The sequence below is a fragment of the Cytobacillus spartinae genome (assembly GCF_042865285.1).
GTDB lineage: Bacteria > Bacillota > Bacilli > Bacillales > Cytobacillaceae > Robertmurraya_A > Robertmurraya_A spartinae.
In genome coordinates this window covers 576,206-633,222 of the sequence record NZ_JBIACK010000001.1, presented here as the reverse complement: position 1 = coordinate 633,222, position 57,017 = coordinate 576,206, and the positions used below count along the sequence as shown (strand labels likewise).

The following is a 57,017-nucleotide window of genomic DNA, read 5'->3' as shown; positions in this document are numbered from 1 at the left end:
ATAAAGTCCTAACCCAGTACTACCTTTTTCCTCTTTATTCGTCTTATTTCCCCTGTAAAATGGTTCAAATGCATTTTGCATTATTTGTTCATTACACTCACTGCATTTATTTGAAACCTCTAGTAAACAACCGTAATCCTTTTGCGTTAAAGAAACGGAGATAATGGAATCGTTTTTCCCGTATTTAATGCTGTTATCAAGTAAATTAATCATGACCTCACTTAGCATATTTTCATTTCCATTTACGAAAAGGGGGATGAGATCATATTGAATACTCATTCCATATTTCAATGCTTTCATTTCCAAATCTTCACACGTCTGCCTAACGATTAAATCCATGGAAACTTTATTCATTTCCTTCATATTACGTTTAGATAGCTCTATTACTTCTACTACCATTTCATGTAAGCGATCACTTTCGGTTCTGATTCTATTTGCTGCTTTGTATAGAAACAATTTATCGTTAAAGTCTTCATCGGACAGGATTTGCGCATAGCCAGATATAGTCGTTAAAGGTGTTTTTAGCTCATGAGTAACATTGTTGAAGAACTCCCTACGACTTTTTTCTAATTTTTCAATCGTTTCCTTCTCTTCTTGAATGGTGATGATTTGTTCCTTAATCTTTCTTTTCATTTCATTAAAATGTGACGTTAGTTCTTCGATTTCATCCCCTGTTTTTATGTAAAGTGTTGAGTCATAGTTTCCATTCGCAACTTCATGGAAAGACTGAGTTAATTGAAACAATGGTTTTGTTATTTTACTAGATAACACATAAGAGAATAGAAAAATAGTAATAAATAGAAACAAGATGAATAGAGTCATTCCAAAAAGAACATTTTGATTGCTCTTGAATAGATCATCATAGTTCTTTGAAACTCTCACAATTCCGTACTGCTCACCATTAATGTAGAGTGGATAGGAGAAATATACAATATTCTTTTTCTCTACTTTTGTTATGACTAGAGAAGCTTTATTGTCCCTAGCTTGCACTAAATCGGCATTACTGCTTTTCTTTAAAAAGGGACTTGGCTTTACATTCACAATGGTAAAATCGTGTCCTTCTCTAATCGCTTCAAATAAAAATGTCCCGTCGGAAGTATATAGCATGACATTACTCTGCAAATTCTCACTTAGCTCTTGAACAAGGGTGCCACCCGCTATTGAAAAAGCATTATTAGATAAGTTATTCAAAAGGACAAACTGCTTAGTGTACTCGCGTGAATATTTTTGAACCTGTTCCATATCCTTTTTAATTAAGTTTTCGCTATTTCGATTCAGCATTTCGGTTAAAACTAAAAGGGCCAACATTAATGACAAGGAGAAGATGAAAAGGTAGCCAGTTAGAAACTTTTTTCTAATAGAGCGTTTCTTTCTCATCGCTTTTCATCCTTCATCTTATATCCAATTCCAAATACCGTTTCAATAATGGAAGGAAGTTGCTCACAATCTAGTTTTTTACGTAGGCGCTGCACATGAACATCAACCGTTCGTAAATCTCCTTCATAGTCCATATCCCAGACAGAATCTAGGATCTCCTCACGAGAAAAAACACGATTTTTATTTTCCGCTAGCAATAGGAGAAGCTCATATTCTTTAGGCTTTAATTTTACCTCTTCATCTTGTTTATAAATTACACGAGAGTTCGGTTCTATTTTAATAAACTCATTGATTCGTAAATAATGGTCTTTTATAGGACTACTGTCGACTCTGCGTAAAACCACTTTTATTCGTGTTAATAATTCTCTTATATCAAACGGCTTCGTCATATAGTCGTCTGCACCGAGTTCTAGTCCAAGAATTTTATCGACCATGTCATTTCGTGCCGTTAACATGATAATAGGGATGTGCGGATGCTCCTGATTTACTGATTTACATATGTCGAAGCCGGTTGTATCAGGTAGCATGACATCTAGCAAAAGTAAGTCAGGTTGAATTTGATCCAGTAGTGGAAAAAACTCTGCACCAGAAAATGCACATTGTACAAAATATCCTTCTTTCCTTAGTGCATAGGCGATAATATCTGAAATAGAATCATCGTCTTCAACAACAAGAATTTTCTTATGTATCATCTTTTTTCTCCTTATATAATTATCCATTCTATTTTACTACCAAATTGTTGCCAAAGTATGTACAGAATACATAAAAGTCATCTCACATTCAGGAACATTTTTACAAATCAGAACCGGATAAATATGATATACTAATGGACAAATGCACATCTAGGGGTTTTAAGTATGGCAGCAAAAGAAAAAATTTATGAAGTAGATTTATATAAACCAGTTCGAAACTATTTTAAAAAGCAAGGTTTTGAAGTGTATGCTGAGGTGAACCATTGTGACGTAGCTGCAGTTAAAGAGGATGAACTCGTGATTGTGGAATTAAAGAAAAATCTTACCGTCGATCTTCTTGTACAAGCAACTGCTAGACAGCGTATTACTGACCTCGTATATATCGCTATTCCAAAGCCAAAGTATAAATTAAGATCGAAAAAGTGGATGGATATCTGTCACTTGGTTAGAAGACTCGAATTAGGATTAATTCTTGTTAATCTAAACAGAAAATCACCAACCATTGAAGTATCCATCTCTCCGGGACCCTTTGACAGAAAAGCAGTTATGCGAAGAAACAAGAAAAAAAGAGAGCGAATCCTAGCAGAGATAGAAGGCAGAAATGGAGACCATAATGTAGGCGGAAGTACAAAAACAAAAATAATGACAGCCTATAAAGAGAATTGTATTCAAATTGCGAGTTTACTACAAAAATACGGACCGCTTTCTCCTAAAAAGTTAAGGGAGATGGGAACAGGTGAGAAAACCTTGTCCATTCTACATAAGAATTACTATAGATGGTTTGAGAAGGTTGAGAGAGGGATATATAAAATAAGTGAACTTGGTAGCAAGGAAATTGAGGAGCACACCGAAATTAGTCACTTCTACCTGGGTCAACAAATAGAACAAAAACCAATGAAAGTAGCTGAGAACCATGACGATTAGATTACTTAGAGTAGGAACCACTTATATTCCTGTACAAAATGTCCAGGAATCAGTCGATTGGTATTGTAACAAACTGCAAGCCGTTTTAAACTACCAAGATGAAGATAAAGCCATTATCGATTTAGCTAATCAAAGCTTTTTTCTAGTAAAGGCAAAAGAAGGGGAAAAAGCAAATTTTGAGGATCAATTCGGGAAGGAACGTTTCTCTCAGACGTTTGAAGTGAATGGAATACAAGCTTTAGAGAAGCTGCATCAAGATTTGATTCACCTAGATGTAAAAGTAGGAGAAATTGAAGATAGAGGTCATGCAGGAAATAATTTCGTATTCTATGATTGTAATGGAAATGCTTTTGATGTATGGAGTGAACTTAGTCCGAAATTTAAGGCATTCTTAAATATATAAGCATAAGGACAAACAGAAATGGAATATACAGTTCTAACAAAAAAACAATGACTTTTTCTTAAATTATGCTAGAATAGGAATGTTGTTATACTTTTAAGAATGTACAATTATATAGAAAATCCGCTTAGCGGTAGAGGTTCTAGCTACCCTCTTTAAAAAAACTAAGGAAAACAGTTCTGCTTTCTTAGTGGTGCTGTTTTTTCTTTTTCCGAGGAGAATGTTAAATGAAAAAAGACAAAGCTGTTGTTGTATTTAGCGGTGGACAGGATAGTACAACATGTTTGTTTTGGGCGTTGGAGCGTTTTGAAGAAGTTATTGCCGTTACGTTTGATTATAACCAAAGACATGTTACTGAAATAGATTGTGCAAGAAATATAGCAAGCGAGCTGGGAATTAAACATCACGTATTAGATATGAGTTTGCTTAATCAATTGGCACCGAATGCGCTAACGAGAAGTGATATTGAAGTAAAAGATGGAGAAGATGGTGAATTGCCTTCTACATTCGTACCAGGGCGTAACCTTTTATTCATGTCGTTTGCGGGGGTTCTGGCTAGTCAAGTAGGAGCTAAGCATATTGTGACGGGCGTTTGTGAAACCGATTTTAGCGGATACCCAGACTGTCGTGACATTTTTATAAAATCGTTAAACGTCACTCTAAATCTGTCAATGGATGAGCAATTTGTCATTCATACTCCGTTAATGTGGTTAAACAAGGCCGAGACTTGGAAGCTTGCAGATGATTTAGGAGCTTTTGATTTTGTTCGTGAAAAAACATTAACGTGCTATAACGGAATTATTTCTGACGGATGCGGGGAATGCCCGGCATGTAAGCTCAGACAAAAGGGCTTAGAAGATTATCAGAATGAAAGAAAGGAGTTATAGACTATGTACGGATTTCGCATCGTTGATAAACTCCAAAAAATAGATGTAGATATTAAAAAGGATCAGTTAAAATACCATTCAAAGCGTGTAATGGTAAGTAAGGAATTTACATTTGATTCGGCACATCACTTACACAACTATGAGGGTAAATGTAAAAACCTCCATGGACATACGTACCGAGTTATTTTTGGAATCAGTGGCTTTGTAGATGATCGTGGTCTATTAATTGATTTCGGTGACATTAAAGAAATTTGGAAAAATGAGATCGAAATCTTCTTAGATCATAAATATTTGAATGAAACATTGCCTCCAATGAATACAACAGCAGAAAATATGGTTGTTTGGATTTATGAAAAAATGGAGGAATCTTTAAAGAACCGTGAAAATCAATATGATGGTGCAAGAGTAGAGTTTGTTCGTTTGTTCGAAACTCCTACTAGCTATGCAGAAGCAAGACGGGAGTGGATGATTGGTGAGTAAATTACCTGTTATGGAGATTTTTGGTCCTACCATTCAAGGCGAAGGAATGGTGATTGGTCAAAAGACAATGTTCGTTCGTACAGCAGGCTGCGATTATAGCTGCTCTTGGTGTGATTCTTCTTTTACTTGGGATGGTTCGGGGAAAGACTTAATAAAACAAATGGAAGCCGATGAGATTTGGACAGAACTTAAAGCTCTTGGTGGAAATGGTTTTTCTTTTGTAACGATTTCCGGGGGGAATCCAGCGCTATTAAAAAACCTTGATGAGTTAATTCATATTTTACAAGAGAACGACATTAAGGTTGGCTTAGAAACACAAGGTAGCAAGTGGCAAGATTGGTTTTATGATATTGATGAGTTAACAATCTCACCAAAACCTCCTAGTTCTGGGATGATAACCAATTTTGAGAAGCTGGACGAAATCATTAAGAATCTAAGTGGTCGAAGTATAAGTTTAAAAGTGGTAATCTTTGATGACCAAGATTATGAGTACGCTAAGCAAATTCATCAACGCTACCCGCATGTTCCGTTCTTTTGCCAGGTTGGGAATGACGATATTACAACTACTGATGATCGTGATCTTGTTAAAAGATTACTAGAAAAGTATACATGGTTAATCGATAAAGTAATGGCTGACGATGAATTAAAGAACGTTAAGGTACTTCCTCAGCTCCACACATACATTTGGGGGAATAAGAGAGGCGTTTAGTTATAGTTTGTCCTTTGCTACCTCCTAGAAGCCCACGAAGAAAAAAATCCCATATTTAAAGGGATTTTTTTGTATAAATGAAAGATTATATAATTCATCGTCATACAAATTTCAGGGGGAGGGAGGGAACGTTCGTTCGTTAGTCAGTTATCATCAGTACGGCGAGACAAAATGAAGGACAATTCTCTCGATGTAAGATTGGAGTTTGGCTTCATTCACTCGATGAAAGACACTTCGCTTTATGTATCATTCTATTTTGTCCTTCATCCCCACTACGAAAGACACTTCACTCTATTCACCTTGATATTTTGTCCCTCATTTGCTATTAAACTCCTAATAAGGCAGTGGGTGAATTTTTGATCAAACAGTAAACCTGGACGGGCGAACCTACATATATTTATATATATGCACGTACGTACTGTAGGGAGGAATTGCGTTGGCAGTTATAAAAGCTACAGAAGAAGATGTTAAATTATTGGCTCGTTTAATGCGAGCTGAGGCAGAAGGCGATGGGAAACTAGGAATGCTTATGGTTGGCAATGTAGGGGTAAATCGAGCGAGATCCAATTGTATAGATTTTAAGAATATTACAGATATTCGAAAAATGGTTTATCAGCGTCCAGGTGGATTCGAGGCAACCATAAAAGGATACTTTTATCAACCGGCTCGGGCAGCCGATATAAAACTAGCAAGAGATGTAATTGCCGGAAAACGATATCACCCAGCTAGTAACGCACTATGGTTCTTTAGACCAGAAGGCGATTGTCCAGCCCAATGGTTTAATCAAGCAAACACAGGCCGTCATAAATCTCACTGTTTCTTTTCACCAACACAAGTAGATTGTCCAGATGTATATAGAACACTTTAAACTATAATTGGATGCCCGCCCCATTCTGAGGTGGGTATATTTTTTTGCATCACAGTGTATATTTGACAATCATGTTAAAAAACAGTCAACTTTACCTATCATATTAGCAATAATAGTACTTTTTTATCATACCAATATGGAAGATCTTTCTGTAAACTAAGGATAAAGTATTTCGTCCCATTCACTACAAAAGGCAAAATCGTTGAAAAGCGATGACGCAAAGCCACAGGCCTAAAGTAAGCTTACCATGGCGGCTGGGTTGCTAAAGAATGAGGAGTAACGTCTATTGTTATTTCCCGAATTCTTGCAATCTATTTATTAGAATGTAGGAATTTTTTTATTAGCAAAAAAAGGGATAGTGGGTACGGAAACCTTTGCTATTAAAAGGAGGATGTAACATGATCAACAAAAAAGTACGAAATGTATTGGCAACTAGTGTACTCGCAGCAGCATTTTCTCTTTCGTTAGGGGCAGGAAGTGTGTTTGCAGATGAAACATCTACGGTGAATGAAGAAACCACAATCAATGAAGAAACCACAATCAATGAAGAAACTACTGTAAGCGATGATACTTCTGGAACTACTGAAACAGACACAACTTTAGTAACAGATGAACCTGCTGATGAAACCCAACCTACAGATGAAGAAGAAGTTGATGAAACTGAGGAACCAACACTGATACCAGGAGATTTTCTATACTTTATAAAAACATTCACAGAAAAAATTCAGTTAGCTCTAACTTTTGATGATGTAGAGAAAGCTGCTCTATTAGCTGAGATTGCTGAAAAACGTATCCTAGAAGCGGAAGTTTTGCTATCAAAAGGCGATGAGGAGTTAGCAGAAGAAACGTTACAAAAAGCCATGGAAGAGCTAGAAAAGGCTCTTGAGCTGGATTCAGAAGAACCAACTGATGGACAAGAACCTACTGGGACTGCTGATGAAGAATCAGAACAATCAGAAGATTCCATAGAAGAGGTATTAGGTCAAAACATTATTGCTTTAACAGCAGCAATGGAAAAAGTTAAGAATCCAACAGCAAAGGCTGCCCTTGCTAGAAACATCGAAAGAGCCAAGACTAAACTTGGTGTTGTAACAGAAGGAGATTCCGAGGAACTAGAACCTACTGATGAAACTGAAACGACTGAAGTAGCTGAGGCTACATCGACTGAAGAGGGTGAATCAACAGAAGAAGCTACACAAGATGAAACAACTGTAGTAGAAAATGAAGAAGAAGTTGTGGAAGAAGAATCAACGATAGCCGTTTCTACTAAAGGATTAGAAAAAGCTGCAGAAAAAGTTGCGAAGAAAAATGAAAAGGCAGCTGAAAAAATAGAAAAAGCAGCTAAGAAAGTAGAAGAAAAAGCGAATAAAGGCAAAGGTAAATCCTCGAATGATGCTGAAACCAAAGAAGAAGAGAATGAAGAAGTTGAAAACGTAGAGAATACAGATACTAATTCAGATGTAACAGAGGAACCAGCAGAAGTGGAAGAAATAGAGGAAGAGGAAGAAACAGCTGAAGCCGTTGAATCAGATGACAATGAAGAAATAGAAGAAGAAAAAGAACGCGGGAATCAAGGTAACAAAGGCAACAACGGTGGTAACGGAAATGGTAATAATGGCGGAAACGGTAATGGTAACAAAGGTGGAAATGGAAAAGGAAGAGATTAATAATGGTAAGCCCTATCCGAGTGATAGGGCTTTTTTTATGAGAGGATCGAATAAGTAATAAACTAACTACCATCTATATATATCCGAGGGGGAAATTACAAGTATTTTCATAAAATGGAAGTTTTCTATTGTACAATGGGAAGAAAGTCACTATGATGATGATAACAACGTATTTATAGTGTGATTGACCTAGTGTGAGGTGTAAATGCAATGAAACAACGTATGACTATTAATCTATCAAAGGTAATGTTGCTCTTCTTTGGATCGTTATTTATAGGTTTTTCCATTCAGCATATTGTTTTAGAGGATTTCATTCATGGATTATCCCTACCTTTTATCCTAAGCAACTTATTGGAATATGCTGCAATTTTAATAATCAGTTTACCATTAGTGAGCATAACAGCCATTCGATATATCCGGAATAAGAACCATTACGACAGGCAAGTTTTTGATCAACTAGAGCAATTCCGTGTTATTTTAGAAGACTCTCAGCTCGGAGCATTTATTTATGGAAAAAGCGGTTTTATTTATGTAGGGAAAGTCTTTCTAGATGTGTTAGGCCATAATCACGAAACATTTATCGGTAAAGCATTCGATGAAGTTCCAATGTTTGATAGAAATACAGGCAAAATTGTTATGGAAAACGCAAGAAAGCGCTTAAACGGGGAAGAGGTTCCTACGTTATATACAGTTCCAGCCGTTAAGAAAGACGGAACAAAGATTATCATTGAGGTTCGCGCATCTGTTTCACATTTAAAAGGACAACCTGTAATTATTGGCTCTGTCAATGATATAACGAGTCGAATGAAGTTAGAATCTCAATTGATTAAAAGTGAGCAAAATCTAAGGGAAGCACAGCGAATTGCCAATATTGGTAGTTGTGATTTTAATATCTTAACAGGAGAATTATATAAGACTGATGAAATTTACCGTATATTTGGCTTAGAAGCAGGGTCCAAATTTACGAAATATACCTTCTTATCTGCCATTCATCCTGAAGATAGGAAAAAAGTACCGAGAATCTTAAAAAGATCGTTTCTAAAAGGGGAACTTGAAGCAATTGTTCGGATCGTGAGGCTTGATGGAGAAGTTCGAACGATTCACTGCTTTGGTTCTGTTGTTTATAACGACCAGAAACAACCTGAAAAACTGGTAGGAACCATTCAAGATATTACTGAAAATATGTATATGTCAAAAAGGTTAGCAGAAGGAGAAGAAAAATATCGTTCACTATTTGAGAACAATATGGATTCTGCATTCATTTTAGATTTATCTGGAAAATTCGTTGAGGTAAACAAAACGGGTTTGTTAACATCAGGTTTTACAAAAGAGGAAATGATTGGGGAGCACTTTATTCCATTTATTCATCCTCGGGATAAAAAGAAGATCCTCCAGCATTTTGAAGTACTAATTGGCGGGAATTCAACTAGGTTCGAATGTCAAGTAAGACATAAATCTGGTGATTATTTATTATTCAGTATCAATGCTGTGCCGATTATCGTTGACAAAAAGGTTTCAGGAATCTTTTATTTAGGAAAAGACATCACTCAACAGAAGAAACAAGAGGAGCATATTCAGTACTTAGCTTATCATGACACACTAACTGGATTAGCTAATCGTCAGCATTTTGCCGATGAGTTAGAACGCCTTATTACCATTAATAAGGCCGAGGCGAGTCCATTTGCCTTATTATATATGGATTTAGATAGACTGAAAGTCATCAACGATCACCTTGGACATGAAGCGGGTGACCAATTATTGAGAAAAATAGGAACAAGATTGAAGAGTCAGCTTTCCGACAAAGGTACACTTTTTCGAATTGGCGGAGATGAATTCTCCTTCTTAATCCCTTCGTTTACAACTAAAAAGGAAGTTATTAAGATTGCTGAAGAAATGTTAATGATTTGCCAACAACCATATAAAATTGGTCGAAACACAATACATACTCATACGAGTGTCGGAATTGCTTTATTCCCTGAACATGGAGTGGAAGCAGAATCGCTCTTAAAAGCTGCCGATATGGCCATGTACTCAGCCAAACAAACAGGTGGAAACCAGTATCGGATTTATGACAAGGATATTATTTCAACCAACGATTATCGGTTTACATTAGAAAATGATTTTCAACGAGCACTTGAGGAACAGGAATTTTTCCTTGTTTATCAGCCAAAGGTAGACATAAACACAGGGGATATAAAAAGTGCGGAAGCATTAATCAGATGGAATCACCCAACGAAAGGCTTAATCTCCCCAGCAGATTTTATCCCTCTTGCGGAAGAAACAGGTTTTATTGTTCCGTTAGGGGAGTGGGTTCTAAAAGAGGCATGCCGCCAAGCGAAGGAATGGCAGGAAAACGGCTTACTTTCATACAGAGTTGCGGTTAACGTATCCGCTATACAATTCCAACGGACAAATTTTGATGAATTTGTTAGAGAGGTTTTAGAGGAGACAAACTTAGAACCAGAATGGCTTGAGATTGAAATAACCGAAGGAACTTTTATGGAGGAAGACACGTTTACTGCGCAGGCTGTAACAAAATTAAAAGACATGGGAATCTACATTTCTCTAGATGATTTTGGAACAGGTTACTCATCAATGATGTACCTAAAAGAATTCCGTTTGCATGCGCTAAAAATCGATCGTGGGTTTATCGAGGATGTGCATCTGAGGGAAGAACGAGCCTCCATTGTACAAGCGATAATCCAGCTTGCCCATGGTCTTCAAATGGACGTTGTAGCTGAAGGAGTGGAGACTCTAGAAGAGTTAACGTATATCAAGATGCTTGGAATTGACCATGTACAAGGATATTACGTTTCCAAACCTTTAATCGCAAACCAGTTTGAAAATTTAATAAAAGTCCCTAAATAAACAATTGCTGTGTCAAGTATTTTATGACACAGCTTTTTTATTTGAATAGATGTATGCGTTTTCTTTCCGTTATATATAGACAAATGTCTTCGTCTAGCGGAAAAAACTATTGAAACTTTTATGCTTTAGAGTGATAATAGTAACATTCCATGAAAAATTAAAGTGAGGCTATCAATTATGAAGGTTGTTAAGTTTGGGGGCTCTTCATTATCGACTGGGGAGCAAGTGAAAAAAGTTTTTAATATCGTTACATCCGATCCCGCACGTAAAATAGTTGTCGTTTCAGCACCAGGAAAACGCTTCTCTTCAGATATTAAGGTCACAGACTTATTGATTGAGTGCGCTGAGAAATTATTAAACGATGAGGATGCTAACGACATCATTTTATCTATTTTAGAAAGGTATGAAAATATTTCCAATGAGCTATCCCTTTCAAGTGATGTCATAGCAGGGATTAAGAAAGATCTTCTAGACGTATTGAATGGTGATAAAAGCAACTCTGCCAAATACGTAGAATCAGTTAAGGCCACTGGAGAAGACAATCATGCAAAGCTAATTGCAGCTTTTTTCAATGCTCAAGGGGTAGAAGCTAATTATGTGAATCCAAAAGAAGCTGGTTTATTTGTTACAGATGAATTAGGAAATGCTCAAGTATTACCGGAGTCTTATGAGCTTTTGTATAACCTTCGTAATCAAGCGGGAATTATTATATTCCCTGGGTTCTTTGGTTACAACAAAGCTGGTGAAGTGGTTACTTTTTCTAGAAGTGGCTCAGACATTACGGGAAGTATTTTAGCAAATGGAGTTAAGGCAGAGGTTTATGAAAATTTCACGGATGTTGATGCTGTTTATTCCGTAAACCCCAATATTGTTTCTCAACCAAAGGAAATTCGGGAATTAACTTATCGTGAAATGAGGGAGCTCTCCTATGCGGGGTTTTCTGTGTTCCATGATGAAGCGCTCATTCCAGCTTACAGAGCAGGAATTCCTGTGAATGTCAAGAATACAAACAACCCTAATGCTCCGGGTACGAGAATTGTTAATGAAAGAAGTAACACAAATGGACCTGTGATTGGAATTGCTAGCGATAAAGGTTTTTGTAGCATTTATGTAAGCAAATATTTAATGAACAGAGAAATTGGTTTTGGAAGTAAGCTGTTAAGGATCTTGGAGGAAAACGGATTGTCGTATGAGCACACCCCATCTGGAATTGACGACATTTCTATAGTGTTAAGACAAAATCAAATGAGCTATGAGGTTGAACAGAACATTATCAGCCGTATTAAGGATGAACTTGCTGCAGATGAGGTAAAAGTCGAACATAATCTCGCTTTAATTATGATTGTTGGGGAAGGAATGCGGCATAACGTCGGTACCACAGCCAGGGCATCCAAAGCATTAGCTGATGCAAAAGTGAACATCGAAATGATTAATCAGGGGTCATCAGAAGTTAGTATGATGTTTGGAATTAAAGAAGAAGACGAAAGAAGAGCTGTTCAGGCTTTATATCATGAGTTTTTTGTCGCTGTCGCAGTGGTAAACTAAAAAATACTTCGATACAAAAAAAAGAGACAACGCCTGCAAGTAAAAGGGTGTTGTCTCTAATAACTAGAGATTACTTTTCTCTACACCTTAAACTTACAAGTCTTTTAACTGCTACGTTCGATCGCGCTATCCCAATCAGGGAAATAGTGTAAAGCACTTCTCATGAGCTGAGGATGAGCTTTTTTTACTTGTTTCTTACTTAAATTTGCGCCACTATCCTTTAGTTGTTTAATTTGCTGAAGAACATCTGCATGACTCATCGATACTTCCATTATTTAGCCCCCTTTCATAAGATTTATTTATATATTCACCTTGATTGTAATTTTTATTCAAATTATGAGAATTTTTACAAAAATTTTTTTATTACTAGAGCTTCAATTAAATCTTTTTCTACTTTTTATGCTATAATTTAGCTAATTTAAGTGATAGAACGTTGGTGAAAACATGAGTTTCCACTTTTATAAAAATCAGACCTTTACGCAATGGAAAGTTAAGGTCTACTTAATTCTACTTCCTGTATTTTTTATTGCATTTGCCATTATTTTTGGATTGTTGGTCAAGGCCGGATCTATTAGTCTTCTAAATATGTTTACATTTACTTCTTTATGTATTGGGCTTTTGACATGTTTTCTCTTGCTTCTTATTAAGAAAAATACATTTCATTTTATTGAGCTTGCGATTTCTATTTTAGCTTCAGTTATTTACATACTTAGGATGTACGATACGATCCTGATGGACCTAGGCGTAGCTGGAAATGATAATCTAGGGACGGTTTCCTATTGGTATCCGATCTTCTATTTTCTATTATTTATTACGTTTAGAGGTCTGACAGCATTTGTTATTAGTGCTTGTATATTTATTACAACACTTCTACCTGGTTTCTATCATGTATTTTTTAGTGAAATGGCTAATAGTAATACCCTTGATGTGATCATTCAGTTTTTTAGCGCAAATGCGGGCTTTATTGTAGCGTTGTACTTTTTACAAAGAGTAATCGAAACCTTTCTAGAAGCAGAAGTGTCTAAGCATTATGCAAACACAGATTACTTAACGAAACTTCCGAATCGAAGAAAAATGGACTCTCTATTACAGCAGGAAATTGTACGAGCTGGCAATAGGGAAGAACAATTAACTGTTATCTTGTTTGATATCGATCACTTTAAAAAGATAAATGATACATATGGTCACGAAATCGGGGACCATGTCTTAGAAGAATTAGCTAATCTAGTTAAAGATAGTTTACGAAAATCTGACTTCTTTGGTCGTTGGGGAGGTGAAGAGTTCCTCTTGATTGCGGTTAATACACCTCTATCGAAGGGAATTACTCTCTCAAATCGTATAAAAGATTTAATCGCCACACACGATTTCAAACAAATAGAAGGTCTTACGTGTAGCTTTGGCGTTGCAGAGTATGTAAATGGGGATGAAGCAAAAGATTTATTGAGGCGTGCTGATAATGCTTTATATAAAGCAAAAGAAGATGGTCGGAATCAGGTCGAGGCTGGATGAGGACTGTTAACCCGCTTTGGAGATGATCAAAAACAAATGAAATAGCGTGCCAGGATTCGCAAATATTGTGAATGGTAGGCTATTTTTTTGTTGTGATTTTTAGGCAGTGCTGAATGATTTTAGAAACATTAAGTAAGTTGCTTTTGAGAGCGAGCCAATTAAACTAATACATTCAGAAAGATAATTCCCACCAAGGTTTTACATTTAACAATATCCACCGATGTTAGCTATTAGGCCGACTTCTGACAGTCCGGAGACAATTTCTGTGGTTTGAATCAGAAGAAGAGAGAACTTCTGACGGCACAAAGGCAATTTCTATGATTAGAGTCAGAAGAAGAGAGAACTTCTGACAGCACAAAGACAATTTCAGTGAGTAGAGTCAGAAGAAGAGAGAGCTTCTGACAGCACAAAGGCAATTTTAGTGAGTAGAGTCAGAAGAAGAGTGAACTTCTGACAGTTCGGAGACAATTTCTGTGGTTTGAGTCAGAAGAAGAGTGAACTTCTGACAGTCCGGAGACAATTTCTGTGGTTTGAGTCAGAAGGAGAGAGAACTTCTGACAGGACAAGGACAATTTCTATGATTAGAGTCAGAAGAAGAGAGAACTTCTGACAGCACAAAGGCAATTTCAGTAAGTAGAGTCAGAAGAAGAGTGAACTTCTGACAGGACAAGGACAATTTCTATGATTAGAGTCAGAAGAACCAAAAGGCTAGTACTCTGTTCTTCAATTTGAATGTGATGACAAACGAGCCAAGTAACTTTTGCCATACCTAACTAACCTCAGTAACATGAAGAACAAAATACATGATTCGTAAAAAAAGTACCATCCTAATTTATAGAGGGGGTGCTGATTTGGATTTATTTTTATTCAAAGTCCTGGTAAAAATGCCATACTTCGCTCAAATAACTTTAAACGAAGTACTAGAGGCTGAGAAAGAGTTTTATAAATTACTTCGAGAGTATTGGTATGATCATAATTTTTTAACCCCGAAGTGGTGGTTTCTTGTATTTCTTTCCATTCTTCCAGCCCTCTTTTGGTGGAAATTCGTAGACAAAAAACGGCTTACTGAAATTCTAACATATGGGTTGTTTTTAGGAGTAATTGCTACAATTTTAGATTCAATTGGCAGCAACGCCTTAGCGTGGACATACCCAATCCGTCTAACTCCCTATTTATACCCACAGTTATACCCATACGATGTAGGAGTAGTCATCATTCCATTTATGCTTGTTTATCAAAAATGGGGACACCAAATGAAATCATACGCCATCGCAAGTTTGTTATTGTCTTTTTTTATTGCATTTGTAGCAGAGCCCACTATGGTTTGGCTAGGAGTCTACAAAGAGTTTACCTGGAAACACATTTATTCTTTTCCTGTCTATTTTGTACTAGCGCTTATTTGTCGTTGGATTATCTTTTTTATAAAATTTCAGGAAGATAAGAATTAGTTAAGGTTTTTACAAAAGCAATATGAGTATATTGTCGTTCCTTCTACAAACACTATGAATACTTACTATTCTCGACTTCATAGGTGGCTCTCCATGAAACGACTAAACCGCAATAATAAATCGTTCCTAATATTGGCAGTTATACATACATCCCTACTAATCGCTGCTTTTATTAGAAGCAATGATCGTAAACGTTCATTTATTTCTTTAATGTCGGACATAGGGTTTGCATATCTTTTTGAATACATTGTATTAAATCTATTTAATGCTTATAAATACAAGCCCAAAATATTAAGAAACAATTACTTAGATAATATTCTTGGGGCGATTTTATCACAAGCAATCTTTGTCCCGTTTACCTCCCAATTTATAAGAACATTTAAACTGGGTTGGGTAGGGAAATTATTTTTTATCGTGTATTTCTATCTAGTTGAACAGTATTTTATTCAAACGAAAGTCTATAGTACTCTATGGTGGAAATCTTATTTTACAAGCTTTTTCTTGCCTGTGTTCTATAATTTGAGTGACTACTGGAAAAACCATTTAGAAAAAGGAACTAGATTCATACTATTCATTTCCTTATTTTTATCTATCTTAGTTACGGGAGTCAACATATTATATGTTATGGCTGTGGTAAGAAAATTCCGTTTTGGTTTGGGTAAAATTCATTCATGGAAAGAACATTTTATCCTAGCTCCGTTATATTCAATCTTGTTATCATTGCTTTCCGCTATCACTGTTAAAAAGGGAGGACTCATCCCAAAAGGGGTTTTTCTAGTATTCGCAAGCTTCTTAGATTGGGTTATTCATGAAACTAAAGTGGTGAAAAAGCGATTTCATGTTTCAACTTTAAATATTTTTATCCATTGTTTAATGCTGTATATTTCAACTCTCTTTAAAAATTTGATCTATAGTGAAAATAATCAACAAAGTTGACCACTTCAGCCTAATTCTGTTGTGGTCCATTTTTGTTCGTCTTACTTGACCAATAAGCTCTAAAAACTTATTTTATTACTATTACATATGTTTAAAAAGGGGATATTTTTAAATGAAAGATCGATTATATTATTTTGATCCATACATAAAAACATTTTCAGCAAAGGTAGTAAAACAAGGCCAAGATCCTACTGGAGATCACTTTGTTGTTTTATCTGAGACGGCCTTTTATCCTACTGGCGGTGGTCAACCACACGACATAGGAAAAATTAATCAACACGATGTGATAAACGTAGAAGAGGTTGACGGTGAAGTAAGACATTACACGGCAAATCCAATTCCGGAAGATACAAACGAAATTACGGGAGAAATAAACTGGCAGCGACGGTTTGATCATATGCAGCAACATGCAGGACAACATATTTTATCTGCAGCATTTGTTGAGCTATATGGATTTGAAACCGTAAGCTTTCACCTTGGTAAAGACTATTTAACGATAGATCTTGACGTTGATGACATAAAGGAAGAAATTCTAGTTCAGGTAGAGAGTTTAGCGAATCAAATCATCTTGGAGAATCGACCGATTGAAACAAGATGGATCTCAAAGGAAGAGGTCACGCAATATCCACTAAGAAAGAAACCGACCGTTGATGAAAATATTCGACTTGTCATCATTCCAGAATTTGATTATAACGGGTGTGGTGGAACCCACCCAAATAGCACAGGTGAGGTTCAGGCAATAAAGATCTTAAATTGGGAGAGACAACGAAAAAAGATCCGTGTGTCTTTTGTTTGCGGAAATAGAGTCATACACCAGCTACATCAGAAAAATTTAGTATTAACGAAATTGAGCCAACTTTTAAACGCTCCTGAATCAGAGATGGAAAATGCATTAAGCAGAGTGTTAGAAACCAAAAAAGAATTGGAAAAATCTTTGGAAGAAGCTCAAGACAATATAATGAGTCATAAAGTCCAAGTATTGATTGAACAACCAATGATGTTTAATGAACAACTTATTATTAAAGATGTACTTAATGACTATTCTCTTCAGCAGCTTCAGAAAATGGCCCGTATGGTCATCAGTAGAGCGAAAAGTGCAAATGTCTTTTTAGTATCTAAGACGATGAACAAAATTCAATTTGTTTTCAGTCGGGGTACCGCATCTAACCTAAACATGAAACAACTTGCTGCAGAGCTCTTACAAGTTATTGATGGAAAGGGAGGAGGCAGTGAATCCCAAGCACAAGGTGGAGGAGAAACAAATCTCTCAGCCGAAGAATTTTTATCATTAACATTGGAAAAATTAAAAGGCTAGCATAATGATAGGCGAGATAAATGTGTTTTCTTAAATTTTTGGATTGGAAGTAAAGCTGTCCTTCATTTTCCAGAGATGAAGGACACAATCATAGATATATTAACCATGTCCCGGAAGATTTATATGTAAAAAAACAGTTCTTCAATGGAGAATGTAATTTAATCAAACGATTGATTAAGAAATTTGCATCCCTATGATTTGACATGTCATATAGACTGGACTAAAATTTATTTTGAATTCAAGATATCTGCATTTGTGAGAATAACTTCGAGTTGAAGAGGGGGATTTGAATGCAACATATATTCCAAAAAGGTACCGATGAAACTAAACCGACTCTGCTATTGCTTCATGGGACTGGAGGAAACGAGCAAGATTTACTACCCATTGGGGGAATGATTGACCCAACTGCTTCTATTCTAAGTGTAAGAGGAAATATCTTAGAACACGGAATGCCTCGATTTTTCCGTAGACTTGCAGAAGGTGTCTTTGATGAAGAAGATCTTGTTTTTCGTACGAAGGAATTATATGAATTTTTAAATGAAGCATCTGAAAAATACGGATTTGATCGCAATCATATTGTTGCAGTCGGTTATTCCAATGGGGCGAATATAGCAGGAAGCTTATTATTTCACTATCAGGATGCGTTAAAAGGAGCGATCCTACATCACCCTATGGTCCCAAGAAGAGGGATTGAGTTGCCAACCTTAAATGGGGTTCATGTATTCATTACAGCCGGTGAAAATGATCCACTTTGTACCCCACAGGAATCGAAGGATTTAAAGACGTTTTTAGAAAATGCTGGTGCAAACACAAGCATTCACTGGGAATATAATGGTCATCAGTTAACCCGAACAGAAGTAGAGGAAGCTGCTGAATGGTATAAAAAAGTTTTTTAAAGTTTTTCCTACCAAAGTAGGGAAATATAGGTTATACTTTGATGTGACATAACTAAATAAAACGTAACCACAAGGGGAGCTATATGCTGAGAGTGAATAGTTTGTCTATTCTGACCCTTTGAACCTGTTAGTTAATGCTAGCGCAGGGATGTGGATTTGTAGATGCTTCTGTCATTCTGCTTTCATATTCTCCCTTGGGGTTCCGTTCACTAGGAAAAGGGGAGAATTTTTTTATGAAAAAAATAGGCTTACTAGCAATGATTGAAGCGGCTTTTTTTGCTGCATTCGCACTGATTCTTGATTTGCTACCTTCTATTAAACTCTCACCAGCGATTTCAATCTCGATCGCGATGGTACCTATTTTTATCTTAGCGTTTCGCTGGGGGTATAAAGTAGCGTTATTGTCTGGTTTTCTTTGGGGGTTATTACAGGTCGCGGTAGGAGATATCTATTTCTTAACACCTATTCAATTTGCCATTGAATACTTTATTGCATTTGCCTTTGTTGGGTTTGCCGGTCTATTCTATAAAATTATTCATTCTTATTTACAAAAAGGCGATAAGAAAACCGCGATGGTTTGGATTGTCGTTGCCACATTTGTCGGTAGTTTAGCGCGTTATTTTTGGCATTTCGTGGCCGGATTCATTTTCTGGGGAGAGTATGCACCAGAGGGAATGTCACCTGTATTATACTCGCTAGTTGTAAATGGAGGAACGATGCTAGGAGCTGCCATCCTATGCTCAATCGTCGTAGTACTTCTGATTTCGAGTGCACCACGTCTTCTTCAAAGAAAACCAACTTACATCAGCATCAATCAAAAAAATGCTTCATAGTTAAGAGAGCCGACACCTTGTATATGTGTCGGTTTTTCAATAGAGTATATTTGATCAAGCTGGTGGGTCTCCTATAAAAACTTGAATCTAACATTCTTAGAAAGTCAGAAGGTAGGGGAACTTCAGATGCTAAGTGATATCACCGTGGACGTACTGAGGTTAGTTTTAAGTTCGGACAGCACAACAAGAAAAAGCTAGCGTTGAGTCCGATGTCAGTTCAACTTCGAACAGTACAATAAGAAAAAGCTCGTGTAGAGTCCGAAGTCAGTTCAACTTCGCATAGCAAGAGGAGGAACCCCCAGTTTAGTGTCCGAAGTCGATACAACCTAAGAAAGTAAACCAAGGAAATACTCTTCGCTCAATTTTGAACCAGGGTCATATCTCTTATTAATTTTACACAAATATTCTTAATTTCGTCATCATTAGTCAAAATCCAATTGACATAAAGACTATATTGTTTTATATTAATTCCTATAAACTTAATAAGATTAATTTTCTTATCCAGAGAGGTGGAGGGAGTGGCCCTATGAAACCTCGGCAGCGGACTCGTTTGAGAACTGTGCCAATTCCAACAAGCTTTAGAGAGCTTGAAAGATAAGATGAGCGGCTTCCTATACGAGACCAACCTCTTCTTATTGTCTGGAATTGACGATAAGAGGAGGTTTTTTTATGTCCAACAGTAGGAGGGTGTTAAATGGAAGATACATTGAAAAAGGAACAACTTATCGATGAACTTCTTTATTTTGGAATCTATAAAAAAGGTAATAAGCAACTATTTGAGCTTCCGTTATCCGTTCTTGAGGAAGAATATGAAAAAGTTATTAAGGGAAAAGGTCATATTCAAAACAACGAATCGTAAAGGGGAGCGATCCAATGTGTACACAAATTAAGATACCGTGGAGAAACCAACACTTAATTGGTAGTATCCATTTTCCGGATTCTTATCTAAATAAAAGTAATGTATCATATCCTCTAATCATTATTTGCCACGGTTTTACGAGCAGTAGAATAGGCGTGGATCGTTTATTTGTTAAGTCCGCTAATCAACTGACGGCAGAAAGTTGTATAGTCGTTCGATTTGATTACAGTGGCTGCGGAGAGAGTGAAGGCAACTACGGAAATTCTGGTCTAGACGAATTAATCGAGCAAACGATAGACGTGATAGAGTTTTGTTCTGGAATAGATAAAGTTGATTCAAATAAGGTCACTCTTCTTGGACATAGCTTAGGAGGAGCAACTGCTCTGTTAACTGCGGTTAGAGATATTCGGGTAAAGCAGCTCATACTCTGGTCAGCGGTGGCAAACCCATATGAAGATATAGCGAAAATCGTTGGTATGAATAATCTTAGAAACTTAGAAAAATCTACCTCTATTGATTATCTAGGCTATAGCTTTTCAGAAAAATATTTCAATTCACTAAGAAAGTTCCACCCACTAGAAGAAGCAAAAAAGTTCAAGGGAGATGTCCTCATTATTCATGGCACTGATGATAAGGATATCCCCGTTCACTATTGCCATTCGTATGAAAAAGAATTTTTACTTAGAGCCAAAGATGGTTCGTGTACAAAACAAATCATTCATGGTGCGAATCATACTTATTCTTCTTCAGCTCACTTCAAGCAACTAATGGACACAACAAAAAAGTGGATTAACGACAAAATCATGATTGAACAGTTTGTATAAGAAAATCCCTAATTATGATTCTTGTGACTAATCGCTCAAGTGAATTTCCTTTGGAAGGTCGATTGACATGCTTTGAACATTCCTCGGTTCATTATTAATAAGATCTGATGAATAGATCATAACGAATATCGTCCCGCCAACTGCCTTCGATCTAATTAAAATCGGTTGATTGGTCATATTTTTAAAAGAAAAGTCGGGTCCATACCAACTCACAGTTGCATCGCGGCCTGGTGGAACGTATGGGACGCTCTTACTATGGGAGTACCTTTCGATAATGTCCATCCCAGCTCGGTCTACAGCATTAAATAAAGTGGAGGAAACTTGACAGATTCCTCCACCAATTCCCTCAGATAGCTCACCTCTAACAATAACAGGTGCTTTTAAATATCCTTTTGCCTCTGTTCGTCTACCTACTACTTCATTAAAAGAGAATTTTTCACCTGGAAAAACGACGTGATTGTTTATAGCTTCTGCTGATAGTCGAATATTATGAGAGCGAGTCTTATTATGACTATTGAAATATGTAACATAGTAACCAATTTGTTTGTTTTTAATATGTGAGAGTAGTTCACTATCTACCTTTGGATAAACGGATAGGGTTGGAATTTTCATATTGCTCTGACTGTTTTGGTAAAAGTATTCTACGAATTGGGATTTAAATTCTTTCTCATTAAGCTTAACTCCTAATTCCTCAGGTACCATTTGTCCAACATCATTTAACTTTGCATTCTTTGGAGAAACATATATTTTCTCTGATAGTTCCTTAGCTAGTTGGTCAACTTTTTCTAAATCTAATAGGGGGCTACCTGGTAATGGGAGTGAATAATCCTCTTTTGTAAAGGTTGGAAATAACAGTTCGTTCTCTTTTGCTGAGCCTTGGTGTATACCTGTCTGCATAACAACAATAAACAAAATGACTGAAAAAAATAAACGAATCAATCAAGTTCACCTCCCTAATATAGTATATGTAGTATTTTAGGGTTCAATCGGATGATAACAATTGGTTCAATTTTCCGAGGAAGCAGATTGTTCGCATTCTAAAGAAAAGTTCGAAATAATAAAAGAACAAACCATTTTGAAAAAGGTGTTACTAGATGAAGCAATATGATTTTACAAAAGGAGATATTTTTAAGAGTATGCTCCTTTTTTCAACCCCAATTATGATGACGAACCTACTCCAGGTATCTTATCAGTTCATTGATAGCCTTTGGATTGGAAACTTATTGGGAGCCAATGCATTAGGAGCCATCGCGGTTTCAGGAACAGTTATTTTCACCGTTCTTTCCTTTATTATTGGAATAAACAATGCAACCTTAACCATATTGTCCCAACAAAAAGGGAAAGAGGATGAGGATGGTTTAAAACGCTATTTAAATGCCTTTGTTGTCATATTAACAAGTTTATCGATTGTTCTAGGATTTCTCGGTTATGTTGGATCTGAAAATTTTTTACGATTTCTAAATACCCCTGAAAATATGATTTCAGATGCCACTACTTATTTACAAATTAATTTTATCGGAATTCTATTTCTCCTTGGATACAATTTTATTGCAACAGTACTGCGATCTGTGGGTGATAGTAAAACCCCACTTTACTTTGTCTTGTTAGCAGTAATTCTAAACACGATTTTGGACCCAATCTTCATTTCCGTTTTTCAATTAGGGATAAATGGAGCGGCCTATGCAACCATCCTATCACAGGGAATTGCTTTCCTTTACGGCTTAATTATAGTCCTTAGAAAAAAGCTAGTTCCTTTTACAATCCCATCACTGCCTAATAAAGAGGAGGTACTGTTGATTTTAAAACTAGGGATACCTTCTGGGTTACAAATGATGGTGATTTCAGCGGGTGTAATGGCCATTATGAGCGTAGTGAATTCCTTCGGGGAAGATGTGGTTGCTGGTTTTGGGGCAGCTCAAAGGATTGACAGCCTTATCATGTTACCCGCAATGGCATTAGGAACTGCTGTGAATAGTATGGCCGGTCAGAACATTGGTGCTAATCAGTGGGGACGAGTACATAAAATAGCTCTCTACGGTGTTGTTTACAATTTCGTTGCCATGATGATGATTGGAGTGCTAATTTTCTTTTCTTCACATATTTGGATTGGATTATTTATAGAAGATGAGGGGGCACTTTCATTTGGTACCGAATATTTAGTTTTAATCGCATTCTTCTATCCTTTTTTAGGGCTTAATTTTATTTTAAATGGAGTTGTTCGAGCATCAGGAGCTATGTTTCAAGTCTTGATTTTGAATATCATTTCATTCTGGGTACTTAGATATCCTTTAACGTATCTTCTTTCTGACCTTCTTGGCGAAAAAGGAATTGCCCTTGGGATGGGAGTTAGTTTTGTCATTAGCTCCATTATTGCCTTTCTTTACTACCGTTATGGAAAATGGAATCAACAGAAGTTATTTTCAAAAGAGTAGAATCTATTTAATCTGCAGGAATATATTGCCTGTTCCCCGAATGTTATTAAAGAGATAACAGGATAAGGGGGAATAAGGCTTGGATATTATTCGAACTCCAGATGAACATTTCATGAATCTAAAGGATTATCCGTTTCAATCGAATTACATTTCTATTAACGGTTTAAGGATGCATTATTTAGATGAAGGTGAGGGGGAAGTGGTCCTTTGTCTTCATGGAGAACCAACTTGGTCTTACCTTTATCGAAAAATGATTCCAACACTTTCAAAAAATCATCGAGTAATCGCCCCTGATTTTATCGGATTTGGGAAATCAGATAAATTCACAAGTATGGATGATTACAGTATAGACATGCATGTAAGTGCTCTAAAAGAGTTTATAGAAAAGTTGGACTTAAAGAATATAACCTATGTCGTACAAGACTGGGGAGGAATCATTGGTCTTATTACTGCAACAGAATTAGAGGATAGATCAGCTAGGCTAGTCATTATGAATACAGGACTTCCTACTGGAGATATTCCGGCTTCAGAAGGATTCCAAGTTTGGAGAAAATATGTGGAACGTACGCCAGATTTACCGATTGGAAAAATTATTACAAGAAGCTTAGCTGATAAAGATGCTATCTCTCCTGAAGAAATTGCAGGGTATGAAGCTCCTTTCCCAAATCACTCTTATAAAGCTGGTGCTCAAAAGTGGCCTCTTCTCGTACCAATGCAATATGATGATGAAGGAGCAGAGCGACTAAGACAAGCCCGTGTTGTATTAGCTAAATGGGAAAAGCCTGCATTAGTTATGTTTTCTGATAGTGACCCAATCACTCGTGGCGGGGATCGCTTCTTTAGAAAACTTATTCCTACAGCTAAAAACGAACCTGAAATCATAATTAAAAATGCTGGTCATTTCCTTCAAGAAGAAAAAGGAGAGGAAATTGCAGGTCATATTGTAGAATTTATCGGTAGACGTGTACGGGATTGATATAAAAAGAGACTTGAGGAAATTCTCAAGTCTCTTCATTTATCTAAACGACTTTCTTTAATTTTTGATTAGGACGCACCGGCCAACTTTCTACACCTTTTAATCCTTCAATATCATCTGCATAGAATACAGGATCTAATCCTTGTTTTCTTTGCTCCATGTAGTGATCTAGCGCCTTAAATGCAAATTTTCCTAGTAATCCGATTGCGATAAGATTCGTTAACGCCATGATAGCCATAGCTAAATCCGCGAAGTCCCAGACAATTTGCAAACTCGCCACTGCACCAAACACAACCATTCCTAGAGCAGCTAGTCGGTAGATGAATAGAGCTGCCTTACTTTTATGAACAAACCCTATATTTGCTTCTCCATAATAGTAACTTCCGATAATCGAGCTGAATGCAAACATGAAAATAGCGATTGCGACAAAGATGCTTGCCCATGGTCCGAAGTGCTCTGCCATGGATGCTTGAGTTAGCTCAATACCTTGTAAACCAGTTGTATATGAATCTGATAGAAGAATGATAAAGGCTGTTGCAGTACATACGACTAATGTGTCAAAGAATACGCCCAATGCTTGTACGAAACCTTGTTTTACTGGATGAGAGACAACTGCCGCCGCAGCCGCATTAGGTGCACTTCCCATTCCAGCTTCATTTGAGAATAAACCACGTTTTACCCCCATCATGATAGCAGCACCAACACCACCGCCAAACACTTGTTCAAATCCGAATGCACTTTTTACAATTAAAGAAAGTACAGCAGGAACTTGAGAAATATTTGTTATAACAACAAAACCTGCTAATGCAATGTAGAAAAATGCCATGATTGGAACGATGATCACTGAAAAATGGGCAATACGTTGAACTCCACCAAAAATAATAAATGCTGTTAAAACTGCTAAAAGAATCCCTACAAACGCCCCATTGATTTTAAACGAATTAGTAAATGCTGAAGCGATGGTATTACTTTGTACCGCGTTGAACGTTAATCCAAAAGAAATAATGATTCCAAAAGCAAAAATAGTGCTCAACCACTTTGATCCGAGTTGCTTTCTCATGTAGTAGGCAGGGCCACCTTTGAATCCTCCATTTGCATCCTTTTCTTTGTAGATTTGCGCTAGTGTACTTTCAACAAATGCACTAGCTCCTCCTAGAATGGCAACTACCCACATCCAGAAAACAGCACCAGGTCCACCAACTGCAATTGCCATTGCTACACCTGCAACATTTCCTGTACCAATTCTTGTTGCTGAACCAATAAAGAAAGCTTGAAGGGAGGAAATCGATTTTTCTCCGGGCAATCCCTCATTTTTGTCCTTTAGTACACGCACCATCTCACCGAACTTAAGTATCTGTACAAATCCTGTTTTGATTGTAAAGTAAAGTCCTAGACCAAGAAGTAAACCGATTAATATATAAGACCACAGTATATTATTTGCATGTCCAACCATTTGTTGAATGAATTCCATTTATAACGCCTCCTAGATGTCTAATATTGTGGATTTTTTGTGTTTTTGATAGTTTGAATTATCTAAAAATTTTTCTTATTGGTCAATGGTAAAAAGTTTACAACTTTAACGCGTTTAAGTGTAATAGTTTCGGTGTCCGTAATACCTCTAATGAAAACATTGTAAAATCAACATTTATCATTTTAAACCGTAAGTAAAAATGGTAAATTTTTTATATGAAAATTTTTAAAAAAGTTGGAGAGAGGTAGAGGAAATGCAATTTTATTTAGAGAATAGAAGTTTATTTTATGAGATATATGGGGAAGGTCATCCGATTATTATTCTTCATGCAATGGGAACCGATCATCAATCTATGAAAGCTTGGATGGAACCAATCTTTGATACGTTTGAAGGGTTTCAACGGATTTATATAGATATTCCTGCACATGGAAAAAGTATGATAGATGAGAAAATCAAAAGTACACAGGATATGCTGGAATTTATTTTAAAATTTATTGATCAAACACTGCCTCAAAAAGAGTTCTCACTCATTGGACATTCCTTTGGTGGCTATATTGCACAAGGTATTATGCACTCAAGAATTTCAAATGTAAAAGGGTTGTGTTTGTTAGCATCAGCACTTCATCAAAAGAATAGAACGGTCCCAGAAAGAGTGGTTGTTAAAAGGGATGAACATGAATTAACACAGATGGATTCAGATATACAATTAGCATTTGATACATTAATGGTTTATCAGACAAAAGATAATCTAGAAAAATTTTTAAATGAAGTTCAGCCAGGTCGTTTACTAGCAAACAAAGAGTTTCTCAGCTCAAATTGGCGTGAAAACGGATACTATTTAAAAGAAGAACCACTCTTGAACCAGTCGGAAGTAAGTCAACCCGCTCTTTTTTTACTAGGAAAACATGATTCTATCTGTGGGTATAAAGATCATTTAGAATACCTAAATAAGTTTAAAAATGGGACCGTTTCTATTTTGGATACGGGACATTTAATGGCAATTGAAAAGCGCTCGGTTGTACAGATGTTGGTGAAAGACTGGGTTATGAACCTATATTAGTCGCATACATAAAAAATAGAGACAAACACTACCTTCAGAAGGTGGTGAAAATCAATGGAAAGAGATGAGAAAAACTTTAAAACAAAGAGATCAATGGCTGATATTGAGCCAGGACTATTGCCATTGGATCCTGATGAAATGAACTATATAGAAGAACCACTCATAAAAGGTGGTGGAGATGCTAATTTATCACCGGAAACTGGAAAACCGTTAATTTAAGCCTTTCTAGGATCAATTCAGATATTGGATTGGTCCTTTATTTTGTATAAGTGGTTATTGAAACCAACAAATAATGGGAAGAATAATGGGCAACATTAAAATGGAATTGGGTTTAGGAGGAGAAATGACAAAAAAGGAAGCCTTTGATCTGCTAACCTTAATTGAAATCGTCTATTCGTATTGGGTGATGAAGAGTGAAGCTGTCTCTAATTGGCTGAAGCTTTGTGAAAGTATGGATCATGAAGATGTAAAGAGAAATCTTCTAAATCATGTAAAGCATTCACCTTACCCACCTTTACTAGAGGAAATAGCTGTTTTTAAAGAGGGGTCTATTTACTTATTAGATGGGATTGATGACCATCAAAACCCTTCGTCGAGGTGCCTACATGAATATTCTCAAAGAACCGAAAGACAAATTCATCATTAGAAGGTGAAACTATGAAAGCCCGGGATATCATAAAGTTAAGTATGATTATTTCGGTTGCATGCTCACCAACCCTATTTAGAAAACCTTCAGTTCCGTTTTGGATCGTCTACTTCATTATGAACGGGCTAATGAATCATATATTTCTCTAAAACACTATTGTTAAACATTGTTCGGAGGAGGTGTACATATGCCCCACTGGCTGCAAGCAGTCGTTTACATAACAGCAGCAATCATTCTTTTAAGAGTAGGTGGAAAGCGTGCCATCTCACAAACTACACCAAGTGAAGTAGTACTTATGATTGGAATAGGAACTGTATTGGTTCACCCTCTTAAAGAAGAAAACTCATGGGAAAGTGTATATAACGGCAGCTTAATTATTCTAGGTTTGATTTTTGTTTCTTATCTACAAATCCTGATTCCAAAAACGAAAAAGTGGATTATGGGCGAGCCATTATTGCTCATCGAAGAAGGTAGGGTTATTGAAAAAAATCTTCGAAAAGCAAGGATTCCGGAAGATGAACTTAAGATGAGGTTGAGAATTAAAAAGATAAATGATATTAAATCCGTCAAATCTGCTTCATTAGAAGTTAGTGGGGAGATTGGTGTAGAATTATTTCCAAACGAAACCTATGCTACCAAAAAAGATCTAGAAGACATAAAGTATGCTCTAAATGTGATCAGTACAAAACTAAATTGTCCCTTGACCTTTAATCCCCCATCACCGAAGGATTCGGATGACAATTTATTCAAACAAGTAAAAAAGGTTCAATATAAAGACCCTACTCAATAGAACACACTCTACAGTGTGTTTTTTGCTTTCCAACAACGTAATGGTTTTAGTAACCAACAAAATATGATAAATTGGATATGAATTCTTTTTTGTGTTGTGAATGGAGGATTGGGTATTTTTGACATTAGGTCCACGAGTCTTTAAAACAGGACTGGCTGTTACAATGGCCTTATACATATGTTATTTCTTTAAGTTAGAACCAGCGTTATTTGCAGGTGTTGCAGCTATATTCGCTGTGCAGCCTTCCATATACAAATCATGGAGACATATCATTGACCAGATCATTACCAATACGATTGGAGCACTTTTTGCTCTTTTCACGATTTACTATATAGGCAATGATCCTATCATTATTGGATTGGTTATTATCGTAGTCATCTCTATTAGCTTAAAATTAAAAATGGAAAATACGATATCATTAACGGTCGTTACAGTACTTGCTATTATGAGTGCGCCTGGAGAAGGGGATGTATTATTTGCGGCTAATCGTTTTGGAATTATTCTAATTGGGATTGCCTCTGCATTTTTAATAAATATACTAGTGTTGCCACCAAAATATAAGAAAAATTATATCGAACAGAGTAAATCTGTTTTTCAAAATATGTCCTTGTTAATCCGGACAGCTATTTCAAATGAAATGACCGAGAAATCTTTTCAACAGCATTCCAAAAAACTAGAATCAGATATAAAAAAGCTTGAAGACTTATTTAAAGTATTTGATGAAGAACGAGCTAAAATGTCAAAGCTAAACCCATTAGATGCACGGGAAATTGTTGTTTTTAAACAAATGCTAAAATCGCTTCAGCAAGGGGAAGAGCTTCTTCAAGTGATCGATGAACACTATTTTCAAAGTCATACGAGTGAAGAAGAAAATTTACTATTTGACCAGCAATTAGAGCAATTAATCAAGTGTCATGAGTATTTTTTATTAAAATATGAGGGAAAAGTGAAGTTAGAGGAACATCGGGTCGAAGATGAAGTTCTAACAGAAAGCGGAGAGTTCCTAGAAAATATCATGGATCACTACCGAAATAATCCGAAAGAAAAACTAAGGTTAGTAGTGATTGGATCAGCGATATTCGAGTACGCTTTCCACCTTCAGCGATTAAATAGATTAATTGAACAATATTTAAAATCAACAATTAAGGAATAAAAAGTAAGAGCATTACCTACTTAGTAAAGGTAATGCTTCTTTCTTTTAGGGCTGCTACTTACCTAGTTTATTTCGCTCTAATTCAATGTTTTCAATATCAATTCTTTCAAACAATGGTGTAATGCCTTCCAATGCTCCTGTAGGACTTATATAGCTCCAAGACGGTTCAGTAACACCTAGAAATTTTCGAATATCCTGACATGTAAAAGGTAGGAATGGTTCTAACAAGTTTGAGAGGTTTGCAACGATCACCGCGCATGTATACAGTGTTGCTGAACATTCTGCTTGGTTTTCTTTTATTTGAATCCATGGTTTTCTTTCATCAAAATACTTATTAGCTTTCCTGATAAAATCAAATATGCTCTCTAAAGCAGCCTTACCATCTCCTTTTTCGATAAGATTTCCTGTTTTCTCGTATAAATGGTAAATCTCAGTAACTATAGTTTGATCAGCTAGTGCAGAAGGAATGATATGATCATAGTACTTCTCAATAAATTTTAAAGTCCGGTTCACAAAGTTCCCGAAAGCTCCTAATAGTTCGCTATTATGACTATAGATAAACTCCCTCCAAGAGAAATCAGCGTCACGTTTGTCAGGGGCATTGATCGTTAAAAAATATCGAATGGAATCCGGGTGATACGACTCTAATATCTCTGGAACCCACACAGCCCAATTTCTACTAGTTGAAAGCTTCTTTTTTTCAACCGTCAAATACTCACTAGAGATGATACATTCTGGGAGCTTTAAATCTTTAAGTCCTATAAGAATAGAAGGCCATATAAGAGTGTGGAAGGGGATATTGTCTTTCCCGTGTACATAGTATGATTTAGCATCTTCACTCCAAAAATCGTCCCACGGTTGATTATAATCTATTGACCACTTTTTACTAGCTGTTAAGTAGCCGGAAACAGCCTCAATCCATACATAAATCTTCTTTTGTTGAAAGCCTTCAATGGGAACAGAAACTCCATTTTCTAAGTCGCGCGAAGCGGCGCGGTCTTTTAACCCTTCCTTTAAATATCGATCGGTAAGATGAACCGCGTTTTCTTTCCAATTGTATTTACTTTCTTGAAAAAACTTCTCAAGAGGGTTTTGAAGTTTGGACAAAGCAAAGTACAAGTGTTCTGTCTTTTTGACAATCGGCTCACCTCCACATAGTTTACATTTCTTGTTCAATAAGTCCAAAGGATCCAACAAGCTAGAACAATAATCACACTGATCTCCGCGTGCTGGATTCAAACAATTTGGGCAGGTTCCTTCAACATACCGATCAGGCAAAAATAGTGAATCAAACTCACAGTAAGACTGATCAATGTTCTTTTTATAAATGAGGCCGCTTTGTATAAGCCTCTTGAAAATTTCTTGAACCTCTTCATGATGAAAAGGATCGTCTGTTCTTGTGTAGAAATCATAGGTAAAGCCTAATTTATTGAAGCACTCAACAAACTCTTCATGATACCGCGTAGCGATTTCATTAGTTGATACACCTTCACTTTTTGCCCTTACAGCAATAGGGGTACCATTACAATCACTTCCTGAAACATACAACACATTTTTACCCTTTAACCGATAATACCTTGCTATAATATCACCAGGTAACAGACTTGCCACATGCCCTAAATGAAGGGAACCGTTTGCGTAGGGCCAGGCCCCACCAATAAAGATTGACATGATTTATTCCTCCTTAAAATTGGTTACGTACTTATAGGGAACTTTAGTGAAAAATGTATTTGTTTGAATCTTTGTAGATAATCACTAATTAATAAATGATGTATAAAAGTTGCCAACACAACAAAAAAGCCCGCCCCCTGACTATTGTCAAAGGACGAGCTTAGCCTCGTGATACCACCTTTATTCACTAATAGCTCACACTATTAGCCTCCATAAGTACGGAACAGATATGTTCTTATACTCTGACATTGATAACGAGTGTCAAATCTCGTCACTACCTACTACCATTTGGATTCAGTGTGATGCTCAGGGGCCATGTTCAGTTATCTTCGTCTTTACTCCTTTTCACCAACCGGAGCTCTCTGTAAAAGGCTACAAATAACTTACTCTTCCCATCATTGCATTTCATTTTAATTTTTATCATTATTGCAAACGTAAAGGAAATAATCAAGAGAAATTTTTCCAATGACCACTAAAATCATATCGGTCTGGTGATAGGGAGGATTATCAAGATAAAGATTCAACCCATTTAGGCTTCAAAACAAATAAATGCCTATATAACAACAGGCATTTTATGAATATAATATTACATCAGACATTAGAAGAGGAGGAATAATTAAAAGGGAGAAATTTAAATGAAGTTTTTGTTGTACGGAATTCCTGTTCTGTTTTTATTAGTTGCATCATTTTTTATCTTGGATAAATCTAAGAAAAACAAATTTATTGTATATCCATTTATAATTACCCTTGTATTTATCATCGTTCATATGCTGTTCATCTCTTATATGGGTAGTTGGGTATTCCTTGGTTTTATTTTTTTAACCTCGGCAAGTTTGTTTTTTACATTTATCTTATTTTTATTTGTTCGAAGGCGAAGATAACCGCCATAATAATAGAATAGTGGTAAGTGTACTTTCACCATACGGACCCTCACATACAATAGGGTGAGGTGATTTTTATAAAAAAATCTATATTGACCCAGGTCACGGAAGTGCCGACCCTGGGGCTCAAGAAAATGGTCTTCAAGAATAGATTCTAATCTTACAAATTGGACAACTAGTTCTTGTTTATATTCCTAATCGGAGAAAATAAAGAGCGGCTAAAGCAACTAGGAGAGGTTGTCACATGAATTACAAAGAGTCACCAATTCTTTAAGGTTCTAATCGCTACCTCAGGACCCAACAATCTAACATAGGTAAAAACAAGAATTTTGACGTATTTACTAAACAAAATTAATATGATTAGTAATAGACATGTAACTTAGCGGTGGTTTTGCTTCAAACCACTGCATTTATTTTAAATCTTGGGTTGTTAAACAGTTTAGATTGAAGATAAAAAACAAAGTCGGGGTATGATATATATGTGGCATAAAATGATGGAACCTATCAGTCAAATTACAGTAACATCAAACAAAAATAACGAGCCTGTTATCATTGAAGGTAATCTTGATAAGCTGTACTGTGTTGGAATTGGAACAGACGCAGCTGTATTTAGATCGTATGAAATACCGCAATATGCTTTTAAAGTGTTTGCAACAGACAAATTATTTAAAAAGGATATGGAGCTTAACGTATATGAACGAATAGGGGAGTCATCGTTTTTTCCTAGCTGTTATGGACAAGGGCACAATTTTATTGTATTGAGCTATGAGGAAGGCATCACGCTATATGATGCTGTTGTAAAAGGAATACATATTCCACCGCAGGTTATCGAAGATGTGGAGCAAGCTAGGAAGGAAATTTACTCTAAAGGAATGAACCCAAGGGACATCCATCTAAAGAATGTGATTATGAACGAAGGTAGAGCAAAGCTCATAGATGTGTCCGAATATATGAAAGAAGGAGATGACGGAAGGTGGGCATACCTTAAGAGAGGATATAAAGATTATTATCATCTAATAGATGGAAAAGCGATCCCCATTTGGATGGTCGAAAGCGTTCGAAAGTGGTATAACATTCATTCAGCTAAATTTGACTATCGTGAATTTACGGAAAAAATGGTTAAGTTATTTAAAATTAAGGAGTAAAGATCTAAAAACACGGGGAAATCATCGTTGGAGAGACTTTAAACGATTTTATTATGGAGAAATTTATGCTCCATTACAAATAAAATAAACACCCCATCTGGAGTGTCTACTTTGCAAAAACGTGATTTCCAATTACAACTGTAACTGGCTTTGAGCGTAACCATTTGTTAGAAGTTTTAGCGGGATTAAAGAAATATAAAGAACCTTTTCCTAAACCACGGAAAGCTAAGGCTTCGTTAACAGCACGTTTTGACTCTAAACTTGCAGGTTTATTAATTTGACCATTGCTAACTGGTGTAAATTGCTGCGCTTCATAGATTACACCTCTAACGGTATTAGGGAAAATGTTGCTATCTACACGGTTTAGAACAACTGTTGCTACGGCCACTTTACCAGCATAAGGCTCACCTTTCGCCTCAGCCTCTACTAATCTAGCTAATAGATCCTTTTCAGCTGCTGACACCGAGGATGCTGGAATGGTAATGCGTTGGCCAACCCACAAAGATCCGCTTGTTGTGTTATTAGCTCTCATGATCTGCTTGTATGGAACCCCATGTTTTAAAGCAATTTTCCAATAAGTCTCACCTTTAGTTACAGTGTGTGAACTAGCTGCTAACGTACTAGTATTTGCACTTAAAATTAGTACGAAAAATGTCACGAGGGATATTAGTTTTTTCATCCTTCTATACCTCCTTGATAAGTCCTATTAACCGTAACATGATATTTTGATAGATTCATTGGCGAAAATTTACCAAAAGGGGAAAATATCTTTGACTACTAGTGGGGTTTATTGGATAATTAAGGAAACTGATTTAAGTGATTCGTTGTTTTATTTTATAGGAGTACAGAAAAAAACGAGCGTTACACACGCCCGTTCACTTTAACGTTGTTCCACTGGAAGATGAACCGGAACTTTAAACCACCATAAGAAGAAAACTGCAATAGGAATAGAAATAAGATAAGCAATAATAGGCTTTTTATAAAATAAATAAAGGATAGGAAACATAATTACATCAAATGCCGCCGACCAGCCTAAATGCCACCCGTAATTATAATGGATGTGGTTTGTAAAAATAAAGACAAGCTCAACTAATACGTAAATGGCTACCCATCTTATATAATGTTTCAGTTGTTCTTTCTTTGTGGTTGGATAATTTGAAAGAAACAAGAGCGCCGTACCAGGAAAAACAATAAATGTATACAACATTTCTGTTAAGGTATGATTGCTTAGGAAGTCTGAATTAAATCTCCAAAGAAAATAACTTGCTGTAAGAAAGTTGTAAGTTAGGTTTCCTAAAGCAAAATAAAGCATAGTTGTATGATATTTTTGCCAATTTCTCCAATCTCCCCATCGCCATACGGCAAATATTACAAATATAGAAAGAGCAACATGCACCCATATCAATCCTTTATATAGTTAATTTCATCATGTTTATTTTATACAAAGATTGGACTTAGTAATCATTTCTAAGTGATAATCTCTAAGAAGTGATGGCTATTTGTTAGCTAAAAGCTTTGCATCAATCATATCAGTCATGATAAAGCAATATACTTTATGAAAACAACTTTCAAAAAGGATGATCTACGACATGAACGATGAAATTATACAGTATTATGTTGTGAACAAAGACCTTAATATGTCGGTAGGTAAAGTAGCAGCACAGGTGGCGCATGGAGCTACACTGTGTACATTAGACATGGTTAGTTCAAACGGTTCAAGATTTCCAGATTATTTTCACTACTTTGTTGATTGGTATAAAACGGGAATGAAAAAAGTTGTCCTTCGAGGGACTCAAAAAGATTTAGAAGTATTAAAAGAAAGTGGGTTTTATTCTATAAGGGATGCGGGAAAAACGGAAATTCCAGAGGGCTCGCTCACAGTGGTGGTTTTACCACCTATGCCAAAACTATTAAGCAAACGATTTGTTGAGCAATATTCAGTGTACTAAATTGGTACGCTGGATTTTCTTTTTTTGTAGAAGAAAGAAAAGAAATTAGGTAGAATAGGGGGAAGTAGATTGGAGCTTTATGAAGTTTTACTCTTTTTAGGTGCCGTTTTCGTAATTAGTTATGTCATTGAAAAGCTATTAATCAAACGGTTCAATATTAAACGAAGAACTAAGTTTATTTATAAGCATGTTAACAAACTTCATAAAAGAATAGAAATAACCGCGATTATACTGTTTTTTGTAAGTGGATTTTTCGTCATTGATTCTTACCCAACTGTTTATCCTTATTGGATACCTGGTTTCTTTATCTTAACTTATTCTATAAGGTCCTATATGGAGTGGAAGTTTCAAAGAGAAACAAGAGAATTTATCCTTAGTATTATGGCCTTAATTACAATGGTTGTTCTGTTTCCATTCGTCTACTTACTAATGTCTTAAAGCATAATTGAGCTGTTCTATAGAAGGAGAATGATCGTGATCGCATACTTATTCTTAGCAATTGCAATTGTTGCAGAGTTATTTGGTACATCTATGTTAAAAGCGTCTAATGGTTTCACTAAACTTCTCCCCAGTCTCGGTGTAATCGGTGGCTTCGGTATCGCCTTTTTTTCACTATCCTTATCGCTAAAGGTCATCCCTTTAAGTATTGCATACGCCATTTGGTCTGGGATTGGAACAGCTGCAACAGCTGTAATTGGTGTATTAATCTGGAAAGAAAAAATCAGCGGAACTAGTGTTGCTGGAATTATTTTAATCATCATTGGAGTTGTGTTGTTAAATTTAAAGGCTCCTGGACACGGAGCTATTGAAAAGCAAGAGATTAAAGTAGAGGAAAATCATGCATAATCATTGAAAATGGGGGCCTAAGAGGACTGAAAATTCGTATTGTTAGATACGAGTTTTCCAGTCCTTAGTTGGCCCATTTTAATATCTAGAAGAATTACTATAGCAATAACAATAGAATGGTTATGGTAAATATACTTAATACCGTTGTTACAAACGTAATGCTAGAGACTAGCATCGGTAGAGTGTTGAATTGAAGTGCATACATCGTTGTCGTTACAGCTGTAGGCATGGCAGTTGAAACAATTAATACTTTTTTCAATAAAGGATCAAAGGGAAATAACATCATGATGATGATTGTCAGTAATGGAGATATGACCATACGAACGATTACTCCATATAATACTTTTCCTTTTTCAAAATAACGGCCTAATTTTAGTTCAGCCAACTGCATGCCTAGAATGATCATAGCTACAGGAATAGCTGCGTCTGCAACAAGGTCAATGGCCGCGTAAGCCCCATTTGGAACTGGAATCTTCAGAACGTTAAACAAGATTCCTATTACTAAGGTGTAGGTTATCGGCATTTTAAAAACAGCCCCGATTGCAGGCTTCATTCCTTGTCTTCCACGAGCAGCATAATAAACACCAAAAAAGTTCATAATCAATGATTGCAAAACTAGAAAAGAAACGGCATAGGCAAAGCCTGCATCTCCAAAGGCGAATAATACGATTGGTGCCCCGTAATTCCCTGCATTCATAAAAGCCGTAGAGAGAATGAGAGCACTCTCTACATCCTGAGGATAGCGGAGGAGTTTAGAATATATTTTGTTCACTAAAATAAGTGCTCCTAATAACAAGAAAGCAAAGAGAGTCATGTACAAATATTGTTGATCCAGAGTTACCGTATAGAAGGTTCGAAACACTAACATCGGAGAGAGAATATAAACAGCGACGGTAGAGACTGATACAATATTCATTTTCTTCCACTTTTGAACAATAAAACCGATTAAAAAGATAAAAAACGTTGGCAAGATGACTTCGAAAATGACTGACATTTTGGGATTCCTCATTATGGTATTAAAATAAAAAGACTTACTCTTTCAAAAATTTACTATTAAAGTGTATCATATTAACAATAAATGTAGGATGAAGACGAATTATTGTGGAGGATTTACTTTTTTATATTAGTTTGTTGCTGTGAGAATGGGTTAGTAAAGGCTGGTTTAGGTGGGCTACAGTTAGAAGCCGAGTCAACTTTAGATAGAAAAAGTTGAGCAAAGTTAAACTACGCAATTAGAATACGAGGTAACTTCTGACAGGAGAAGTTGAAAAGAGCTTGAGTACAGTCAGAAGGTGAGGTAACTTCTGACAGGAGAAGTTGAAAAAAGCGGAGAACAGTCAGAAGGTGAGGTAACTTCTGACAGGAGAAGTTGAAAAAAGCGGAGAACAGTCAGAAGGTGAGGTAACTTCTGACAGGAGAAGGTGAAAAGAGCGGAAAACAGTCAGAAGGTGGGGTAACTTCTGACAGGAGAAGTTGAAAAAAGCGGAGAACAGTCAGAAGGTGAGGTAACTTTTGACAGGAAAAGCTGAAAAAAGCGGAGTTCAGTCAGAAGGTGAGGTAACTTCTGACAGGAGAAGTTGAAAAAAGCGGAGAACAGTCAGAAGGTGAGGTAACTTCTGACAGGAGAAGTTGAAAAAAGCGGAGAACAGTCAGAAGGTGCGGTAACTTCTTACAGGAAAAGCTGAAAAAAGCGGAGTTCAGTCAGAAGGTGAGGTAACTTCTGACAGGAGAAGGTGAAAAGAGCGGAAAACAGTCAGAAGGTGAGGTAACTTCTGACAGGAGAAGCTGATATAAGCAGTTTACAGTCCAAAGACAATCCAACTTCGGACAGAGGAAGATGAGAAAAGCCTGTTACAGTCCGATGAAAATAATCCAACTTCAGACAGCAAATGTGTGGACGCAACTCCATACACAAGAACAACACTACTTTAGATGGGGGAGTAAAAGTTGAACAACCTAAAGACCATTCCCGTTATTGAAACGGACCATTATTCATTGAGAGCCATGACGAAAGAAGACGCATCTGCCATGTTTGTATTTATGGGTGATAACGAAACGATGAAATTCCTTACACCTCACCCCGTTTCTAACATCGATGAAATGGAAAAGTCAATTGAGACTAGCTTAGATCAATTTGAAGTAGAAAAAGAAATCCCATGGGTAATTATAGATAAGAAGACAGAGGATGTAATCGGAATGTTCCGGCTCCACAAATTACATATGTGGCATCAGAAGGCCGAGATGGGTGTAGTTCTTCGAAAAGATTACCAAAACAAAGGGGTTATGACGGAGATCCTAAGCAAAGTTATGGAGTTTAGCTTTTTAACACTAGGTCTAAACCGTCTCGTAGGAGATATATTTGCAAAAAATAATGGATCAAGAAAACTTTTAGAAAAGTACGGTTTTCATAAAGATGGTGTTCTACGTCAAACGGATTTTGACGGGGAAGAGTTCCATGACACAATTGTTTATTCGATGTTAAAAGAAGAGTATTTTAAAAGAAATTTATAACCAACTTATAATAAGGGTATTAGTGCGTCGTTTGTTCTACCGAAAAAATAAATAGCAAGAATTTGTCATCCTACATATATAATAAGTAATAGAAACATATTCTACATTAAAAATGGATAAGCCTACAAAAATGCGAGGGGGGAGAAAATGGGGAAGATATTGAATCGGTGGTCATTTTTCTTATCCTTTGTATGCGCGGCATTAGTCATCATTTTATCAACGAACTACTTTAAACAAAGAATTCTGCATTGGACTGGTGTTCACCCCCTCGAGATTGTATTTTATCTTTCACTCACGGTTTTACTCTTTGGGGTAGCTGGTTTTTCTGGGGTATACAACTGGAAAGCAGCGGTCAGAAGTATTTTCACTGTAGGATTTAGCCTACTGTTATCGATATTTTTAGCCTACATTCTTTTTGTAGGCAATTTAATGGATTAGATAAATTCGGAAAATTCCGATTTATTCATTAGAGGTTATGTGGTACAATATCAAAAATATAATAATATAGTAAAAAGACTCCCACACTTGGAGTCTTTTTCTTTAAATAATTCTCTTTTCGTAAAAGTTGAAGAGATTTCACCATGCTAAGAAAGAAAGTACGTGAATCAATTCACTATACGAAAACAGCTGCTTCCCGATTTCATTCTAAAATAGAGAAAATTTCATATATGATAAAAGTAAGGAAGGGGAAATTACCATGCGTGACGTTACACTATTAGCGATTTTCAAACATCATATTGCACAAAAATACTTAAATCGTTCGGGCGTAGCACACGCGATAGCGGTTGCTTACCACGCCTTCCATCTTGCAAAAGAAAAAAACATGGATGTCGATATTGCCACAAAAGCAGGTTTACTCCATGATATCGGCCATTTTACATGGTATAAAAATGGGAAATGGGATTATGAAATGTATCGAAAGTACGATATACACCCCATTAAAGGAGCAGAAAGAGCCCATAAGCTACTTATTAGGTTAGGAGAAAATCCGGTAAGAGCTAAAGAAATAGCATTAGCCATCCTGTTTCATACAGATTCCTTTTTACCAACTGATATAAAGCGAAAACCTCTTCAACAAGTGGTGAAATGGGCAGATGAGAAGGACGAAGAAGAAGGAGGAAATCATCACTACCGATCAATTAAATATGATCGAGCTTTAAAAAGCATCGTGAGGTTAGATGAAATGGTGGATCAAGAGATTTCAGGAAACGTATATAAAGAGCGTAATGGATAAATTCCATTACGCTCTTTTTTTCTGTTCCTACTTATGATAATTCAACAACCAACCCACACCGTTCTTGTCGGTTAAATTCGCATGAAACGCTCCCCAAAAAGTTTCCTGTAGTTCAACAGACACATAACCACCATTTGATAATTGTTCATAAACAGCATTTATTTCTTCTTCCGATTCACATTCTAAAGAAATTCGGATATGGTCTCCTTGATTTACATCACTAAACACATCTGAGAAGTGAATGATGCTATTCCCAAGATGCAATTCCGCGTGAAGCACTTTCCCCTCATGTCCTCTAAACATCTCGATTTCATCCGCAAGCTGTAAATTCTTAATTTCTCCACCAAGAATCTTATTGTAGTGTTCCATTTCTATTTTACAGTTCTTAATAAATACATAAGGGTTTGCACTTTTCATAATCAAACCTCTTTCTATTATTTATACTCCTATTTTATCGTTAAATAGGAGCAATCAGACCCCATTTTTTTAGAAAAAAAGCATTTCTCCTTAACTGTAACATTATCGCCACAATCTAAAATAGACCTCATAAACGTTGATTTAATAACGTTTTTAGCCGCTGAAAAAACCAAAAACAAGCCCAAATTCTTTCACTAAGGGAATTTCTCCCCCTTGGTAGGGAAATCCCCCGATACGAGGAAAAACAAATCCGACCTACAATGAAAACAAGAAAAAGTTAATTGTTATTTGAGGGGGAACAAAACATGGAATCTAAAATTTCAACAAAGGAACGAACAGGACATTCCATCAATAACGCATTTGCTTCTAAATTTGCAAAATCAATGTTTTTAACAATCAGTGCGATTGTCATCTTATCCTTTATCGGAACGAGAATGTTTACACACGTTGATTTAAATCTATATGGATACATGGTAGGAACGGTTGTTTTTATCGGAGGATTTTTCTACCGCTTTATCGCTTGGGGAGAAAGACCACCAACAAAAATTTTCATAAAGAAGGGGATCAAGTTACTTTTAAGAAAATCGACCCCTAAAACATCGGTTGAACAATTAGCAACATATCGATTCATTTGGAACCGTGGACTTTACAGATGGACACAGCACATGTTAGTAGGTTGGGGTTGTATCCTTTCTTGCTTAGTAACCTTCCCACTTGTTTTTGGTTGGATGTACTTCACAATGCCAGAGAACGGATATTACACAGTAGTAGGCATGGGAATTGACATCATGACTATTAAAGCAGATGGTCCACTAGGCTACTTATTTTATAACGCATTAAACATTTCAGCGATCATGGTTATCGCAGGTGTATGCATGATGCTTTACCGTCGCTTAAAAAACATGCAAGCAAGAGCAGAGCAAACATTCGTATATGATTTCCTTCCACTATATCTATTGCTTTTTATTAGTGTGACAGGATTAGCTTTAACATTCAGCAACATGTTCCTACACGGATGGGGACATCCAGTCATGTCATTAATCCATCAATACTCAGTAATCGTAACGCTTATTTATCTTCCTTTTGGTAAATTAGCTCACATTCCTTTCAGACCACTTAGTGTATTCGCTAGAAACTACCGTGAGCACTACGGTGAGCAGTCAATGAAGGAATGTAAAGTTTGTAGCGAAAAATTTGTTTCAACTGAACAATCACAAGATGTAGTTGCTGTACTTGGTATAAACAACATGGAATTTAAAAAAGAAAATTTTCATCTTGCAGAATTATGTCTTCCTTGCCGAAGAAAATATCGAATTGCACAATTCTCAGGATTCCCAACACATGAAGTCAAGGTGAAGGAGGCAAATCAGAATGCAAAGGGATAAGTTTTTTAAAGAAGTTGAAAATTTACAGCATCCAAATGAAAAACTCGTAAAAACACATTGTAGCTATTGCGGAATGCAATGCGGAATGAACTTACGTGTAAATACAAAAACGAATCAAATTATTGGGGTAGAGCCTCGCTATGAGTGGCCAGTAACGGTTGGAAAAATGTGTCCAAAAGGGGTAACAGCCTACCAACAGGTAAATCATGATGATCGTATTTTAAAGCCACTTATTCGTGATGACAAATCACTAAAAGGAACGAAACAAGGATTCCGTGAAGCAACATGGGAAGAAGCTTATGACTTAATCATAGAGAATTTTCAAAAACTGCAAACTCAATACGGAAAAGATTCTCTAGGAGTTTTCAGTGGGGTGTCAATGACAAATGAAAAGTGTTACCTGACAGGAAAGTTTGCCCGTGTAGCACTACAAACGCGTTATATTGACTACAATGGTCGCTTTTGTATGTCAAGTGCCGCTGGTGGATTTATGAGAACGTTCGGGGTTGACCGTGGTTCAACATTACCTTGGACAGATATTCACGAAACAGACTGCTTATTTATCGCAGGAAGCAATACAGCTGAATGTCACCCAACTTCTATGTTCCGAATTTGGGCGGTCCAAGAAAGAGGAGGCTACTTAATTGTGGCTGACCCTCGTGAAACACCGATTGCAAGAAGAGCGGATTTACATTTAGATCTTCGTCCAGGTACAGACTTAGCACTAGCAAATGGAATTGTTAACTTACTAATCGAAAATGGTCATATCGACAAAGAGTTTATTAACAAACATACAAACGGATTTGAAGAAACAAAAGAACTTGTTAAAGAATTCACTCCAGAATATACAAGCATGATTACGGGTGTTGCACCAGAAAAAATTATTCGTGCAGCAGAACTTTACGGAAAAGCGCCAAATGCAGTTGTCATGTTCGCTCGTGGAATTGAGCAGCAACATAAAGGTGTAGATAACGTATCAGGATATTCAAACATGGCGTTAGTGACAGGTAAAATTGGTCGTGCTAAATCCGGTGTCGCAACATTCACTGGTCAAGGAAATGGTCAAGGTGGTCGTGAGCATGGTCAAAAAGCGGACGCTCTACCTGGTTACCGCAAGATTGCTAATCCTCAGCACGTGAAAGAAGTTGCTGAAGTATGGGGGATTAAACCTGAAGAAATGCCACCTGCTGGAGTTTCAGCTTACGAAATGTTTGAACTAATGTCAGACAAAACGATTCGCGGTTTATATCTACTATGTTCAAACCCAGCAGTGTCAGCTCCAAATTTAAATTTTGTACGAAAAGCAATGAAAGATTTAGATTTCATGGTTTGTTCAGACTTCTATCTATCAGAATCAGCAGAGTTCGCAGATGTTGTTTTACCTGCTACTACATGGGCAGAAGATGAAGGAACGGTAACCAATATTGAAGGTCGAATTATTAAAATCAACAAAGCACAGGAACCAATTGGAGAATCAAAACCGGACTGGCAAATGCAGGTGGAATTAGCAGAACGACTTGGTCGCGGAAAATATTTCTCACACCTAAAGTCAGCAAGTGACATTGGTGATGAGTTCCGTCTAGCAACAAAAGGTGGATATGCCGACTACTACGGCGCAACATGGGATAAGATCGAGGAGCAAGATGGAGTGTTTTGGCCATGTAAGGATGAAAATGACAAAGGTACACCTCACATGTTCTTGGATAAAAAATTCTACCATCCTGACGGAAAAGCAAAAATTTGCGCATTACCTTACCGTCCACCAGCAGAAGAGCCATGTGAAGATTTTCCATTGCGCTTAACAACAGGACGTGTCGTATACCACTACCTATCTGGTAACCAAACGCGAAGAATTCAATTTTTACGCGATATGTGTCCAGAACCATATGTAGAGGTTCATCCAGAAACGGCAGCAAAATATGACATCCATCATGAAGAGAAGGTTCGCTTGTACACTCGACGTGGAGAAGCAAAATACAAAGTGAAAATTACTGAAGCCATCAGAAAGGATACAGTATTTGTCCCTTACCACTTCGGTCATGATGACTCTATTAATTTACTTACGATTGCTGCTTTAGATCCAATGTCAAGAATGCCGGAATTCAAGGCTTGCGCAACACAGATTCAGAAACTCGAAGCAAAGAAGGTGCAATAGATGAAGAAGAGGCTTTATTTAGAACTTGAAAACTGTATAGGATGCCGTTCCTGCTTAGCTGCTTGCACACAGTGTGGAGGACATGAGGAAAGAAACAGAAACTATGTATATGACGTGAATCCTCTCGTGAATCGGCAAACGATGCCTCTAATGTGTCTGCACTGTGTGAATCCAGCATGTGCAAGAAGTTGTCCAGCTCAGGCGATTCAAATTCATGAAACTGGAGCCGTTCTATCGGCACTTGTAGAAAAATGTATCGGTTGTCAAAACTGTACGATTGCTTGTCCTTATGGGATTCCTAAGTTTGATACAGAACAGAACTTAATGTATAAATGTGACTTATGTATTGATCGTACGAAGGATGGAATTCCACCAATGTGTGCAAGTGTTTGTCCTACAGACACTTTACAGTGGCTCACTGATGATGAAATAGAGGCAAAACGTAAGCAATTTAATTTAGATAATGGAAAATGGGTAACTAGCCTACCTTATTTAGAGGGCGAAACGAACGTAAAAGTAAATCTTCCTGGTATTTTACAAGGAACAACTAAGCTGTTTTAGGAGGGATGAACATGTCAGACAAAAATAATAAAATCCCCTTTCAAGAAGATAATTACACACACAATATAAATCGAAATAATGAAAGAAAGCTTGATCGTCGTGGGTTTATGAAAACATTAGTAGGAGCTGCGGGAGTATTCGCAGTTTCCTCCCTACCATGGGGAGCAGTTGCTGCAAAAGAATTAATGGGATTAGGAGACAAAGAGTATCCCAATAAAAAAATCATAGATGTAAAATCAATTGCAATAGGGGATTCTACCGACTTTAAATTCCCAGGTGATCATGATGATGCCATATTAATTCGACTATCTGAAAATAAATATGTTTCCTATCAAAATGCTTGTACACATTTAAGATGTCCGGTGTTCTGGGTGAAAGAAGAGGGAGAGATGATTTGTCCTTGTCACCACGGTAAGTTCGATGTAAATACAGGTGCTCCAACAGCAGGCCCACCAAGAAGGCCTTTACCAGAAATTGAAGTCAAAGTAGAAAACGGCGCTGTATACGCAGTAAGGGTGAAACGTTATGAAGTTTAATTTCTATGCACTACTAATTATTCTTTTACTCAATATCGTCATTACCCAACACATTGTTCATCAGTATTACTTTCAAAATTACATGAACTCAATCATCTTAACAGTAGTAAATCTCTTGCTCTTCCCGCTAGCGATCTATATTTACAAAAAAGATAGAAAGCGTGATGCATGATGAATTCAGAAACTTATTTAGATTTTTGTTTTGTCAGAAACGCCTTTGGTGGATTTGCAGTGGAAATTGATGAAATGCTAACAAAGCTGTTTAAAGGGGTGCGAGTCAACTGGTACCTCGAAGAAAAATCAGCCGAAGGAATAGAAATGGTGATTGCCGAAGTAAAGGGAATGAGTAGATGGCAATCAGAAGATGAAGTCATTAGCTTTTTAGAACAGAATGGTGACAACTGTTTTTGGGAGTACTTACAAGGCTATAAAATGTTTGTTTATCCTGCAAAGAGAGGATGCGGTAGTTGTGGGGATCATTGAAATGGAATCCATTGATATGGATATGCTTGAAGATTTCGTATCATCACCGGTCGAGGTGTCCATTCAAGACGAACAAGGAAACGACAAAGCCGCTTTTTTGAAAAAAGAAGTAAAAAAGATTCAGCTTTGCCCTGATCAAACGCATGTACGGATTTATTTCGATCAGGATAAATTTCTAGCAGTTCCGAGAACCTCAACCGTATCAATGTTCGATAACCAATGGACTGCATTCGATATGTTTAGTGATTTATATTACGTAATCAGAAAGGTAAGATAAAAATGAGTAAAAATCAACGAATTACCCAGTGGAATCCAGAAGATGAACAATTTTGGCAATCCCAAGGTAAAAAGCATGCAAGACGAAATTTAGTGATTTCCGTTCCATCATTAATGCTAGCTTTCATCGTATGGCAAATTTGGTCAGTAGTAGCAGTAAGATTAAATGATGTTGGTTTTAGTTTTACAGACGAACAATTATTTACATTAGCAGCTATGCCTGGTCTAGTTGGTGCTACACTACGATTCTTTTATACATTTGCAGTTGGTAAATTTGGAGGCCGTAACTGGACAGTAATATCTACAGCAGTATTAGCTATTCCAGCAGTAGGGATAGGATTTGCTGTTCAAAATCCAGATACTCCTTATAGCATCATGCTATTGCTTGCGGCACTTTGTGGATTAGGTGGAGGTAACTTCTCATCTTCTTCAGCTAACATGAGCTTCTTTTTCCCTAAAAAAGAAAAAGGAACTGCACTTGGTATTAACGGTGGTCTAGGAAACATGGGTGTGTCGGTTGTTCAGTTTGTAACACCATTAATTATCGCAGCTGGTACATTCGCGGTTATCGGTGAAGGTCAATCAATGCCAACTGGTGAAACGATTTGGTTACAAAACGCAGCGTTCATCTGGGTTATCCCAATTGTAATTATGACCATTGCTGCATACTTCGGAATGGATAATATTCCGACTGCAACACAATCTGTGAAAGATCAATTTGTTATTGTGAAAAGGAAACACACTTGGATTATGACTGTTCTTTACGTAGCAACTTTCGGATCATTTATCGGATATGCAGCGGCATTCCCATTACTATTAAAATCTCAATTTCCTGAGTACATTTCTCTAGCATTCCTAGGAGCATTCTTAGCAGCAGCGGCTAGACCTGTTGGAGGATGGATTTCAGATAAATTAGGCGGAGCACTTGTAACGTCTTGGGTATTAGTGGTTATGGCAATTGGTGCAGGTGGAGTTATTTACTTTACAAATGGAAAGCATTTCGCTGGTTTCTTAGCATCATTCTTGATTCTTTTCATCGCGGCTGGTATTGGGTCAGGGTCAACATTCCAAATGATTCCCGACATCTTCCCAGTAAAAGAAGCAGCGCCAGTCCTAGGATTTACAGCAGCATTCGCAGCATACGGATCATTCTTTATTCCGAAATTATTCGGTTGGTCAGTAAATTCATTTGGTACTCCAGTCAATGCGTTCTACTTCTTTATCGCATTCTATGTGGTTTCAATCGTATTAAACTGGTATTACTACCAACGTTCTGGCAGTAAAGTATTATCTACAAAAGCGGCTTAATTACGATGACTCCATCCTGGTAATAAGGGATGGGGTCCATCGTCATTTTATGAACATATGGGGTTTGGCGAATATCTTACTAAGGATGTCTAATAAACTGCTAGTGTTGTCCAATAAATTAAAGCTCATGGCGAATAAAATCAAATGGTTGTCCAATAAAACGAGACTACCTTTTTTTACGAAGACAGGGGGAGAGTCCATGGAGTTTACAAAAGCAAAAAAAGAAATAAGTTCGTATATCATCCAATCACAGGAAGAAGAAATTAAACGTATTGCTCTTGAACTCCATGAAGGGGTTGGTCAAACGCTTTACAGTGTGTACACTGGATTACAATTCATTCAAGGTGGATCGCTTCAGCCTGAAATGAAAAATTATATCCATGAGATGGAACAACTACTAGAGAAAACGATACAAGAGATACGGCTTTTATCGGTTGAATTACATCCACCAACATTAGCTACACTTGGCCTAGTACCTGCTATGAAAAGCTACTTGAAGCTGTATACATCAACATACGGCATTGAAGTTGAATTATCCATGGTTGGTGAAGAGGTACCAATACCGGAAAACCACAATATAGCAGTGTTTCGTGTGATTCAAGAGGCGCTTGGTAATGTAGCAAAATATGCGGATACTACTCATGTAAGTCTCTCGTTTACATGGTATCCTAATGGTCTAGGGATTATCATTAAAGACTTCGGAAAAGGATTCAATGTTAAGGAGGCAATGGAAAAATCAACAGGACTTGCAGCAATGATTGAAAGAATGGACTTAATCAACGGAAAATGTGAGATTTCATCTGTGATTGATAGTGGGACTTCAATTGAATTATTTTTACCATTATAATAGTAAAATGTATGCTAATAGGTAGATACGGATCAAAAATATAGGCTCTAGGAGGTGACATCATGATTAGGATTCTATTATGTGATGATCATGCCGTTGTAAGAATGGGACTTAAAATGCTTTTAAATAACCACCCTAACATGGAAGTCATCGGAGAAGCTTCTGAAGGAAACGAATGCATTAGCCAGGCACTCGAGTTAAAACCAAATGTGGTGGTAATGGATCTAAGTATGCCTCATGGAAAAGATGGTTTATCTGCTACATCAGAACTAAAAAAACTAATGCCTGAAATAATGATCTTAATTTTAACCATGCATGATGACGAAGAATACTTATTTAGAGCAATCCAGGCAGGTGCATCAGGATGTATCCTAAAAAGTGCGCCTCATGACGAACTAATTGGTGCAATTGAATCGGTAGCTACTGGTAACGCCTACCTTCATCCATCCGCAACGAAAAGATTGATGGAAGAATACTTAGGAAGTGTAAAACAGGGAAATACGGATTCATTTAATCTACTTTCCGATCGTGAGCGTGAAGTTCTCACGTTAATAGCGAAAGGCTTTTCAAACAAAGAAATAGGTGAAAAGCTTGAAATTAGTGTTAAAACTGTTGAAACACATAAAGGGAATTTGATGGAAAAGCTGCAGATGAAAACCCGACCAGAACTTGTTGCTTTTGCATTAAAAAAAGGCCTGCTTGGATATGGAATGTAAAGGAAGTATTGAATGATGGAAAATTCTACTATGTATCAACCCATAGCTTTTGTATGTGAAGAACTTAGGACTGAAATAGGTTGTGATTTTGTCGGACTCGCCTTTCAGAACAATGTAGGTCCGGACATTAGGTGGCTTTTTGCAGCGGGAAACTGTAACGAAAAATATAAGAAAATCACTGTACGATATGGAAAGGGAATTGCTGGTCGAGTAATCTCTACTGGAAGTCCAATGAGTATTAATGATTTTCCGAACAACATACTAGGAAAAGCGTTGGAATATCCAATTATGTTAGCTGAAAAGCTTTTATTCGCATATGCTGTGCCCATTCATTATAAAGGAATCCCAAAAGGGGTATTATTAGTAGGGCGTAGAAATGAACAATCTATCTCTGATAATGAAGAAGCTTTGGTGAGGGAAACCGCACGAAAATTGGAAGAATTGCTTACTAGTCTGCTTTAAATTTGGAGGTGAGTCGATGGATTGGAATGAAGTAAATAGCTATACACAGACCACTCCAGACTTAAGCGGTGGAACTATACTTATTGACAGAGATGGCATCATCTCTTATGCAAATGATAGAGCTGATGCCTTATTTGGATATGCAAAAAATGGACTTAGAGAAAAACAAATCACATCCATCCTTCCAGAATTTAATTTCACACAGACAAAACCATCCTCCATGTTAAACGCCCGTGCAAAACATAATCAAGGTACGACCTTTATGATTTGTGTTATAAGTACGCCTTTAACTCTTGAAAAAAAGAATTTCTATATGCTGGAAATTCACTTGCCTAAAACTCAACATCCAGTTTTAGCACAAGTAAATGAGCTAAGAGAATTGAAAATTGCATTAGATGAATCAACGATCGTTGCCTATACAGACGACAAAGGAATCATTACATATGTGAACGAAAAGTTTTGTGAGATCTCTAAATATTCCGCAGAGGAATTGATTGGTCATACACATAGGATGGTTAACTCTGGTTTTCATTCAAAGGTATTTTTTGAGGAATTATGGAGAACCATCTCATCTGGAAACGTTTGGCATGGGGAAATAAGAAACAAGGCGAAGGACGGAACCTTCTATTGGGTTGATACGACGATTGTACCTTTTTTGAACGAGTCTGGGGAACCCTACAAATACCTTGCCATTAGGAAGGATATTACGCACTACAAGCAAGTGGTTGAGGATTTAAATAAATCGATGCAAGAGCTTGTGGATTTGAAGTTTGCTCTTGACACATCCTCAATTGTAGCCATTACCGATCATAAAGGGTTTATTAAGTTTGTAAATGATAAATTCTCCAAAATATCAAAGTACTCTAAGGAAGAATTAATCGGGAAAGATCATCGAATCATTAACTCTGCTTTTCATTCTAAAGAATTCTTTAAGGATCTTTGGCGAACGATATCTTCAGGTAACGTTTGGAAAGGTGAAATAAAAAATCAAGCTAAAGATGGTTCATATTATTGGGTTGATACGACAATTGTGCCATTCTTAGACGATTATGGAAAACCATACCAGTATTTAGCGATTCGATATGAGATTACAGAACGAAAAAAAGCTGAAGAAGAATTACAAAATATGATGACAAAAATCATTGATATTCAAGAAGAAGAGCGTAAAAGACTCTCTAGAAATTTACATGATGGGATTGGGCAGAATCTTTATAGTCATCTGATTAGCATTAACTTACTACAGTCCCAGATTGGTCATCCTTTATTAGATCACATGCAACAAGAGGCAACGGAACTAATTGAAGAAGTGAGAAGAATTTCTCAGGAGCTCCGCCCATCTGTACTAGATGACCTTGGATTAGTACCTGCTATTCGGTCATACTTATTAAGGTACTCAGATCACTATAAAATTGACGTGCAATTTGATTGCTATCTACATAGTCGCTTAACAGCAAATAAGGAAATTACGATATATAGAATCATTCAAGAGGCACTAACAAATATCAGAAAATATGCGAAGACCAATGAAGCATACGTGACGATTCGTGAACTGGACTCTTTAATACGTGTTCTAATTGAAGATAAAGGAAAAGGGTTTGTTCTAAATGAAACGAAGCGCGGCGTTGGATTATTCAGCATGGAGGAAAGGGCTCGAGCTGTAAATGGGGAGATCCACATTCAAACTAATATAGGGGAAGGCACCAAAATAATACTAGAAGTTCCTTTATAGGAGTCCGATTTAATGGAAATCCACCATCTTTACAATCATTTAACAAGATACCCATTGACAATAAATCTAAGAATTTGTAAAATTAAGTTATAAAATGAATATCTCCTAAAGGGGAGTAGCTTTAACAACAAAGTCGTCATTTCGGAGGCAAAATCTCTCGGCTTTGTTGGCAACTAACACGTTGTTAGCAAGACCTTTACCATAACGGTAAAGGTCTTTATTTGTATTAGAACCTTTACCAAATTGGTAGAGGTTCTTTTTATGTTAATGAGACAAATTAATTGGAGGAGATTATGATGTTATTAAGAAAATATATGTCGTTACTTGGAATAGGTTCAGCAAAGATTGATCTGTGTCTGGAAAAAACGTCTTTTCAACCTGGAGAAAGTGTAAAAGGATTGTTCGTTATTCAAGGTGGGACAATAGAGCAACAATTAAAAAGAATTGAATGTGACTTAGTGAGTACCGATTCGAGCGAAGAAGAAAAGGTCATCGAGACAACTACCATCTATACTTCAAAAACCATTCGTTCCGATGAGAAGCACGACCAACTAAGTTTCTCTTTCGTTCTCCCAGAAGAGTTAGATAAGTCATCAAAAGAATTAGAATATCGATTTAAGACAAGAATGATTTTTAACGAAGGGGTTAAGAGCGAGGACCAGGATTTCATTACTATTGTTTAAGGGTGTCAATTGGAGAATAAGGCTCACAATCCTAATAATACAAGCTATCTAAAAAAGGTGGAGATTAAATAATGAATAAAGCCTTAAAAAGAATAAAATTTGTCGCTAAATTTTGGAAATTCCTCCCTTTTTTAAAAGATTACTTCCTATCAAATGAGGTAAGAATTCAACAAAAAGTGTTACCTGTTCTTTTGTTAATAGGTTATATTGCCTTACCTTTTGACTTGATTCCTGATTTCCTCTCTATTTTTGGAGTAACAGATGACATCCTTATTGGGACCTTCATTTTACAAAGAATCATTAAAAACGCTCCTGAATCAATAAAAGGGAAATATGAACTCACCAAGCTCTAAGGTTATACCAAACTTAATTTAAGATAATTCTAGGAAACGAGATAAACTTTCGTTTCTTTTTTATTTTTACTTAATATTAGCTTTTCTATTAACTAAACCTGCAAGGAAGGTTCTGTTATATATTTGGCAAAAAACTCACCGGATATGAGCGACTGAAAAGGTGGATTATAATCATGGAATTTACGTTCCAAATCATCTTTTTTGGGGTGAGAAAATGCAGAATAATCAACTTGGAGCACACGAGGTCATTGAGTTACACGAGGTATTAAACGATGCTATTAACGGGATTAATCAATTTCATTTATACGAGCCTCATGTACAGGATGAAACATTAAGAGAGATATTAAATCATCAAATTGAGTTTTTAATTAAGGAATACAATCAACTCGTAAACGTCATGAATACAAATTCACAGAACCAAGGAGCTGTGTCATACCGCACATTTACAGGTTATGTACCTAGGTATGGCTTAGATGAACCTCAATCTTCTTATCCAAAGCCAACTGCAAACCAGCTTACCGATCAGGATATTGCGACAGGGATGCTTAGTTGCCATAAATCATCCGCCATGATGAAAATGACAGCAGCACTTGAATTTGCAAATCTTCAACTTCGAAATATGATGACGCAAGGTGCAAAAAATTGTTCTGACCTAGCTTACGAAACATTTCAGTATATGAATGAAAGAGGTTATTACCAAGTACCTATCCTTTCGAACCAAGCAGATATACTAGGTCAATACATCCAAGCTCCAAATCAACATAATCTACAGTATGGTTTTCAATAAGCTATACCAATCAAAATTCGGGAGGAATTTACATGCATACCACACAACACGGGATTCAACAAATCAATCAGTGCCGTCAAATGGCTCAACAATTAATTCACCAAACAGAACAAGGGAATCAAAAATATAGACAAATGCTACAACAAGAACAACAGAATGTGCAAGTGTTAGAACAAATTTTACAAAGTGAAAGACAAGCTGTTCAATCGATCCAACAAAGTTTACAAGACCACCAAACAGCTATCCAAAGATGCCAGGAAATTATTCAAGTGTGTAATCAAATGCAACAAGAATTGACGGGCCAAACAACGATGAATAATCAAGCTATGACTAGTTATCAGCCTATCTATAGCCAGACAGCATTCAATCAAATGCCTACAAATCAACAGCAGTACATGCAGTATCGCCAGCAATAATTCATGCGAAAGCCCTATCCTCTTTTTAAAAGGACAGGGCTTTTTCCAATAAATAAGCCTATTAATGATTTAAATAAACCAGCCCTTTTTCTTAAACCATAAAAACATACTAAACCCAATAATAAACATAATCGATAAGATCAGAAAATAACCCCAATCCCATCTTAATTCTGGCATGTGCTCAAAGTTCATCCCGTAAACCCCAGCGATAAACGTTAAGGGCATAAAGATGGTGGTTATAACGGTTAGTATCTTCATTACCCGATTTGTTTGATGTGAATTATAGGAAAGATAACTATCACGTAAATCGGTTGTAATTTCTCTATTAGCATCCACCATTTCAGATAGCTTTAGCAAATGATCATAAATGTCCGCAAAATATTCTTTATTGGAGATGATTTCATCGAGTCTTTGAGAATTAAGCATACGATAAAGCAAATCCCTCATCGGATTTACCGTGTTCCTTAATGATAAGAGATCGTGTCTTGCATCAAATAAGTTTTCTAATAGCTTTTCCATTGATTGTTTCTTTGAATTATCTTCAATTTCGTTCAATACATCCTCTAACTTATAAACAATTGGAAAATAACCATCCACAAGTTTATCCAATACGTGATAAAGGACAATTGATTGGTTCCATTGGTCAATCATCTTAGATAAGCAAACTTTGTCCCAAACATCTGCAATCTCCTTTGAGGGGAGGTGATGGAAAGTTACCACATAGTTTTTACCTATAAATAAATTGATTTCTTCCTTTTCTAATGTTTCATCATTTAAGCTATGTGTTACAAAAAACGTATGATCATCATAATAATCAAGTTTTGGTCGTTGAAGCTTATGTATACAATCTTCTATTGCTAAAGGATGGAAAGAAAGTGGATGATCCAGAAATCTTATCTCATCTTCAGTAGGTTGGATAAAGTCAATCCAATACCATTTAAAATCACTGGTTAAAATCGTACTAATCGGAAGATCTTTTTGTAGTTCATTTTGATGATTTACAACTAATGTTTTTATCATATTAACTCCTTTTTGCATTTAAAAACCAATTCTTATGAGTATTCCCTTACCACTTTAAAGAAAAACATCCATCATTACTGAAAAAGAGGAGGTAGGAATTTTTTTCCTGAAAGCTGGGTATGACTAAAGTATAATGCAATTTCTGGCAAAATCTATTGTTAAAATTGCTCTGTTAAAAACACTTTTTTTGACAGTATGGATAAAAGAAGCCATTTGAATAATAAACGCATAATTTAAAACTTTTATAATGGTTCAGGAGGATAAGTGTGGGACAAGGAAAGCAGTTTGCGGTGATCGGACTTGGTAGATTTGGAGGCAGCTTAGTAGAAGAATTCCACTATTTAGGGGTAGATGTTCTCGCTATCGACCGTAATGAAGAAAAAGTAGAAAAATACAGTCAATATGCCACACATGCTGTCCAAGCCAATGCCATAAATGAAAACACACTTAAAGAGCTTGGTTTAAAAAATATGGATCATGTGATAGTTTCTTTTGGCAATGATATTGAAACAAGCATTTTAACAACTTTACTTTTAAAAGAACTAGGTGTAAAACAAGTATGGGTGAAGGCATATAATCAATACCATCAACGAGTACTAGAAAAAATCGGTGCCGATAAAGTCATTCATCCCGAAAGAGATATGGCGAAAAGAATTGCTCACCATGTTATTTCTGAAAAAATAATTGATTATATTGAACTTTCTAAAGACCATAGTATAGTTGAAATTGTTGCTTCGGATAAATTACACGAAAAGACCTTACAAAACATTGATGCAAGGGCTAAATATGGCTGCAATATTATTGGAATACAGCGAGAAGAAGATATTATTGTTTCCCCATCTGCAGACGACTTGATTTACAAGGGAGATATATTAATTGTGATCGGCCATAATAGCGATCTACATCGATTCGAGGTTCAAGGTGTTTAAATGTCTTATACGGGTTTGCTTAGGGCAAAACCCTTTTTCTTTTTAAAAAATAAAATAGAGGGAAATCCACCCTGATTAAAGAACATATAAATTAACAAAGTCATATGGAGTGAGAATTGTGAAAGGTTATGTAAATGTAATGGAGGAAATCGTTAATGCACTTGTTACGATGTTGATGGTTGGACATGAATATCAGACCTTTTGCAAATGTGACAAGTGTAGAAATGATATGATTGCTTTAGCCTTAAATAATCTTCCAAGTCATTATGTAACGAGTGAAGATGGAAGAAAAATTGTCTATGAAAAGCTAAACACGACCGAGAACCGAAAGTGGATTAATAAAAGAATCATATCTGCCATTCACGTTGTAGGAAAATATCCAAAACATTAGAGAGAGAAAGAAAGGGGAAAAAAGTGAAAGAAGCGGTTGGATATATAATAAAAAAATTAACGGGTGCAGGTTTTGCCCTCACTTTAGGTTTTGCATTCTTTTTATTTTTAGTAAGATTTGATTTATTTGAGTATTCAGAGGGGTTATCAAATCCCTTTTACTGGGGAATTCTCTATGGATATGGAATTTTTGCCTCCATTATTATTGATTTTATAACGAATAAAGTAACTTTTTTTAATAAAAAAAGAACCATCATATTATATGCTGTGGCTGGCTTCACCTTTTTCATCCTTAATGGTATTAACCCATTTACTTTAATAGCAGGGTTAATCGGAGCAGTATGTGCCGCTATATTCTATTTAGGAACTTACTTATCTGACAAAAATACATACTTTAAATATAGTTTTGCCTTTGTACTGCCTTTATCACTGCTCTTACTGTCTTCATTTGATTTTTCTGAAAAGGAGGGCTGGCAAGCTACGACGGAGGCAGAATCTTTCCATGCAAGCTTTGATTATTTTAATGGAAAACATGAGATTCCACTTCAAGTAAAAGAGGGAGATCAAATTACATTTAAGCTTGATGTTTCCCCAACGAATGGAGGCGGGCACGGATTTCATGTTAAAAATGATAAGGGTGACCTGGTGGGATTAGAGGATAGCGGGAATAAGATGACATTCGTAGCAGAGTATTCTGGTATCTACCATATAGTGATAAAAGGGGATGATTTAAAAGGAGAGGTCGCAGTCTTTTGGGAATACAACTAACTCATTTAAAAGAGATTTTTTTCAAAACTTGTTGTTCTTTTCCATTAAATTATGTATGATTACAAATAAATTTATTGGTAAGGGGATATCACAATCATGGCAATCGAAACTGAACGTCTAGTATTAAGGCATTTAACTTTAGAGGATAGTAGTATAGTAGAAGAGTTGGCAAGTGATTACGAGATTGCAAAAAGCACGTTAACAATTCCATATCCATACCCTAAAGGTTCAGCTTCTTCTTTTATAGCTAGCGTATTGGAACAAGTAAAAGAAGGAAAACTTTATATTTATGCCATTACGCGTAAAGAGGATTGTAGCTTAGTAGGTATTATCAATCTAAGCATCAACCGTACTCATAATAAGGGAGAGCTAGCTTACTGGGTTGGTGTTCCTTATTGGGGAAAAGGTTATGGAACTGAAGCCGCAAGAGCTCTTATTCAGTATGGATTTGAACAAGGGGATTTGAACAAAATATTTGCAGCTGCATTTACTGATAACCCAGGATCTTGGAGAATTATGGAGAAAATCGGTATGAAATACGAAGGTACTTTCAGGCAGCATGTTCTTAAATGGGATGAATACAAAGATTTAGCCTACTATGGAATTTTAAAGCAAGATTATCTTGAAAACCTAAATAACCTATAGAAAAAGACACTATCGCTTGGTAGTGTCTTATGTATGACAATTGTTAATCTTTAAAATAGTCTTTTAATGCTTGTTTATTTTTCCCACTTTCTTCAAAGTAAGGATTTCCTTCTGACACATCATTGGAATCTAAATTTGTTTTAATCACCAAAGTTGGGGCATCTGTTGGCTCAGCAATAACTCGATCATCTAGCTGTTTAAAATCTGGCATCTTTTCATTACCTGGCTTTTTAGGATCCATAAAAGCACCTCCTAAAAATAGCTTGTAAAATGAATTGAAAAATATGTATCAAGTATTAAATTATTTCATAAAGTCAAAACGGTAAACCTTGAAATAGATCTATTTTTG

The 57,017-nt window shown here is 36.4% G+C and carries 64 protein-coding genes, 4 riboswitches and 1 other annotated feature (1 of these 69 cut by a window edge); of the genes, 52 read left to right on the top strand and 12 right to left on the bottom strand.

All coding sequences use genetic code 11. The annotated features are described in order from the left end of the window. A protein-coding gene (locus ACFYKX_RS03100; RefSeq protein ID WP_389357947.1) for a sensor histidine kinase crosses the window boundary here: on the bottom strand, positions 1 to 1,377 show its 5' portion. 114 nt of this gene lie to the left of the window's left edge; only the first 1,377 of its 1,491 coding nucleotides appear in the window; the start codon lies at positions 1,375 to 1,377; the stop codon falls past the left edge of the window. Next, complete coding sequence (locus ACFYKX_RS03095; RefSeq protein ID WP_389357945.1) at positions 1,374 to 2,069, bottom strand: response regulator transcription factor; 696 nt, start codon at positions 2,067 to 2,069, stop codon at positions 1,374 to 1,376. Before ACFYKX_RS03095 ends, ACFYKX_RS03100 begins: the two co-directional genes overlap by 4 nt. 165 nt (positions 2,070 to 2,234) lie before the next feature. Between ACFYKX_RS03095 and ACFYKX_RS03090 the strand changes: the two genes are divergently transcribed. The 9 genes from ACFYKX_RS03090 to ACFYKX_RS03050 all read left to right on the top strand — a co-directional run bounded on the left by ACFYKX_RS03090 (position 2,235) and on the right by ACFYKX_RS03050 (position 12,417). After that, positions 2,235 to 2,993, top strand: a complete 759-nt coding sequence (locus tag ACFYKX_RS03090; protein ID WP_389357943.1) for a DUF2161 domain-containing phosphodiesterase — start codon at positions 2,235 to 2,237, stop codon at positions 2,991 to 2,993. After that, positions 2,983 to 3,396: a VOC family protein gene (locus ACFYKX_RS03085; protein ID WP_389357941.1), complete on the top strand. Its 414-nt coding sequence runs from the start codon at positions 2,983 to 2,985 to the stop codon at positions 3,394 to 3,396. The genes ACFYKX_RS03090 and ACFYKX_RS03085 overlap by 11 nt, the downstream gene beginning before the upstream one ends. 127 nt (positions 3,397 to 3,523) lie before the next feature. Beyond that, positions 3,524 to 3,567: riboswitch (PreQ1 riboswitch) on the top strand. A gap of 53 nt (positions 3,568 to 3,620) precedes the next feature. After that, a complete protein-coding gene (queC, locus tag ACFYKX_RS03080) occupies positions 3,621 to 4,280 on the top strand; it encodes a 7-cyano-7-deazaguanine synthase QueC (protein ID WP_389357939.1) in 660 nt (219 codons plus the stop codon). 3 nt (positions 4,281 to 4,283) lie between these two features. After that, positions 4,284 to 4,760 (top strand): 6-carboxytetrahydropterin synthase QueD, encoded by a 477-nt coding sequence (gene queD, locus ACFYKX_RS03075; RefSeq protein ID WP_389357937.1) that lies wholly within the window; start codon positions 4,284 to 4,286, stop codon positions 4,758 to 4,760. Beyond that, positions 4,753 to 5,469, top strand: a complete 717-nt coding sequence (queE, locus tag ACFYKX_RS03070; RefSeq protein ID WP_389357935.1) for a 7-carboxy-7-deazaguanine synthase QueE — start codon at positions 4,753 to 4,755, stop codon at positions 5,467 to 5,469. Before queD ends, queE begins: the two co-directional genes overlap by 8 nt. Before the next feature lie 436 nt (positions 5,470 to 5,905). Further along, a complete protein-coding gene (locus ACFYKX_RS03065; RefSeq protein WP_389357933.1) occupies positions 5,906 to 6,337 on the top strand; it encodes a cell wall hydrolase in 432 nt (143 codons plus the stop codon). 182 nt (positions 6,338 to 6,519) lie between these two features. Next, a riboswitch (cyclic di-GMP riboswitch) is annotated at positions 6,520 to 6,604 on the top strand. A gap of 131 nt (positions 6,605 to 6,735) precedes the next feature. Further along, positions 6,736 to 8,004 (top strand): DUF5667 domain-containing protein, encoded by a 1,269-nt coding sequence (locus tag ACFYKX_RS03060; protein WP_389357931.1) that lies wholly within the window; start codon positions 6,736 to 6,738, stop codon positions 8,002 to 8,004. Positions 8,005 to 8,214: 210 nt separating this feature from the next. Continuing rightward, a complete protein-coding gene (locus tag ACFYKX_RS03055; RefSeq protein WP_389357929.1) occupies positions 8,215 to 10,872 on the top strand; it encodes an EAL domain-containing protein in 2,658 nt (885 codons plus the stop codon). Positions 10,873 to 11,049: 177 nt separating this feature from the next. Then, complete coding sequence (locus tag ACFYKX_RS03050; protein WP_389357927.1) at positions 11,050 to 12,417, top strand: aspartate kinase; 1,368 nt, start codon at positions 11,050 to 11,052, stop codon at positions 12,415 to 12,417. A 104-nt stretch (positions 12,418 to 12,521) separates the two neighbouring features. Here the strand turns inward: ACFYKX_RS03050 and ACFYKX_RS03045 are convergent, their stop codons facing one another. Beyond that, positions 12,522 to 12,689 carry a hypothetical protein gene (locus tag ACFYKX_RS03045; RefSeq protein ID WP_389357925.1) on the bottom strand — a complete coding sequence of 56 codons (168 nt, stop codon included), beginning with the start codon at positions 12,687 to 12,689 and terminating at the stop codon, positions 12,522 to 12,524. Between the two features lie 172 nt (positions 12,690 to 12,861). Between ACFYKX_RS03045 and ACFYKX_RS03040 the strand changes: the two genes are divergently transcribed. The 8 genes from ACFYKX_RS03040 (at position 12,862) to ACFYKX_RS03005 (ending at position 21,037) form a co-directional block, all read left to right on the top strand. Further along, positions 12,862 to 13,926: a GGDEF domain-containing protein gene (locus tag ACFYKX_RS03040; protein WP_389357923.1), complete on the top strand. Its 1,065-nt coding sequence runs from the start codon at positions 12,862 to 12,864 to the stop codon at positions 13,924 to 13,926. A gap of 851 nt (positions 13,927 to 14,777) precedes the next feature. Further along, a complete protein-coding gene (locus ACFYKX_RS03035) occupies positions 14,778 to 15,374 on the top strand; it encodes a CBO0543 family protein (protein WP_389357921.1) in 597 nt (198 codons plus the stop codon). 93 nt (positions 15,375 to 15,467) lie between these two features. Then, the gene (locus ACFYKX_RS03030; protein WP_389357919.1) at positions 15,468 to 16,310 is read left to right on the top strand and encodes a hypothetical protein; all 843 of its coding nucleotides are present in this window, start codon (positions 15,468 to 15,470) and stop codon (positions 16,308 to 16,310) included. A gap of 112 nt (positions 16,311 to 16,422) precedes the next feature. Then, positions 16,423 to 17,625, top strand: coding sequence for an alanyl-tRNA editing protein (locus tag ACFYKX_RS03025; protein WP_389357917.1), 1,203 nt, complete (start codon positions 16,423 to 16,425; stop codon positions 17,623 to 17,625). A gap of 290 nt (positions 17,626 to 17,915) precedes the next feature. Continuing rightward, a complete protein-coding gene (locus ACFYKX_RS03020) occupies positions 17,916 to 18,521 on the top strand; it encodes an alpha/beta hydrolase (RefSeq protein ID WP_389357915.1) in 606 nt (201 codons plus the stop codon). Positions 18,522 to 18,583: 62 nt separating this feature from the next. Beyond that, positions 18,584 to 18,687: riboswitch (TPP riboswitch) on the top strand. 67 nt (positions 18,688 to 18,754) lie between these two features. After that, positions 18,755 to 19,354, top strand: coding sequence for an energy-coupled thiamine transporter ThiT (thiT, locus tag ACFYKX_RS03015; protein ID WP_389357913.1), 600 nt, complete (start codon positions 18,755 to 18,757; stop codon positions 19,352 to 19,354). Positions 19,355 to 19,848: 494 nt separating this feature from the next. After that, positions 19,849 to 19,955: riboswitch (SAM riboswitch) on the top strand. Between the two features lie 93 nt (positions 19,956 to 20,048). Beyond that, positions 20,049 to 20,213, top strand: a complete 165-nt coding sequence (locus ACFYKX_RS03010; protein WP_389357911.1) for a Fur-regulated basic protein FbpA — start codon at positions 20,049 to 20,051, stop codon at positions 20,211 to 20,213. Positions 20,214 to 20,227: 14 nt separating this feature from the next. Beyond that, positions 20,228 to 21,037 (top strand): alpha/beta hydrolase family protein, encoded by an 810-nt coding sequence (locus ACFYKX_RS03005; RefSeq protein ID WP_389357909.1) that lies wholly within the window; start codon positions 20,228 to 20,230, stop codon positions 21,035 to 21,037. 27 nt (positions 21,038 to 21,064) lie between these two features. Here ACFYKX_RS03005 and ACFYKX_RS03000 read toward each other — a convergent pair whose 3' ends face one another. Next, a complete protein-coding gene (locus ACFYKX_RS03000; RefSeq protein WP_389359023.1) occupies positions 21,065 to 21,934 on the bottom strand; it encodes a VanW family protein in 870 nt (289 codons plus the stop codon). A gap of 197 nt (positions 21,935 to 22,131) precedes the next feature. Here ACFYKX_RS03000 and ACFYKX_RS02995 point away from each other — a divergent pair, with 197 nt between their 5' ends. Both ACFYKX_RS02995 and ACFYKX_RS02990 read left to right on the top strand, forming a co-directional pair. After that, on the top strand, positions 22,132 to 23,469 hold the full coding sequence (locus tag ACFYKX_RS02995) for an MATE family efflux transporter (RefSeq protein ID WP_389357907.1): 1,338 nt from the start codon (positions 22,132 to 22,134) through the stop codon (positions 23,467 to 23,469). Positions 23,470 to 23,548: 79 nt separating this feature from the next. Beyond that, complete coding sequence (locus ACFYKX_RS02990) at positions 23,549 to 24,445, top strand: haloalkane dehalogenase (RefSeq protein WP_389357905.1); 897 nt, start codon at positions 23,549 to 23,551, stop codon at positions 24,443 to 24,445. Positions 24,446 to 24,488: 43 nt separating this feature from the next. Here ACFYKX_RS02990 and ACFYKX_RS02985 read toward each other — a convergent pair whose 3' ends face one another. Continuing rightward, on the bottom strand, positions 24,489 to 25,916 hold the full coding sequence (locus tag ACFYKX_RS02985) for an alanine/glycine:cation symporter family protein (RefSeq protein ID WP_389357903.1): 1,428 nt from the start codon (positions 25,914 to 25,916) through the stop codon (positions 24,489 to 24,491). Between the two features lie 253 nt (positions 25,917 to 26,169). Between ACFYKX_RS02985 and ACFYKX_RS02980 the strand changes: the two genes are divergently transcribed. The 5 genes from ACFYKX_RS02980 to ACFYKX_RS02960 all read left to right on the top strand — a co-directional run bounded on the left by ACFYKX_RS02980 (position 26,170) and on the right by ACFYKX_RS02960 (position 29,565). After that, positions 26,170 to 26,976, top strand: a complete 807-nt coding sequence (locus tag ACFYKX_RS02980; RefSeq protein ID WP_389357901.1) for an alpha/beta fold hydrolase — start codon at positions 26,170 to 26,172, stop codon at positions 26,974 to 26,976. A 54-nt stretch (positions 26,977 to 27,030) separates the two neighbouring features. Further along, a complete protein-coding gene (locus ACFYKX_RS02975) occupies positions 27,031 to 27,195 on the top strand; it encodes a hypothetical protein (RefSeq protein ID WP_389357899.1) in 165 nt (54 codons plus the stop codon). Positions 27,196 to 27,319: 124 nt separating this feature from the next. After that, positions 27,320 to 27,622, top strand: coding sequence for a hypothetical protein (locus ACFYKX_RS02970; RefSeq protein WP_389357897.1), 303 nt, complete (start codon positions 27,320 to 27,322; stop codon positions 27,620 to 27,622). 187 nt (positions 27,623 to 27,809) lie between these two features. Beyond that, a complete protein-coding gene (locus ACFYKX_RS02965) occupies positions 27,810 to 28,412 on the top strand; it encodes a DUF421 domain-containing protein (protein WP_389357895.1) in 603 nt (200 codons plus the stop codon). 118 nt (positions 28,413 to 28,530) lie between these two features. Then, entirely contained in the window at positions 28,531 to 29,565 is a 1,035-nt protein-coding gene (locus ACFYKX_RS02960; RefSeq protein WP_389357893.1) for an FUSC family protein, read from the top strand. Positions 29,566 to 29,619: 54 nt separating this feature from the next. Here the strand turns inward: ACFYKX_RS02960 and metG are convergent, their stop codons facing one another. Beyond that, positions 29,620 to 31,236, bottom strand: coding sequence for a methionine--tRNA ligase (gene metG, locus ACFYKX_RS02955; protein ID WP_389357891.1), 1,617 nt, complete (start codon positions 31,234 to 31,236; stop codon positions 29,620 to 29,622). Between the two features lie 147 nt (positions 31,237 to 31,383). Then, positions 31,384 to 31,644: a binding site (T-box leader), on the bottom strand. Between the two features lie 227 nt (positions 31,645 to 31,871). Here metG and ACFYKX_RS02950 point away from each other — a divergent pair. Next, positions 31,872 to 32,117 (top strand): hypothetical protein, encoded by a 246-nt coding sequence (locus tag ACFYKX_RS02950; protein WP_389357889.1) that lies wholly within the window; start codon positions 31,872 to 31,874, stop codon positions 32,115 to 32,117. A gap of 491 nt (positions 32,118 to 32,608) precedes the next feature. Next, positions 32,609 to 33,262, top strand: coding sequence for a serine/threonine protein kinase (locus tag ACFYKX_RS02945; protein ID WP_389357887.1), 654 nt, complete (start codon positions 32,609 to 32,611; stop codon positions 33,260 to 33,262). Positions 33,263 to 33,368: 106 nt separating this feature from the next. On the opposite strand, the gene ACFYKX_RS02940 is transcribed toward ACFYKX_RS02945, so the two are convergent. Together ACFYKX_RS02940 and ACFYKX_RS02935 are read right to left on the bottom strand one after the other, a co-directional pair. Beyond that, the gene (locus tag ACFYKX_RS02940) at positions 33,369 to 33,941 is read right to left on the bottom strand and encodes a cell wall hydrolase (protein WP_389357885.1); all 573 of its coding nucleotides are present in this window, start codon (positions 33,939 to 33,941) and stop codon (positions 33,369 to 33,371) included. 201 nt (positions 33,942 to 34,142) lie between these two features. After that, positions 34,143 to 34,658: a CBO0543 family protein gene (locus tag ACFYKX_RS02935; protein ID WP_389357883.1), complete on the bottom strand. Its 516-nt coding sequence runs from the start codon at positions 34,656 to 34,658 to the stop codon at positions 34,143 to 34,145. A 193-nt stretch (positions 34,659 to 34,851) separates the two neighbouring features. Here ACFYKX_RS02935 and ACFYKX_RS02930 point away from each other — a divergent pair, with 193 nt between their 5' ends. From ACFYKX_RS02930 to ACFYKX_RS02920, 3 genes are all read left to right on the top strand, one after another. Beyond that, on the top strand, positions 34,852 to 35,211 hold the full coding sequence (locus tag ACFYKX_RS02930) for an aminoacyl-tRNA hydrolase (protein ID WP_389357881.1): 360 nt from the start codon (positions 34,852 to 34,854) through the stop codon (positions 35,209 to 35,211). A 69-nt stretch (positions 35,212 to 35,280) separates the two neighbouring features. After that, positions 35,281 to 35,649, top strand: coding sequence for a DUF4181 domain-containing protein (locus tag ACFYKX_RS02925; RefSeq protein ID WP_389357879.1), 369 nt, complete (start codon positions 35,281 to 35,283; stop codon positions 35,647 to 35,649). A 36-nt stretch (positions 35,650 to 35,685) separates the two neighbouring features. Then, the gene (locus ACFYKX_RS02920) at positions 35,686 to 36,057 is read left to right on the top strand and encodes a DMT family transporter (protein WP_389357877.1); all 372 of its coding nucleotides are present in this window, start codon (positions 35,686 to 35,688) and stop codon (positions 36,055 to 36,057) included. Between the two features lie 97 nt (positions 36,058 to 36,154). On the opposite strand, the gene ACFYKX_RS02915 is transcribed toward ACFYKX_RS02920, so the two are convergent. Continuing rightward, positions 36,155 to 37,051, bottom strand: coding sequence for an AEC family transporter (locus ACFYKX_RS02915; protein WP_389357875.1), 897 nt, complete (start codon positions 37,049 to 37,051; stop codon positions 36,155 to 36,157). Positions 37,052 to 38,004: 953 nt separating this feature from the next. Here ACFYKX_RS02915 and ACFYKX_RS02910 point away from each other — a divergent pair. The 3 genes from ACFYKX_RS02910 (at position 38,005) to ACFYKX_RS02900 (ending at position 39,802) form a co-directional block, all read left to right on the top strand. Then, positions 38,005 to 38,568 (top strand): GNAT family N-acetyltransferase, encoded by a 564-nt coding sequence (locus tag ACFYKX_RS02910; RefSeq protein ID WP_389357873.1) that lies wholly within the window; start codon positions 38,005 to 38,007, stop codon positions 38,566 to 38,568. 147 nt (positions 38,569 to 38,715) lie between these two features. Further along, complete coding sequence (locus tag ACFYKX_RS02905) at positions 38,716 to 39,006, top strand: hypothetical protein (protein WP_389357871.1); 291 nt, start codon at positions 38,716 to 38,718, stop codon at positions 39,004 to 39,006. Positions 39,007 to 39,265: 259 nt separating this feature from the next. Then, entirely contained in the window at positions 39,266 to 39,802 is a 537-nt protein-coding gene (locus ACFYKX_RS02900; RefSeq protein WP_389357869.1) for an HD domain-containing protein, read from the top strand. 27 nt (positions 39,803 to 39,829) lie between these two features. On the opposite strand, the gene ACFYKX_RS02895 is transcribed toward ACFYKX_RS02900, so the two are convergent. Beyond that, on the bottom strand, positions 39,830 to 40,219 hold the full coding sequence (locus tag ACFYKX_RS02895) for a VOC family protein (protein WP_389357868.1): 390 nt from the start codon (positions 40,217 to 40,219) through the stop codon (positions 39,830 to 39,832). Positions 40,220 to 40,566: 347 nt separating this feature from the next. Here ACFYKX_RS02895 and ACFYKX_RS02890 point away from each other — a divergent pair, with 347 nt between their 5' ends. From ACFYKX_RS02890 to ACFYKX_RS02815, 16 genes are all read left to right on the top strand, one after another. Continuing rightward, positions 40,567 to 41,604, top strand: coding sequence for a hypothetical protein (locus ACFYKX_RS02890; RefSeq protein ID WP_389359021.1), 1,038 nt, complete (start codon positions 40,567 to 40,569; stop codon positions 41,602 to 41,604). Further along, the gene (locus ACFYKX_RS02885; protein WP_389357866.1) at positions 41,591 to 43,759 is read left to right on the top strand and encodes a molybdopterin oxidoreductase family protein; all 2,169 of its coding nucleotides are present in this window, start codon (positions 41,591 to 41,593) and stop codon (positions 43,757 to 43,759) included. The genes ACFYKX_RS02890 and ACFYKX_RS02885 overlap by 14 nt, the downstream gene beginning before the upstream one ends. After that, positions 43,760 to 44,320, top strand: coding sequence for a 4Fe-4S dicluster domain-containing protein (locus tag ACFYKX_RS02880; RefSeq protein ID WP_389357864.1), 561 nt, complete (start codon positions 43,760 to 43,762; stop codon positions 44,318 to 44,320). Positions 44,321 to 44,331: 11 nt separating this feature from the next. Continuing rightward, complete coding sequence (locus ACFYKX_RS02875; RefSeq protein WP_389357862.1) at positions 44,332 to 44,856, top strand: QcrA and Rieske domain-containing protein; 525 nt, start codon at positions 44,332 to 44,334, stop codon at positions 44,854 to 44,856. Beyond that, on the top strand, positions 44,846 to 45,028 hold the full coding sequence (locus tag ACFYKX_RS02870) for a hypothetical protein (protein ID WP_389357861.1): 183 nt from the start codon (positions 44,846 to 44,848) through the stop codon (positions 45,026 to 45,028). The genes ACFYKX_RS02875 and ACFYKX_RS02870 overlap by 11 nt, the downstream gene beginning before the upstream one ends. Then, positions 45,025 to 45,339, top strand: coding sequence for a hypothetical protein (locus tag ACFYKX_RS02865; protein WP_389357860.1), 315 nt, complete (start codon positions 45,025 to 45,027; stop codon positions 45,337 to 45,339). The genes ACFYKX_RS02870 and ACFYKX_RS02865 overlap by 4 nt, the downstream gene beginning before the upstream one ends. After that, positions 45,326 to 45,616: a hypothetical protein gene (locus ACFYKX_RS02860; protein WP_389357859.1), complete on the top strand. Its 291-nt coding sequence runs from the start codon at positions 45,326 to 45,328 to the stop codon at positions 45,614 to 45,616. Before ACFYKX_RS02865 ends, ACFYKX_RS02860 begins: the two co-directional genes overlap by 14 nt. 2 nt (positions 45,617 to 45,618) lie before the next feature. Then, a complete protein-coding gene (locus ACFYKX_RS02855) occupies positions 45,619 to 46,923 on the top strand; it encodes a NarK family nitrate/nitrite MFS transporter (RefSeq protein ID WP_389357857.1) in 1,305 nt (434 codons plus the stop codon). 199 nt (positions 46,924 to 47,122) lie between these two features. Continuing rightward, on the top strand, positions 47,123 to 47,770 hold the full coding sequence (locus ACFYKX_RS02850; protein ID WP_389357855.1) for a sensor histidine kinase: 648 nt from the start codon (positions 47,123 to 47,125) through the stop codon (positions 47,768 to 47,770). A gap of 62 nt (positions 47,771 to 47,832) precedes the next feature. Continuing rightward, entirely contained in the window at positions 47,833 to 48,486 is a 654-nt protein-coding gene (locus ACFYKX_RS02845) for a response regulator (RefSeq protein WP_389357853.1), read from the top strand. 12 nt (positions 48,487 to 48,498) lie between these two features. Further along, on the top strand, positions 48,499 to 48,948 hold the full coding sequence (locus ACFYKX_RS02840) for a GAF domain-containing protein (RefSeq protein ID WP_389357851.1): 450 nt from the start codon (positions 48,499 to 48,501) through the stop codon (positions 48,946 to 48,948). Positions 48,949 to 48,964: 16 nt separating this feature from the next. Continuing rightward, positions 48,965 to 50,677, top strand: a complete 1,713-nt coding sequence (locus ACFYKX_RS02835; RefSeq protein WP_389357849.1) for a PAS domain S-box protein — start codon at positions 48,965 to 48,967, stop codon at positions 50,675 to 50,677. A 293-nt stretch (positions 50,678 to 50,970) separates the two neighbouring features. Beyond that, positions 50,971 to 51,360, top strand: a complete 390-nt coding sequence (locus tag ACFYKX_RS02830) for a sporulation protein (RefSeq protein WP_389357847.1) — start codon at positions 50,971 to 50,973, stop codon at positions 51,358 to 51,360. Positions 51,361 to 51,431: 71 nt separating this feature from the next. Beyond that, positions 51,432 to 51,713, top strand: a complete 282-nt coding sequence (locus ACFYKX_RS02825; RefSeq protein ID WP_389357845.1) for a YkvA family protein — start codon at positions 51,432 to 51,434, stop codon at positions 51,711 to 51,713. 214 nt (positions 51,714 to 51,927) lie between these two features. Then, entirely contained in the window at positions 51,928 to 52,500 is a 573-nt protein-coding gene (locus ACFYKX_RS02820) for a spore coat protein (protein WP_389357843.1), read from the top strand. A gap of 32 nt (positions 52,501 to 52,532) precedes the next feature. Continuing rightward, entirely contained in the window at positions 52,533 to 52,916 is a 384-nt protein-coding gene (locus ACFYKX_RS02815; protein ID WP_389357841.1) for a hypothetical protein, read from the top strand. A gap of 69 nt (positions 52,917 to 52,985) precedes the next feature. Here ACFYKX_RS02815 and corA read toward each other — a convergent pair whose 3' ends face one another. After that, positions 52,986 to 53,936 carry a magnesium/cobalt transporter CorA gene (gene corA / locus ACFYKX_RS02810; RefSeq protein ID WP_389357839.1) on the bottom strand — a complete coding sequence of 317 codons (951 nt, stop codon included), beginning with the start codon at positions 53,934 to 53,936 and terminating at the stop codon, positions 52,986 to 52,988. 266 nt (positions 53,937 to 54,202) lie between these two features. Here corA and ACFYKX_RS02805 point away from each other — a divergent pair, with 266 nt between their 5' ends. The 4 genes from ACFYKX_RS02805 to ACFYKX_RS02790 all read left to right on the top strand — a co-directional run bounded on the left by ACFYKX_RS02805 (position 54,203) and on the right by ACFYKX_RS02790 (position 56,668). Then, complete coding sequence (locus ACFYKX_RS02805; RefSeq protein ID WP_389357837.1) at positions 54,203 to 54,865, top strand: potassium channel family protein; 663 nt, start codon at positions 54,203 to 54,205, stop codon at positions 54,863 to 54,865. Positions 54,866 to 54,983: 118 nt separating this feature from the next. Then, complete coding sequence (locus tag ACFYKX_RS02800) at positions 54,984 to 55,256, top strand: late competence development ComFB family protein (RefSeq protein ID WP_389357835.1); 273 nt, start codon at positions 54,984 to 54,986, stop codon at positions 55,254 to 55,256. Between the two features lie 23 nt (positions 55,257 to 55,279). After that, positions 55,280 to 56,023: a hypothetical protein gene (locus ACFYKX_RS02795; RefSeq protein ID WP_389357833.1), complete on the top strand. Its 744-nt coding sequence runs from the start codon at positions 55,280 to 55,282 to the stop codon at positions 56,021 to 56,023. Between the two features lie 93 nt (positions 56,024 to 56,116). Further along, positions 56,117 to 56,668 carry a GNAT family N-acetyltransferase gene (locus tag ACFYKX_RS02790; RefSeq protein WP_389359019.1) on the top strand — a complete coding sequence of 184 codons (552 nt, stop codon included), beginning with the start codon at positions 56,117 to 56,119 and terminating at the stop codon, positions 56,666 to 56,668. A gap of 43 nt (positions 56,669 to 56,711) precedes the next feature. Here the strand turns inward: ACFYKX_RS02790 and ACFYKX_RS02785 are convergent, their stop codons facing one another. Then, complete coding sequence (locus ACFYKX_RS02785) at positions 56,712 to 56,909, bottom strand: hypothetical protein (protein ID WP_389357831.1); 198 nt, start codon at positions 56,907 to 56,909, stop codon at positions 56,712 to 56,714. Positions 56,910 to 57,017 lie beyond the last annotated feature (108 nt).

Coding starts and splice junctions, on each gene's coding strand:
- ACFYKX_RS03095 (WP_389357945.1), bottom strand. CDS start 2,069: ATGATACATAAGAAAATTCTTGTTGTTGAAGACGATGATTCTATTTCA.
- ACFYKX_RS02900 (WP_389357869.1), top strand. CDS start 39,266: ATGCGTGACGTTACACTATTAGCGATTTTCAAACATCATATTGCACAA.
- corA (WP_389357839.1), bottom strand. CDS start 53,936: ATGATAAAAACATTAGTTGTAAATCATCAAAATGAACTACAAAAAGAT.
- ACFYKX_RS02945 (WP_389357887.1), top strand. CDS start 32,609: ATGATGGAACCTATCAGTCAAATTACAGTAACATCAAACAAAAATAAC.
- ACFYKX_RS02850 (WP_389357855.1), top strand. CDS start 47,123: ATGGAGTTTACAAAAGCAAAAAAAGAAATAAGTTCGTATATCATCCAA.
- ACFYKX_RS03000 (WP_389359023.1), bottom strand. CDS start 21,934: ATGCAGACAGGTATACACCAAGGCTCAGCAAAAGAGAACGAACTGTTA.
- ACFYKX_RS02825 (WP_389357845.1), top strand. CDS start 51,432: ATGAATAAAGCCTTAAAAAGAATAAAATTTGTCGCTAAATTTTGGAAA.
- ACFYKX_RS02985 (WP_389357903.1), bottom strand. CDS start 25,916: ATGGAATTCATTCAACAAATGGTTGGACATGCAAATAATATACTGTGG.
- ACFYKX_RS02915 (WP_389357875.1), bottom strand. CDS start 37,051: ATGTCAGTCATTTTCGAAGTCATCTTGCCAACGTTTTTTATCTTTTTA.
- ACFYKX_RS02895 (WP_389357868.1), bottom strand. CDS start 40,219: ATGAAAAGTGCAAACCCTTATGTATTTATTAAGAACTGTAAAATAGAA.
- ACFYKX_RS02885 (WP_389357866.1), top strand. CDS start 41,591: ATGCAAAGGGATAAGTTTTTTAAAGAAGTTGAAAATTTACAGCATCCA.
- thiT (WP_389357913.1), top strand. CDS start 18,755: ATGAAAAAAATAGGCTTACTAGCAATGATTGAAGCGGCTTTTTTTGCT.
- ACFYKX_RS02865 (WP_389357860.1), top strand. CDS start 45,025: ATGATGAATTCAGAAACTTATTTAGATTTTTGTTTTGTCAGAAACGCC.
- ACFYKX_RS02940 (WP_389357885.1), bottom strand. CDS start 33,941: ATGAAAAAACTAATATCCCTCGTGACATTTTTCGTACTAATTTTAAGT.
- ACFYKX_RS02975 (WP_389357899.1), top strand. CDS start 27,031: ATGGAAAGAGATGAGAAAAACTTTAAAACAAAGAGATCAATGGCTGAT.
- queD (WP_389357937.1), top strand. CDS start 4,284: ATGTACGGATTTCGCATCGTTGATAAACTCCAAAAAATAGATGTAGAT.
- ACFYKX_RS03030 (WP_389357919.1), top strand. CDS start 15,468: ATGAAACGACTAAACCGCAATAATAAATCGTTCCTAATATTGGCAGTT.
- ACFYKX_RS02840 (WP_389357851.1), top strand. CDS start 48,499: ATGATGGAAAATTCTACTATGTATCAACCCATAGCTTTTGTATGTGAA.
- ACFYKX_RS02835 (WP_389357849.1), top strand. CDS start 48,965: ATGGATTGGAATGAAGTAAATAGCTATACACAGACCACTCCAGACTTA.
- ACFYKX_RS02870 (WP_389357861.1), top strand. CDS start 44,846: ATGAAGTTTAATTTCTATGCACTACTAATTATTCTTTTACTCAATATC.
- ACFYKX_RS02880 (WP_389357864.1), top strand. CDS start 43,760: ATGAAGAAGAGGCTTTATTTAGAACTTGAAAACTGTATAGGATGCCGT.
- ACFYKX_RS03060 (WP_389357931.1), top strand. CDS start 6,736: ATGATCAACAAAAAAGTACGAAATGTATTGGCAACTAGTGTACTCGCA.
- queC (WP_389357939.1), top strand. CDS start 3,621: ATGAAAAAAGACAAAGCTGTTGTTGTATTTAGCGGTGGACAGGATAGT.
- ACFYKX_RS03045 (WP_389357925.1), bottom strand. CDS start 12,689: ATGGAAGTATCGATGAGTCATGCAGATGTTCTTCAGCAAATTAAACAA.
- ACFYKX_RS03050 (WP_389357927.1), top strand. CDS start 11,050: ATGAAGGTTGTTAAGTTTGGGGGCTCTTCATTATCGACTGGGGAGCAA.
- ACFYKX_RS03005 (WP_389357909.1), top strand. CDS start 20,228: ATGTGTACACAAATTAAGATACCGTGGAGAAACCAACACTTAATTGGT.
- ACFYKX_RS02815 (WP_389357841.1), top strand. CDS start 52,533: ATGCATACCACACAACACGGGATTCAACAAATCAATCAGTGCCGTCAA.
- metG (WP_389357891.1), bottom strand. CDS start 31,236: ATGTCAATCTTTATTGGTGGGGCCTGGCCCTACGCAAACGGTTCCCTT.
- ACFYKX_RS02970 (WP_389357897.1), top strand. CDS start 27,320: ATGACAAAAAAGGAAGCCTTTGATCTGCTAACCTTAATTGAAATCGTC.
- ACFYKX_RS02830 (WP_389357847.1), top strand. CDS start 50,971: ATGATGTTATTAAGAAAATATATGTCGTTACTTGGAATAGGTTCAGCA.
- ACFYKX_RS02820 (WP_389357843.1), top strand. CDS start 51,928: ATGCAGAATAATCAACTTGGAGCACACGAGGTCATTGAGTTACACGAG.
- ACFYKX_RS02930 (WP_389357881.1), top strand. CDS start 34,852: ATGAACGATGAAATTATACAGTATTATGTTGTGAACAAAGACCTTAAT.
- ACFYKX_RS02785 (WP_389357831.1), bottom strand. CDS start 56,909: ATGGATCCTAAAAAGCCAGGTAATGAAAAGATGCCAGATTTTAAACAG.
- ACFYKX_RS02845 (WP_389357853.1), top strand. CDS start 47,833: ATGATTAGGATTCTATTATGTGATGATCATGCCGTTGTAAGAATGGGA.
- ACFYKX_RS03085 (WP_389357941.1), top strand. CDS start 2,983: ATGACGATTAGATTACTTAGAGTAGGAACCACTTATATTCCTGTACAA.
- ACFYKX_RS02980 (WP_389357901.1), top strand. CDS start 26,170: ATGCAATTTTATTTAGAGAATAGAAGTTTATTTTATGAGATATATGGG.
- ACFYKX_RS02855 (WP_389357857.1), top strand. CDS start 45,619: ATGAGTAAAAATCAACGAATTACCCAGTGGAATCCAGAAGATGAACAA.
- ACFYKX_RS03055 (WP_389357929.1), top strand. CDS start 8,215: ATGAAACAACGTATGACTATTAATCTATCAAAGGTAATGTTGCTCTTC.
- ACFYKX_RS02905 (WP_389357871.1), top strand. CDS start 38,716: ATGGGGAAGATATTGAATCGGTGGTCATTTTTCTTATCCTTTGTATGC.
- ACFYKX_RS02950 (WP_389357889.1), top strand. CDS start 31,872: ATGAAGTTTTTGTTGTACGGAATTCCTGTTCTGTTTTTATTAGTTGCA.
- ACFYKX_RS02995 (WP_389357907.1), top strand. CDS start 22,132: ATGAAGCAATATGATTTTACAAAAGGAGATATTTTTAAGAGTATGCTC.
- ACFYKX_RS03040 (WP_389357923.1), top strand. CDS start 12,862: ATGAGTTTCCACTTTTATAAAAATCAGACCTTTACGCAATGGAAAGTT.
- ACFYKX_RS02875 (WP_389357862.1), top strand. CDS start 44,332: ATGTCAGACAAAAATAATAAAATCCCCTTTCAAGAAGATAATTACACA.
- ACFYKX_RS03090 (WP_389357943.1), top strand. CDS start 2,235: ATGGCAGCAAAAGAAAAAATTTATGAAGTAGATTTATATAAACCAGTT.
- ACFYKX_RS03025 (WP_389357917.1), top strand. CDS start 16,423: ATGAAAGATCGATTATATTATTTTGATCCATACATAAAAACATTTTCA.
- ACFYKX_RS02965 (WP_389357895.1), top strand. CDS start 27,810: ATGCCCCACTGGCTGCAAGCAGTCGTTTACATAACAGCAGCAATCATT.
- ACFYKX_RS03020 (WP_389357915.1), top strand. CDS start 17,916: ATGCAACATATATTCCAAAAAGGTACCGATGAAACTAAACCGACTCTG.
- ACFYKX_RS03010 (WP_389357911.1), top strand. CDS start 20,049: ATGGAAGATACATTGAAAAAGGAACAACTTATCGATGAACTTCTTTAT.